General features: G+C 70.5%; 54 protein-coding genes and 5 tRNA genes (1 of these 59 running past the window's edge). 31 read left to right on the plus strand and 28 right to left on the minus strand.

From position 1 onward, the window contains the following. Positions 1-92: 92 nt before the first annotated feature. A complete protein-coding gene (locus tag QYS60_RS08440) occupies positions 93-2,519 on the minus strand; it encodes an ATP-dependent Clp protease ATP-binding subunit (protein WP_371382895.1) in 2,427 nt (808 codons plus the stop codon). A gap of 149 nt (positions 2,520-2,668) precedes the next feature. On the opposite strand from QYS60_RS08440, the gene QYS60_RS08445 reads away from it, so the two are divergent. From QYS60_RS08445 to QYS60_RS08455, 3 genes are read left to right on the plus strand one after another with little or no spacing between them, the layout of a single operon-like run. Continuing rightward, positions 2,669-3,127 carry a MarR family winged helix-turn-helix transcriptional regulator gene (locus tag QYS60_RS08445; protein WP_371382896.1) on the plus strand — a complete coding sequence of 153 codons (459 nt, stop codon included), beginning with the start codon at positions 2,669-2,671 and terminating at the stop codon, positions 3,125-3,127. Positions 3,128-3,152: 25 nt separating this feature from the next. Further along, entirely contained in the window at positions 3,153-3,575 is a 423-nt protein-coding gene (locus QYS60_RS08450; protein WP_003936449.1) for an organic hydroperoxide resistance protein, read from the plus strand. A gap of 42 nt (positions 3,576-3,617) precedes the next feature. After that, positions 3,618-5,933: a DEAD/DEAH box helicase gene (locus QYS60_RS08455; RefSeq protein ID WP_371382897.1), complete on the plus strand. Its 2,316-nt coding sequence runs from the start codon at positions 3,618-3,620 to the stop codon at positions 5,931-5,933. Here QYS60_RS08455 and QYS60_RS08460 read toward each other — a convergent pair. Next, positions 5,893-7,278 (minus strand): wax ester/triacylglycerol synthase family O-acyltransferase, encoded by a 1,386-nt coding sequence (locus QYS60_RS08460; RefSeq protein ID WP_371382898.1) that lies wholly within the window; start codon positions 7,276-7,278, stop codon positions 5,893-5,895. The genes QYS60_RS08455 and QYS60_RS08460 overlap by 41 nt on opposite strands. A 370-nt stretch (positions 7,279-7,648) precedes the next feature. Here QYS60_RS08460 and gvpJ point away from each other — a divergent pair, with 370 nt between their 5' ends. From gvpJ to QYS60_RS08480, 4 genes are all read left to right on the plus strand, one after another. Further along, the gene (gene gvpJ / locus QYS60_RS08465; protein WP_003936452.1) at positions 7,649-8,056 is read left to right on the plus strand and encodes a gas vesicle protein GvpJ; all 408 of its coding nucleotides are present in this window, start codon (positions 7,649-7,651) and stop codon (positions 8,054-8,056) included. A 102-nt stretch (positions 8,057-8,158) separates the two neighbouring features. Beyond that, positions 8,159-9,538 (plus strand): TrkH family potassium uptake protein, encoded by a 1,380-nt coding sequence (locus tag QYS60_RS08470; RefSeq protein WP_371382899.1) that lies wholly within the window; start codon positions 8,159-8,161, stop codon positions 9,536-9,538. Further along, positions 9,531-10,196: a TrkA family potassium uptake protein gene (locus QYS60_RS08475; RefSeq protein ID WP_235157274.1), complete on the plus strand. Its 666-nt coding sequence runs from the start codon at positions 9,531-9,533 to the stop codon at positions 10,194-10,196. Before QYS60_RS08470 ends, QYS60_RS08475 begins: the two co-directional genes overlap by 8 nt. Positions 10,197-10,292: 96 nt before the next feature. After that, the gene (locus QYS60_RS08480) at positions 10,293-11,363 is read left to right on the plus strand and encodes a TrkA family potassium uptake protein (protein ID WP_371382900.1); all 1,071 of its coding nucleotides are present in this window, start codon (positions 10,293-10,295) and stop codon (positions 11,361-11,363) included. Positions 11,364-11,373: 10 nt separating this feature from the next. On the opposite strand, the gene QYS60_RS08485 is transcribed toward QYS60_RS08480, so the two are convergent. The 3 genes from QYS60_RS08485 to QYS60_RS08495 form a co-directional block, all read right to left on the minus strand. Next, a complete protein-coding gene (locus QYS60_RS08485) occupies positions 11,374-12,243 on the minus strand; it encodes an oxidoreductase (RefSeq protein ID WP_371382901.1) in 870 nt (289 codons plus the stop codon). Positions 12,244-12,321: 78 nt separating this feature from the next. Continuing rightward, a complete protein-coding gene (locus tag QYS60_RS08490) occupies positions 12,322-13,200 on the minus strand; it encodes an oxidoreductase (RefSeq protein WP_371382902.1) in 879 nt (292 codons plus the stop codon). Beyond that, positions 13,193-14,194, minus strand: a complete 1,002-nt coding sequence (locus QYS60_RS08495) for an alpha/beta hydrolase family protein (RefSeq protein ID WP_289378143.1) — start codon at positions 14,192-14,194, stop codon at positions 13,193-13,195. Before QYS60_RS08495 ends, QYS60_RS08490 begins: the two co-directional genes overlap by 8 nt. 129 nt (positions 14,195-14,323) lie before the next feature. Here QYS60_RS08495 and QYS60_RS08500 point away from each other — a divergent pair, with 129 nt between their 5' ends. Continuing rightward, on the plus strand, positions 14,324-15,223 hold the full coding sequence (locus QYS60_RS08500) for a universal stress protein (protein WP_371382903.1): 900 nt from the start codon (positions 14,324-14,326) through the stop codon (positions 15,221-15,223). Beyond that, the gene (locus tag QYS60_RS08505; RefSeq protein WP_238586191.1) at positions 15,190-16,398 is read left to right on the plus strand and encodes a site-2 protease family protein; all 1,209 of its coding nucleotides are present in this window, start codon (positions 15,190-15,192) and stop codon (positions 16,396-16,398) included. The genes QYS60_RS08500 and QYS60_RS08505 overlap by 34 nt, the downstream gene beginning before the upstream one ends. A gap of 3 nt (positions 16,399-16,401) precedes the next feature. Here the strand turns inward: QYS60_RS08505 and QYS60_RS08510 are convergent, their stop codons facing one another. Further along, the gene (locus QYS60_RS08510; RefSeq protein ID WP_289378141.1) at positions 16,402-17,262 is read right to left on the minus strand and encodes a universal stress protein; all 861 of its coding nucleotides are present in this window, start codon (positions 17,260-17,262) and stop codon (positions 16,402-16,404) included. A 100-nt stretch (positions 17,263-17,362) separates the two neighbouring features. Between QYS60_RS08510 and QYS60_RS08515 the strand changes: the two genes are divergently transcribed. Together QYS60_RS08515 and QYS60_RS08520 are read left to right on the plus strand one after the other, a co-directional pair. Then, on the plus strand, positions 17,363-18,283 hold the full coding sequence (locus tag QYS60_RS08515; RefSeq protein WP_289378140.1) for a pseudouridine synthase: 921 nt from the start codon (positions 17,363-17,365) through the stop codon (positions 18,281-18,283). 29 nt (positions 18,284-18,312) lie between these two features. Beyond that, positions 18,313-18,819, plus strand: a complete 507-nt coding sequence (locus QYS60_RS08520) for an SRPBCC domain-containing protein (protein WP_003936463.1) — start codon at positions 18,313-18,315, stop codon at positions 18,817-18,819. Between the two features lie 19 nt (positions 18,820-18,838). Here QYS60_RS08520 and QYS60_RS08525 read toward each other — a convergent pair whose 3' ends face one another. Continuing rightward, positions 18,839-19,846, minus strand: a complete 1,008-nt coding sequence (locus tag QYS60_RS08525) for a nitroreductase family protein (RefSeq protein ID WP_191902363.1) — start codon at positions 19,844-19,846, stop codon at positions 18,839-18,841. Next, on the minus strand, positions 19,836-20,369 hold the full coding sequence (locus QYS60_RS08530) for a flavodoxin domain-containing protein (protein ID WP_225222241.1): 534 nt from the start codon (positions 20,367-20,369) through the stop codon (positions 19,836-19,838). Before QYS60_RS08530 ends, QYS60_RS08525 begins: the two co-directional genes overlap by 11 nt. A gap of 226 nt (positions 20,370-20,595) precedes the next feature. On the opposite strand from QYS60_RS08530, the gene QYS60_RS08535 reads away from it, so the two are divergent. The 3 genes from QYS60_RS08535 (at position 20,596) to QYS60_RS08545 (ending at position 24,159) form a co-directional block, all read left to right on the plus strand. Further along, positions 20,596-22,122, plus strand: coding sequence for a CHAD domain-containing protein (locus tag QYS60_RS08535; protein ID WP_191902362.1), 1,527 nt, complete (start codon positions 20,596-20,598; stop codon positions 22,120-22,122). A gap of 99 nt (positions 22,123-22,221) precedes the next feature. Then, positions 22,222-23,214: a zinc-binding alcohol dehydrogenase family protein gene (locus QYS60_RS08540; RefSeq protein ID WP_054371205.1), complete on the plus strand. Its 993-nt coding sequence runs from the start codon at positions 22,222-22,224 to the stop codon at positions 23,212-23,214. Between the two features lie 51 nt (positions 23,215-23,265). Then, positions 23,266-24,159: a universal stress protein gene (locus QYS60_RS08545; RefSeq protein ID WP_371382904.1), complete on the plus strand. Its 894-nt coding sequence runs from the start codon at positions 23,266-23,268 to the stop codon at positions 24,157-24,159. Between the two features lie 38 nt (positions 24,160-24,197). Here the strand turns inward: QYS60_RS08545 and QYS60_RS08550 are convergent, their stop codons facing one another. Beyond that, on the minus strand, positions 24,198-24,923 hold the full coding sequence (locus QYS60_RS08550; protein ID WP_191902360.1) for a VIT family protein: 726 nt from the start codon (positions 24,921-24,923) through the stop codon (positions 24,198-24,200). Positions 24,924-24,975: 52 nt separating this feature from the next. After that, positions 24,976-26,457 (minus strand): AAA family ATPase, encoded by a 1,482-nt coding sequence (locus QYS60_RS08555; protein WP_371382905.1) that lies wholly within the window; start codon positions 26,455-26,457, stop codon positions 24,976-24,978. Between the two features lie 186 nt (positions 26,458-26,643). On the opposite strand from QYS60_RS08555, the gene QYS60_RS08560 reads away from it, so the two are divergent. The 6 genes from QYS60_RS08560 to QYS60_RS08585 all read left to right on the plus strand — a co-directional run bounded on the left by QYS60_RS08560 (position 26,644) and on the right by QYS60_RS08585 (position 34,378). After that, a complete protein-coding gene (locus QYS60_RS08560) occupies positions 26,644-28,995 on the plus strand; it encodes a glycerol-3-phosphate 1-O-acyltransferase (RefSeq protein WP_371382906.1) in 2,352 nt (783 codons plus the stop codon). Then, entirely contained in the window at positions 28,992-30,419 is a 1,428-nt protein-coding gene (locus QYS60_RS08565; protein ID WP_371382907.1) for an HAD-IB family hydrolase, read from the plus strand. The genes QYS60_RS08560 and QYS60_RS08565 overlap by 4 nt, the downstream gene beginning before the upstream one ends. After that, entirely contained in the window at positions 30,416-31,567 is a 1,152-nt protein-coding gene (locus QYS60_RS08570) for a YbhN family protein (RefSeq protein ID WP_371382931.1), read from the plus strand. The genes QYS60_RS08565 and QYS60_RS08570 overlap by 4 nt, the downstream gene beginning before the upstream one ends. 98 nt (positions 31,568-31,665) lie before the next feature. Next, positions 31,666-33,207: a sodium-dependent transporter gene (locus QYS60_RS08575; protein ID WP_371382908.1), complete on the plus strand. Its 1,542-nt coding sequence runs from the start codon at positions 31,666-31,668 to the stop codon at positions 33,205-33,207. Then, on the plus strand, positions 33,204-33,341 hold the full coding sequence (locus QYS60_RS08580; RefSeq protein ID WP_371382909.1) for a methionine/alanine import family NSS transporter small subunit: 138 nt from the start codon (positions 33,204-33,206) through the stop codon (positions 33,339-33,341). The genes QYS60_RS08575 and QYS60_RS08580 overlap by 4 nt, the downstream gene beginning before the upstream one ends. Before the next feature lie 212 nt (positions 33,342-33,553). Further along, on the plus strand, positions 33,554-34,378 hold the full coding sequence (locus QYS60_RS08585; RefSeq protein ID WP_003936475.1) for a hypothetical protein: 825 nt from the start codon (positions 33,554-33,556) through the stop codon (positions 34,376-34,378). Between the two features lie 49 nt (positions 34,379-34,427). Here the strand turns inward: QYS60_RS08585 and QYS60_RS08590 are convergent, their stop codons facing one another. Then, complete coding sequence (locus QYS60_RS08590; RefSeq protein ID WP_003936476.1) at positions 34,428-35,075, minus strand: TetR family transcriptional regulator; 648 nt, start codon at positions 35,073-35,075, stop codon at positions 34,428-34,430. A gap of 161 nt (positions 35,076-35,236) precedes the next feature. Here QYS60_RS08590 and QYS60_RS08595 point away from each other — a divergent pair, with 161 nt between their 5' ends. Beyond that, positions 35,237-36,088, plus strand: coding sequence for an LLM class F420-dependent oxidoreductase (locus tag QYS60_RS08595; RefSeq protein WP_003936477.1), 852 nt, complete (start codon positions 35,237-35,239; stop codon positions 36,086-36,088). Positions 36,089-36,116: 28 nt separating this feature from the next. Beyond that, a complete protein-coding gene (locus QYS60_RS08600) occupies positions 36,117-37,583 on the plus strand; it encodes an FAD-dependent oxidoreductase (protein WP_371382910.1) in 1,467 nt (488 codons plus the stop codon). 129 nt (positions 37,584-37,712) lie between these two features. Here QYS60_RS08600 and QYS60_RS08605 read toward each other — a convergent pair whose 3' ends face one another. The 8 genes from QYS60_RS08605 to QYS60_RS08640 all read right to left on the minus strand — a co-directional run bounded on the left by QYS60_RS08605 (position 37,713) and on the right by QYS60_RS08640 (position 44,948). Further along, positions 37,713-38,972 carry a hypothetical protein gene (locus QYS60_RS08605; RefSeq protein WP_371382911.1) on the minus strand — a complete coding sequence of 420 codons (1,260 nt, stop codon included), beginning with the start codon at positions 38,970-38,972 and terminating at the stop codon, positions 37,713-37,715. Further along, the gene (locus tag QYS60_RS08610) at positions 38,966-39,517 is read right to left on the minus strand and encodes a nuclear transport factor 2 family protein (protein WP_371382912.1); all 552 of its coding nucleotides are present in this window, start codon (positions 39,515-39,517) and stop codon (positions 38,966-38,968) included. Before QYS60_RS08610 ends, QYS60_RS08605 begins: the two co-directional genes overlap by 7 nt. Then, entirely contained in the window at positions 39,481-39,729 is a 249-nt protein-coding gene (locus QYS60_RS08615) for a ferredoxin (protein ID WP_371382913.1), read from the minus strand. The genes QYS60_RS08610 and QYS60_RS08615 overlap by 37 nt, the downstream gene beginning before the upstream one ends. A gap of 11 nt (positions 39,730-39,740) precedes the next feature. Beyond that, positions 39,741-41,093: a cytochrome P450 gene (locus QYS60_RS08620; protein ID WP_371382914.1), complete on the minus strand. Its 1,353-nt coding sequence runs from the start codon at positions 41,091-41,093 to the stop codon at positions 39,741-39,743. After that, the gene (locus QYS60_RS08625; protein WP_371382915.1) at positions 41,090-41,890 is read right to left on the minus strand and encodes an SDR family oxidoreductase; all 801 of its coding nucleotides are present in this window, start codon (positions 41,888-41,890) and stop codon (positions 41,090-41,092) included. The genes QYS60_RS08620 and QYS60_RS08625 overlap by 4 nt, the downstream gene beginning before the upstream one ends. After that, positions 41,883-43,094, minus strand: a complete 1,212-nt coding sequence (locus QYS60_RS08630; RefSeq protein ID WP_371382916.1) for a cytochrome P450 — start codon at positions 43,092-43,094, stop codon at positions 41,883-41,885. The genes QYS60_RS08625 and QYS60_RS08630 overlap by 8 nt, the downstream gene beginning before the upstream one ends. A 3-nt stretch (positions 43,095-43,097) precedes the next feature. After that, on the minus strand, positions 43,098-43,658 hold the full coding sequence (locus QYS60_RS08635; protein WP_289378157.1) for a TetR/AcrR family transcriptional regulator: 561 nt from the start codon (positions 43,656-43,658) through the stop codon (positions 43,098-43,100). Positions 43,659-43,724: 66 nt separating this feature from the next. After that, a complete protein-coding gene (locus tag QYS60_RS08640) occupies positions 43,725-44,948 on the minus strand; it encodes a cytochrome P450 (RefSeq protein ID WP_371382917.1) in 1,224 nt (407 codons plus the stop codon). Positions 44,949-45,034: 86 nt separating this feature from the next. Between QYS60_RS08640 and QYS60_RS08645 the strand changes: the two genes are divergently transcribed. From QYS60_RS08645 to QYS60_RS08675, 7 genes are all read left to right on the plus strand, one after another. Continuing rightward, positions 45,035-45,628, plus strand: coding sequence for a TetR/AcrR family transcriptional regulator (locus tag QYS60_RS08645; RefSeq protein ID WP_371382918.1), 594 nt, complete (start codon positions 45,035-45,037; stop codon positions 45,626-45,628). Between the two features lie 225 nt (positions 45,629-45,853). After that, positions 45,854-47,326, plus strand: a complete 1,473-nt coding sequence (locus QYS60_RS08650) for an aldehyde dehydrogenase (protein ID WP_371382919.1) — start codon at positions 45,854-45,856, stop codon at positions 47,324-47,326. Between the two features lie 13 nt (positions 47,327-47,339). Further along, positions 47,340-48,101, plus strand: coding sequence for an SDR family oxidoreductase (locus tag QYS60_RS08655; protein WP_003936489.1), 762 nt, complete (start codon positions 47,340-47,342; stop codon positions 48,099-48,101). Next, complete coding sequence (locus tag QYS60_RS08660) at positions 48,098-48,964, plus strand: NAD(P)-dependent oxidoreductase (protein ID WP_371382920.1); 867 nt, start codon at positions 48,098-48,100, stop codon at positions 48,962-48,964. The genes QYS60_RS08655 and QYS60_RS08660 overlap by 4 nt, the downstream gene beginning before the upstream one ends. After that, positions 48,961-49,326: a carboxymuconolactone decarboxylase family protein gene (locus tag QYS60_RS08665; RefSeq protein WP_003936491.1), complete on the plus strand. Its 366-nt coding sequence runs from the start codon at positions 48,961-48,963 to the stop codon at positions 49,324-49,326. Before QYS60_RS08660 ends, QYS60_RS08665 begins: the two co-directional genes overlap by 4 nt. Positions 49,327-49,358: 32 nt before the next feature. Then, positions 49,359-50,129: an SDR family NAD(P)-dependent oxidoreductase gene (locus QYS60_RS08670; RefSeq protein WP_371382921.1), complete on the plus strand. Its 771-nt coding sequence runs from the start codon at positions 49,359-49,361 to the stop codon at positions 50,127-50,129. Between the two features lie 113 nt (positions 50,130-50,242). Continuing rightward, positions 50,243-50,902, plus strand: coding sequence for a class I SAM-dependent methyltransferase (locus QYS60_RS08675; RefSeq protein WP_289378115.1), 660 nt, complete (start codon positions 50,243-50,245; stop codon positions 50,900-50,902). A gap of 4 nt (positions 50,903-50,906) precedes the next feature. Here QYS60_RS08675 and QYS60_RS08680 read toward each other — a convergent pair whose 3' ends face one another. The 8 genes from QYS60_RS08680 to QYS60_RS08715 form a co-directional block, all read right to left on the minus strand. Beyond that, a complete protein-coding gene (locus QYS60_RS08680) occupies positions 50,907-52,007 on the minus strand; it encodes a prenyltransferase (RefSeq protein WP_371382922.1) in 1,101 nt (366 codons plus the stop codon). Continuing rightward, positions 51,994-52,725 carry a class I SAM-dependent methyltransferase gene (locus QYS60_RS08685; RefSeq protein WP_371382923.1) on the minus strand — a complete coding sequence of 244 codons (732 nt, stop codon included), beginning with the start codon at positions 52,723-52,725 and terminating at the stop codon, positions 51,994-51,996. Before QYS60_RS08685 ends, QYS60_RS08680 begins: the two co-directional genes overlap by 14 nt. Further along, complete coding sequence (locus QYS60_RS08690; RefSeq protein ID WP_371382924.1) at positions 52,725-53,963, minus strand: glycosyltransferase family 4 protein; 1,239 nt, start codon at positions 53,961-53,963, stop codon at positions 52,725-52,727. The genes QYS60_RS08685 and QYS60_RS08690 overlap by 1 nt, the downstream gene beginning before the upstream one ends. Positions 53,964-54,245: 282 nt before the next feature. After that, a tRNA-Asp gene (locus QYS60_RS08695) sits at positions 54,246-54,319 on the minus strand. A 72-nt stretch (positions 54,320-54,391) separates the two neighbouring features. Continuing rightward, positions 54,392-54,468 (minus strand) — tRNA-Phe (locus tag QYS60_RS08700). Positions 54,469-54,505: 37 nt separating this feature from the next. Continuing rightward, a tRNA-Asp gene (locus QYS60_RS08705) sits at positions 54,506-54,579 on the minus strand. 57 nt (positions 54,580-54,636) lie between these two features. Beyond that, positions 54,637-54,709, minus strand: a tRNA-Glu gene (locus tag QYS60_RS08710). Between the two features lie 98 nt (positions 54,710-54,807). Next, complete coding sequence (locus QYS60_RS08715) at positions 54,808-55,461, minus strand: TetR/AcrR family transcriptional regulator (RefSeq protein WP_003936497.1); 654 nt, start codon at positions 55,459-55,461, stop codon at positions 54,808-54,810. A gap of 230 nt (positions 55,462-55,691) precedes the next feature. On the opposite strand from QYS60_RS08715, the gene QYS60_RS08720 reads away from it, so the two are divergent. Further along, positions 55,692-55,764, plus strand: a tRNA-Lys gene (locus QYS60_RS08720). Between the two features lie 80 nt (positions 55,765-55,844). Here the strand turns inward: QYS60_RS08720 and QYS60_RS08725 are convergent. Beyond that, positions 55,845-56,423 (minus strand): hypothetical protein, encoded by a 579-nt coding sequence (locus QYS60_RS08725; protein WP_003936498.1) that lies wholly within the window; start codon positions 56,421-56,423, stop codon positions 55,845-55,847. 162 nt (positions 56,424-56,585) lie between these two features. Here QYS60_RS08725 and QYS60_RS08730 point away from each other — a divergent pair, with 162 nt between their 5' ends. Further along, a protein-coding gene (locus tag QYS60_RS08730; protein ID WP_371382925.1) for a hypothetical protein crosses the window boundary here: on the plus strand, positions 56,586-56,684 show its start. The gene runs 345 nt beyond the window's last position; 99 of the gene's 444 nt are visible here — the first part of the coding sequence; its start codon is at positions 56,586-56,588; its stop codon lies off the right edge, out of view.

The raw sequence follows: 56,684 nt of genomic DNA on the forward strand, positions 1-56,684 counted from the left end.
CGAGCTCGCGCTCTCGGTGGGATAGACACCGCCCGGAAGCGTGCGGGCGGTGACCGGATTCCGGTCACCGCCCGCACGTCGCGCGCCGGTGTCTAGCCCACCGAGAGCTCGAGCTCGTCGTCGCCCACATCGACGCGGACTTGACCGCCCTCGACGAGCACGTCGTCGAGCAGCAGATCGGCGATGCGGTCGTCCACCGCGCGCTGGATGGACCGGCGCAGCGGCCGCGCTCCGAACTCGGGCTGGTGCCCGTGCTCGGCGATCCAGTCGACGGCGGCCTCGGTGAACTCGACCTCGATGCCCTTGGCCTGCAGACGCTTACGGCTGTCGTTCAGCAGCAGATCGGTGATCCGGTGCAGCTGCTCGGTGTCGAGCTTGCGGAAGATCACGATCTCGTCGATGCGGTTGAGGAACTCGGGGCGCATCGACTCGCGCAGCCGGCCCATCACCCGGTCCCGCAGCGGCTTCTCGGCCGCCTCGGCATCCCCGGTGCTGAAGCCCAGCGCCCCGCCTCGGCTCGAGATGATGTCCGAGCCGAGGTTGCTGGTCATGATCACCACCGTGTTGGTGAAGTCGACCGTGCGTCCCTGACCGTCGGTGAGCCGGCCGTCGTCGAGCACCTGCAGCAGGGTGTTGAACACATCGGGGTGCGCCTTCTCGATCTCGTCGAGCAGCACCACCGAGTACGGGTTGCGCCGCACCTGCTCGGTGAGCTGGCCTGCCTCGCCGTAGCCGACGTAGCCGGGGGGCGCTCCGACGAGACGGCTGACGGTGTGCCGCTCGCCGAACTCGCTCATGTCCACCCGCAGCATCTTGCGCTCGTCGCCGAACAGCACCTCCGCGAGCGCCTTCGCCAGTTCGGTCTTCCCGACGCCGGTGGGTCCGAGGAACAGGAAGCTGCCGACCGGCCGGTGCGGGTCGCTCATGCCGGCGCGGCTGCGCCGCACGGCCCGGGCTACGGCCCGGACGGCCTCGTCCTGCCCGACGACCCGCCGGTGCAGTTCGTCCTCGAGGCCGCGCAGCCGCTCCTTCTCGGCCTGGGTCATCCGCGTCGCGGGGATGCCGGTGGCCCGGGAGACGACCTCGGCGATCAGTTCGGCGGTCACCTCGGGCACCTCGGTATCGGCGGGCGCCCCGGCGTCGAGACGGGCCTGCACTTCGGTGATCTGGTCGCGCAGTCGCGAGGCCTGCTCGTAGCGTTCCTCCGCGACGGCACGGTCCTTCTCGGCCTCGAGCCGGGACAGCTGCTCGCGCAGCGCCGTCTCGTCGACGCGCGGGCTGCGCAGCCGCAGCCGGGCACCGGCCTGGTCGATCAGGTCGATCGCCTTGTCCGGCAGGTTCCGGTCCGGCAGGTACCGCACCGACAGGTCGACGGCGGCGTCGAGCGCGTCGTCGGTGTACCGCACGCCGTGGTGTCCGGCGTAGCGGTCCCGGAGACCGCGCAGGATCGCGACCGCGTCGTCGTGGCCGGGTTCGCCGACGGTGACGGGCTGGAAGCGCCGCTCGAGCGCCGGATCCTTCTCGATGTGCTTGCGGTACTCGTCGAGCGTGGTGGCACCGACGATGTGCAGTTCCCCGCGGGCGAGCTTGGGCTTGAGGATGTTTCCGGCGTCCATCGCGCCTTCGTTGCCGCCGCCGGCACCGACGACGGTGTGGATCTCGTCGACGAAGACGATCAGCTCGTCCGAGTGCGCGGTGATCTCGTCGAGCACCTTGGTCAGGCGCTCCTCGAAGTCGCCGCGGTACCGGGTTCCGGCGACCATGCCGGTCAGGTCGAGCTGCACGATCCGCTTGCCGCGCAGGCTGTCCGGGACGTCGCCGTCGACGACGCGCTGGGCCAGGCCCTCGACGATCGCGGTCTTGCCGACCCCGGCCTCGCCGACCAGAACCGGGTTGTTCTTGGTGCGGCGGGAGAGGATCTCCACGGTCTGCTCGATTTCGTCGGCACGGCCGATGACGGGGTCGATGCCACCGCCACGGGCCCGCTCGGTCAGGTCGACACCGAACTTGTCCAGCGTGGGGGTGGCGGACTGTTCCTGCGCCGCCTCGGTCGCCGCACCGGGCTGCAGCGCGGCCTGGAGCGACTGCGCGGTGATCCCGGCCGAGACGAGCAGGCCCCCGACCCCGTGCTCCTGGTCGGCGGCGAGAGCCACGAACAGGTGCTGCGGTTCGATGTAGGTCGCGCCGAGGGCGCGGGTGAGCTGGTGCGCCTCGAGCAGCACCGTCTTGATCGCCCCGGTGAGGGCGGGAGCGGTGACTGCGCTGCGGCTCTGTTCCTGCGGGAGGCGCTGTTCCACCGCGGCCAGGACCTCGGCGGGGTCGGCTCCGGCGCGGGTCATGACGGACCGGACCGGGTCCTGCTCCGCCATCACGTGCAGGACGTGGAGGGCGTCGAGGTCCGTGTCACCGCGTTCGGCGGCGAATCGGGCCGCAGCGGCCATGAGTTCCTGGGTGCCACGGCTCAGGTAGCGGGTGATGTCGATACGCCCAGGGCCACCGGGCCCGAAGAATGCCGGCATTCCGAAGCCTTTCTCTCGGACTTGAGTCTTTCTCACTCAACTAACGTGGCGGGCCGTCTGTCAATTCCAACCGGGAAGTGATGTGCGCCACGGTAGGCTCCCGCCAATTTCGATTGTGCCCAACATAGCGGTGTGCTACTTTATTTCTCGTGTCCGATGATCTCGCGCTCGACCGGCAGGTCTGCTTCGCGCTCTACTCCGCCTCCCGGGCCACCACGGCCGCCTACCGCGGCATGCTCGACCGGCTCGGGGTCACCTATCCGCAGTACCTCGTCATGCTGGCGCTGTGGGAACGCGACGGTCGCGGGGTGCGCGAGCTGTGCGACGCCCTCCACCTCGACACCGGCACCCTCTCGCCGCTCCTCAAGCGGCTCGAGGCCGCCGGTCTCGTCGAACGCCGCCGGCAGAGCACGGACGAGCGCCGCGTGCGCATCCACCTCACCGACGCCGGGAGCGCGCTGCGCTCACAGGCGGAGGACATTCCGGCGCAGCTGGCCTGCGCCATCGGTCTCGACCCCGGCGAACTCGCCGGCCTGCGCGACACGCTCCACCGCCTGACCGCCGCCCTGCACGGCATCACCGACGACACACCCGACCGGGACAACTGACCCGCCCCACCGACAGGAGAAACACATGCACGTGCTCTACACCGCCGAAGCCCTCGCCACCGGGGAGGGCCGCAACGGCCGCGCCCGCACCTCCGACGGCAAGGTCGACGTGAACCTGTCGGTCCCCACCGAGATGGGTGGCGACGGCAAGGGCACCAACCCCGAGCAGCTCTTCGCCGCCGGGTACGCGGCCTGCTTCCACTCGGCGCTGCAGCTCGTCGCCCGGCAGGACGAGGCCGACGTCGCCGACTCGGCGGTCGGAGCACGCGTGGGCATCGGCCGCACCGACGGCGGCGGCTTCGGTCTGAAGGTCACCCTCGAGGTGTCCCTCCCCCACGTGCCGCGCGCACAGGCCCTCGAACTGACCGAGAAGGCCCATCAGGTGTGCCCGTACTCGAACGCCACCCGCGGCAACGTCGAGGTCGAGCTCGAGGTCACCGAGGACTGACACGAGCGCGGCCCGCCGGCGGGCACGCGTAGCGTGGAGTGCGTGTGCAGGCAGGACGGGCCGCGGCTCGCGCAGTTCACCGCGGGACTCGGATTCACCCTCGACGACTTCCAGGTCCGCGCCTGCCGCGCCCTCGACGAGGATCGGGACGTGCTCGTGTGCGCCCCCACCGGAGCCGGCAAGACGGTCGTCGGCGAGTTCGCCGTCCACCTCGCGCTCGCCGCGGGCGGCAAATGCTTCTACACCACCCCGATCAAGGCCCTGAGCAACCAGAAGTACGCCGATCTGGTCGCACGGCTCGGGGACGAGCAGGTGGGGCTGCTCACGGGCGACGTCTCCATCGACCCGCACGCACCCGTCGTGGTGATGACCACCGAGGTGCTGCGCAGCATGCTGCACGGCCGCTCGCCCCTGCTCGACGGGCTCACCCACGTCGTGATGGACGAGGTGCACTACCTCGCCGACCGCGAACGCGGGGCGGTGTGGGAGGAGGCCATCCTCTACCTCCCCGCCCCCGTGCGGCTGGTGAGCCTGTCGGCGACGGTCAGCAACGCCGAGGAGTTCGGCGCGTGGCTGGGCCTCGTCCGCGGGGCGACCACCGTCGTCGTCGAGGAGACCCGACCGGTACCGCTGCACCAGCACGTGCTCGCCGGCGGGCGGCTGTTCGACCTGTTCTCCCCCACCACCGGGGCGGTCGACGAGAATCTCGTGCGGTACGTCGCGCATCGCCAGCTCGTCGACGCCGCCCCCGCGGTGTCGTCCCGACGGCGGCGTCGCCGCTCGGCCACGCCCGGACCGGCCGGCGTCGACCGGCCCGAGCTCGTGGCGCGGCTCGAAGCCGAATCGCTGCTGCCGGCGATCTGGTTCCGCTTCAGCCGCAGCGGCTGCGACGAGGCCGTCGCCGAATGCCTGCGTTCGTCGCTGCGGCTCACCGAGGCCGCCGACGTCACCCGCATCCGCCGCATCGTCGACCGGCACACGGCCGGGGTCTCCCCCGCCGACCTCGATGCGCTCGGATTCGCCGACTGGCTCGACGGGCTCGAACGCGGCTTCGCCGCCCACCATGCGGGCATGGTGCCGGTCTTCCGGCATGCCGTGGAGGAACTGTTCGGCCTCGGCCTCGTCCGGATCGTCTTCGCCACGGAGACCCTCGCCGTGGGCGTCAACATGCCGGCCCGGACCGTCGTGCTCGAACGCCTCGTCAAGCACACTGCCGCGGGACCGGTCCGGCTCACCGCCGGGGAGTACACCCAATTGACGGGACGGGCCGGCCGTCGCGGCGTCGATCGGGAGGGGCACGCGGTCGTGTTGTGGAGCCCCGAGGTGCAGCCGGCCACCGTCGCGGGACTCGCCTCCACCCGCACCTATCCGCTCAACAGCTCCCTGCGGGTGGGTTACAACACCGCCGTCAACCTCGTCGACAGGCTCGGTGTCGCCGGAGCCCGGGACCTGCTGGGGCGATCCTTCGCCCAGTTCCAGGCGGAGCATTCGGTGGCCGCGCTCGCCTCCGCCGCGACGACGAACGCCGCGACGCTGCGTCTGCTCGACGACGAACTCGGGGACGCCGAGGGTTTCGCCGAGTACCAGCAGTTGCGGGAACGGTTGGCTGTCGCGCGCACCACCGGGACCGCCGACGCGGTGACCGCGCTTGCGCGGGCCGTGCGTTCGCACCCCGGTCACCGGTACCCCGATCGGGAACGCCTGATCGCCGTCGCCGAGCGCCGGCGGGCACTGGCCGCCGACACCGACGTGCTGCGCGGACAGGTCGCCGCCGCCACCGGCCGGCTGGTGGGCACGTTCGACCGGGTCCTCGGACTGCTCGACGAACGTGGATACCTGCTGTCCGATCCGTATTCCGGCGAGGCAGTGGTCACCGACCACGGCCGGATTCTGGGCCGGATCTATTGCGGCAGCGACCTTCTCGTAGCCGAGTGCCTGCGGACCGGCGTGTGGGCGGGCCTCGACCCGGCGGAGCTGGCCGCCGTCGTGTCGAGCGTGCTCGGCGAATCGCGCCGTCCGGCTCCCGGCGGTGGGGCCCTAACGGCCGGCGTCGACGCCGCCTACCGTGCGACGGTCCGGCTGTGGCGGGAGGTGTCGGACGCCGAGCGCCGGCACGGCCTGCCCGCGAGCCCCGAACCGGACCCGGTGGCAATGCGGGCGATCCAGCGGTGGGCCCGGGGCGACGGGGTGTCCACGGCGCTGCGCGAGGCAGCGGAGGCGGATCTGTCGGCCGGCGATCTCGTCCGTCGTTATCTGCGCACCCTGGACCTGCTCGGGCAGATCGGCAGGGGCGGGCACCCTGTCGAGCCGGCCGGCTTCACCGCGGCCGGGTACCCACAGCGCTCTCCAGTTCGCTGAGCGCACCCTCGAGGAGTCCGACCAGCCCGTCGAGGGCGGGCACGGCATGACGGTCGCCGACCACCCCGAGATCGAGCCGGCCGTCGTACCCCGTGAGGGTGATGCTCAGCGCCTGACCGTTCAGCACCGCAGGCACGGGGTAGATGCCGGTCATCCGGGCACCGTTCCAGTAGCGGATGCGCGAAGGGCCGGGCAGGTACGAGATCAGCACGTTGAACGGCGGCGGGATCTCGTCGACGAACCGCCGCACCGGCTCGAGCGCGAGCGGGCTCAGCGACAGCGCGCTGAGCATCAGGAACTGGGTGCCGCTGAGCGCGGTGACCACCCGGTCGGCGTGGACGAGCGCGTCGGCGATCCGGGCGAGCCGCACCGCAGGATCGGGTTCGACGGTGGCCAGGCCGATCACCATCGCTCCCACGCCGGGTTCACGACCGCCGGGGCCGACCGCGGCCCCACCGAGGTTCATCGGCACCGGAAGCATCGCGGTCAGCGGTGACTCCGGGAGCGCGTACCGCTCGGACAGATAGGCGCGCAAGCCGCCGGCGCACATCGTGAGCACGACGGCGTCGATCGTGGTGCCGGCCGCCGTCGCAACCGCGTGGAGCCGCTCGATGGGCCAGGAACGCGCCGCAAAGGTCCGGCCCCGGCCCACCGCGACGTTGAAGATCGTGGGCGGTGTCTGCCAGGGCAGCGCCACCCGGTGCCGGCGCACGCCGTCCGTGACGAGCCTGCCGATCTCCGGGGTCATCGCGAATACTTCCGTGCCCGCGCGCAATCCGGCGCGCAGCCACGACGTGGGCAGTGCAGACAGCCGAGCCCGGGGGGCGACCACCTCCGGACTCCACGGCGCGGGACAGTCGCGGGCCTCGGGGTCGGTGGACATGCTCCGGTGCAGCAGGCGCAGGCCGGCCGGACCGTCGGCGAGGGACAGGTGGATCTTCGCGTACATCGCGGTGCGCCCGTCGTCGAGTCCTTCGATGACGTACACCTCCCACATCGGGCGGAGCGGGTCGAGCGGGGACCCGTGGAGCCGGGAGACGAGGGCCAGCAGGTCGCTCATCGAACCCGAGCCGGGAACGGCGGTGTGGCGCACGTGGAATCCCAGGTCGACGTCCTCGGGACGCGACCACAACGGGTAGCCGGCCCCGCGCAGGGTCCGGACCGGGCGCCGCCGCAGCGGGTCCGCCACCTCGTCGTGGGTGAGCAGGTCCTCGTACATGCGGCGGGCATGATCGTCCCCGGCGTCCGGCGGGGGTTCGAACAAGACGAGAGCCCCGAGGTGCAGTGGACGCGACGGAGTTTCGAGCAGCACGAACAGCGCCTCGGGAAGGCTCATCACCTGCATGCCCCCATCGTGGTACCGAAACGTCGCGCGTGTGCGGTAACCCGGCCATCTCCGCGCGGAGGCACACGTGACGCACCGGAGGTGGGGACGTCTCCGCGTCGTCCCGGACTACCCCTCGTCCAATCCCGGACGACGCGGATACCCGAGGCCCGGGCTCTCCGCTGCCGGATCCCGGCCTGCGACGACCATACCAACAAACCGGTCGAACGGTATTTGTTTCGGTCAACTCCGGCCGAATTGCCGGCGACGGGCGGGTTTCGACTCGGGAGCGTGCGGCTATAGCCCTTGCACGCGCACCGCCCCAAGAGAGCCCTCCCCCGCGCGGCCGGCGGCACGCGAATTGTCGAACAACAGGCAAGGAGCGCGGATCATGACCATCCAATCCGGAGGCGGAGGCGGCGGCACGATGGCGAGGCCGAACTCGTCCGGCCTCGCCGACGTCATCGACACCATCCTCGACAAGGGCCTCGTCATCGACGCATTCGTCCGCGTCTCGCTCGTGGGCATCGAGATCATCACGATCGACGCCCGGGTGGTGGTGGCGAGCGTGGACACCTACCTGCGTTTCGCCGAGGCGGTCAACAGGCTCGAGATCTCCACCACCGAGCCGAAGGGCCTGACGGACATCGTCGGCGGCCCGGCCGGCAAACTCACGGAGAAGGCCGCCGCGCACAAGACGAGAGGTGCCCTGGACTCCGCGGGCGAACGGGTCCGTGGTCTGCTCGCCGGGGATCAGGACGAACGCGAGCCGGCGCCCCGCCGATCCCGGGACCGGTGACGTCCGTCGCCGGTCGGTGGCACGAGGAGACGGCGGGAGCCCGTATTCCGGTCATCGCCATCCGGTTCCCCGGCGGCCCGAGGCGGGGCTGGTCTCCTCCGGGTGAGAACACCCGCCGGCGCATATGCACCGTCCCTGCTGCTGCGGCGGCTGGCGACGCGGGCGACGCTGACCCCGGTGCGGGTCGTGGCGCTGAGCTTCGCCGCAGCGATCGCCGTCGGCACGGCCGTGCTCCTCACCCCCGCGGCGCGCCAGCCCGAAGCCGCGGCCTCCGTCGTCGACGCCCTGTTCACCGCGACCTCGGCGATGTGCCTGACCGGGCTGATCGTCGTCGACACACCCACCCACTGGTCCGGCTTCGGTCAGGGGGTCATCCTCGCCCTGATCCAGGCCGGCGGGTTCGGGATCATGACCATGGCCTCGCTCGTGGGCCTGCTGCTCGCGAACCGCATCGGCCTCAAGGCCCGGCTGAACACCGCCGCCGAGGTGCGTGCGTCCGGACTCGGCGACGTCCGCTCGGTCGTCGTCGGCGTCGTGCGGATGAGCGTGCTCATCGAAGCGGTCACCGCGGTGGCGCTGGCAGCGCGGTTCGCGCTCGGCTACGAGGAACCACCCCTGCGTGCGGTGTGGCTGGGGGTGTTCCACTCCGTCTCGGCGTTCAACAACGCCGGGTTCGCCCTCTACAGCGACAACATCATCGGCTTCGCCGACGATCCCTGGATCTGTGTGCCGCTCATGGTCGCGGTCGTCCTGGGCGGCATCGGGTTCCCGGTCCTGTTCGAAGTGACCCGGCACCTGCGCGGCCGCAGCCACCGCTGGAGCCTGCACACCCGGCTGACCCTGACCGTCACCGCGGTCCTGCTGGTGGTGGGACCGGTGCTGGTGCTGGTGCTCGAATGGACCCGCACCCTGCAGCACTACGACTTCGGCCAGAAGGTGCTCGTCGCCGCGTTCCAGGGCGTCATGCCCCGCACCGCGGGGTTCAACAGCGTCGACTACGGCCAGATGGACCCCGCCACCCTCCTGGTGACGGACGTGCTGATGTTCATCGGCGGCGGCAGCGGCGGCACCGCCGGCGGCATCAAGGTGACCACCTTCGTGCTGCTGTTGTTCGTCATCGCGGCCGAGGTCCGCGGTGAACGTTCGGTGACCGTGTTCGACCGGCGCATCGACACCCGGGTGCAGCGTCAGGCGCTGTCGGTGGCCCTGATCGGTGTCGCCCTGGTGATGGTGCCGACCATCGCCCTGTTGGCGGGGACCTCGTTCGACCTCGACGTCCTGCTGTTCGAGGTCACCTCCGCGTTCGCCACGGTCGGGCTGTCGACCGGGATCACGGCGCAACTGCCGGTCTGGGGTCAGCTCATCCTGGTGGGGTTGATGTATCTGGGCCGGATCGGCTCGATCACCCTCGTGAGCGCTCTCGCCGCCCGGGAACGCGGCCGGCGGTACGAACTTCCGGAAGAAAGGCCCTTCATTGGCTAGGAAAGCTACCTCCGACGTGGTGGTCGTGCTCGGGCTCGGGCGGTTCGGCAAGTCGCTCGCGCTCGAGCTGATGAGCCAGGGCACCGAGGTCCTCGGCATCGATGCCAGCGATACCGTGGTGCAGAAGGTCGCGCACCGCCTGACCCATGCCGTGGTCGCCGACACCACCGACGAGGAATCGCTGCGGCAACTGTCGGTGCACGAGTACGGGCGCGCCGTCGTGGGCATCGGCTCCGACCTCGAGGCCAGCCTGCTCACCGCCTCCGCCCTGATCAACCTGGGCGTGCCCAACATATGGGCCAAGGCGATCAGCAACGCGCACGCGAAGATCCTCACCCAGATCGGGGTGCACCACGTCGTCCGGCCCGAACACGACATGGGCAAGCGCGTGGCTCACCTGGTCCGCGGCCGGATGATGGACTACATCGAATTCGACGACGGTTTCGCGATGGTCAAGACCACCCCGCCCGCATTCGCGATCGGCCGGCGCCTCGGCGACACCGCCGTCCGCACCGACTTCGGTGTCACCGTCGTGGCGATCAAGCGCCCCGGCGAAGGCTTCACCTACGCCACCGCCGACACCGTGCTGGCACCGGACGACACCATCATCGTCTCCGGCCAGGTCCGCAACACCGAGCGCTTCAGCGAACTGACCTGACGGCATCGGAACGACGTAGGCTGCTGACGATGTCTCCGACAGCGCACCAGGCGATCCCGGACCCCGGCCGGGCCGCGGCACCGAACGGCGCCGGCCGTGCCCGGTAGCACACTCCGGGCGCGATTCAGCCGTTCCGACAACTTGACCGAGCGACCCGATTTCGCACTGGTGGGCATCCTGCGGGTGCCGCAGTTGCAGACCAGTCCGGGCCGCGCGATCGTACGCCGGATCGGATACGCCCTGATCGCCCTGGCGCTGGTGGTGCTCGTCGTCTACCTGGACCGCGACGGCTATTCCGACACCCAGGACAACGAGCTGTCGCTGCTGGACTGCATCTACTACGCGACGGTGTCGCTCTCGACCACCGGCTACGGCGACATCGCTCCCCTCACACCCCAGGCCCGCCTGGTCAACGTCCTGGTCATCACCCCGCTGCGGATCTTCTTCCTGATCGTCCTGGTCGGCACCACCCTCTCCGCCCTGACCGAAAGTTCCCGCCAGACCTTCCGCATCCAACGCTGGAGACACCGGGTGCGCAGCCACACTGTGGTCGTCGGTTACGGCACCAAGGGCCGCACCGCAGTCGATGCCATGCTCGGCGACGGCGCCGCGCCCTCGGACATCGTCGTCGTGGACACCGACCCGGTGGTGCTCGACGCCGCCAACGGCCGGGGCCTGGTCACCGTGCAGGGCTCGGCGACCAAGTCCGATGTGCTGCGCCTGGCCGGGGTGCCGCACTGCGACTCGATCGTCGTCGCCGCCAACCGCGACGACGCCGCGGTGCTCGTCACCCTCACCGCTCGCGAACTTGCCCCCACCGCCAAGATCGTCGTGGCCATCCGCGAGTCGGAGAACACGCACCTGCTCCGTCAGTCCGGCGCCGACACCGTGGTCATCTCCTCCGAAACCGCGGGCCGGCTGCTCGGAGCCGCCACGCTCACCCCGAATGTCGTGGAGATGATCGAGGATCTGCTCACTCCGGAGGAAGGCTTCGCAATCGCCGAACGCGAAGTCGAAGCCGACGAAGTCGGCGGCTCACCGCGGCACCTGCCGGATATCGTCCTGGGCGTCGAACGCAACGGCCGCCTGCTGCGGGTCGGGTCCCCCGAGGTGGAGACGGTCGTAACCGGCGACCGGCTGCTCTACATCCGGCGCGTCTCGGACTGACTCGCTGCCGCTATCCGGACGGCGCGCACAGCTTCGCCGACAACTCCCAGAGTCCGCGGGCTACGGCCTCGTCGTGCGAGCGCGAATTGGACTCGACACGCTCGGGACTCCCCCGCATCTCGAACAGTCCGCCCGGCCCGTAGTACCCGCCGGGCTCGACGCCGGGCGCGGTGGCGGCATACAGCAGCGGTAGCGCGCCGGTCTGGGCGGACTGCCCCACCAGCCTGTTCGCCACGCCCAGGAACAGGTCCTGGATCGACTCGGTGTGCGACTGCAGGTTCGTCGACGAGTACCCCGGGTGGGCGGCCACCGCCACGACCGGGGACTGCCGCTCGGCAAGCCTGCGCTGCAGCTCCTGGGTGAACAGCAGGTTGGCCAGTTTCGACTGCCCGTACGCCAGCCACCGGTCGTAGCGGCGGTACTCCCAGTTCAGGTCCTCGAGATCGATGCGACCGATCCGGTGCATGATGCTCGACATCGTCACCACCCGGTCGGTGACGCGTTCGAGGAGCAGGTCGGTGAGGGCGAAGTGGCCGAGATGGTTGGTTCCGATCTGCATCTCGAATCCGTCGGCAGTACGACGCAGCGGCACCGCCATCACACCGGCGTTGTTGACCAGCACATCGACCTCGTCGACACCCGCGGCGAATTCACGCACCGATGCCAGGTCGGCCAGATCGAGGCGCCGGACCTGCGCGGCGGGCCCGATCTCCCGGGCGACGGCTTCGCCTGCTGCCACGTTCCGGCACGCCAGCACCACCCGCGCTCCCGCCGCCCCGAGGGCGCGGGCGGCCACCGCGCCCAGCCCGCTGTTCGCCCCGGTCACCACGAAGGTGCGGCCGTCCTGCTTCGGGATGTCGCGTGTGGTCCAAGCCGTCATGTCGGCCACCCTACGGTGAGCGGAGCATGCGGGGGAAGAAACCGCGCCCCGGAGCGGTGCCCCGGCCGGCGCCGTTCGCTACAGGTCGAACCGCACGCCCGTGAGCTGCTCCGACAGCGCCCACAGCCGTCGGGCAGTCTCCGGATCCGCGGCTTGCCGGCTGTAGGCGGCCACGGTCGGTGGCCCGTACAACTCGAAGAAGCGGTCCGGGCCGATGTAACCGCCGGTCACGTCCAGATCGGTGGCGGCCACCACCACGGATTCGGCGCCCTCGGCCGGGGTGCGTTCGAGCACCTTCTTCCCGAGTCGGAACAACTGGTCGAACCACGTCCCGGTGTGCGTGCCGACCTCGGTGGCCGCGTAGCCCGGGTGCGCGGCCACGGCCCGCAGCGGCGAGCCGGCGGCCGCCAGCCGCCGGCCGAGTTCGAGGCTGAACATCAGATTCGCCAGCTTGGACTCCGCGTACGCCAGGGAACGGCTGTAGTGCCGCCGGCGCTCCCAGTTCAGGTCGTCGAGGTGGATGCGGCCGAACCGGTGACTCACGCTCGAGACCGTCACCACCCGATCGGTGAGCCGATCGAGCAGCAGTCCGGTCAGCGCGAAGTGCCCGAGGTGGTTGGTGCCCATCTGCATCTCGAAACCGTCCGCCGTGCGGCTCAGCGGCACGGCCATCACGCCCGCGTTGTTGACGAGCACGTCGACGGTTTCGATGCCCGCCGCGAACTCCCGCACCGACGCCAGGTCGGCGAGATCGAGCCGTCGCACCTGCGCGCGGGAACCGATCTCTGCCGCGACCGCCTCACCCCGGGCGACGTTCCGGCACGCGAGCACCACGTCGGCACCGGCGGCGCCGAGCGCCCGGGCGGTGGCCTCACCGAGGCCACTGTTCGCCCCGGTCACCACGAAGGTGCGGCCCTGCAGGGCGCCCGGTGCCGGCGGGGAGAACCGTTCAGGCACCGATGGAGGACTTCATCATGGGCAGCATCGCCCACAGCTGGTCCTGCCAGTAGCCCCACGTGTGGGTACCGGCGGCCGGGAAGTCGAAGTGGGCGGAGTTGATGCCCAACGTCGCCAACCGCACCTGGAACGCGCGGTTCTGTGCCAGGGCGAGCGCCTCGAGTCCCATCGCGTTGCCCGTGTTGAACACGCCGATCGCGGAGTTCGGCCGATCGTGCTGGCCGGGCAGGCCGCTGCCCGCGGAGATCCACATCGGCAGCCCCCGCATGCTGGGCGCGGCGACGAACGGATCGTTGCGCAGCCACGCCGAGTTCCACGGCGGGCCCCACATCGAGTCTGCGTTGTAACCACCGGAGTCGAGCATCGCCAGGCGGATCGCCTCACGCATGCCCGGCGCGGACAGGTTCAGGTAACCGGACATGGAGCCGGCGAACCGGAACTGGTCCCGGTGATAGGCCGCGAGGATCAGCGCCGCGTTGCCGCCCATCGACAGACCCACGACGGCGTTGCTGGACCGGTCGATGCCGTACGTGCCGGCAAGGAAGTCCGGCAGGTTCTCGGTGAGGAAGGACTCCCACTTGTAGGTGTAGCGCTGACCGTTGAGGTTGCTCGGCGCATACCAGTCCGTGTAGAAGCTGGACTGACCGCCCACCGGCATCACGACGTTGACGCCGTGGTCGGACAGCCACGCGGCGTTCGTCTCGTGCTCCCACCCGCTCACGTCGTTGGTGGCGCGCAGACCGTCGAGCAGGTACATGGCCTTGTTGCTGCCGTTGTTCGCCAGCCAGATGCGGACCTTGATCTGGCCGACACCGCCGGGCGCGGGCACCCAGTGCTCCCGCAGGCGGGAGTACGGGTCCGCCGACGCGGTTCCTGCGCCGGCGAAGGCCACGGCGAGCGGTAGCACCAGCGCCGCGATCAGGAATCGGACGAGGGTCCGAACCCCCCGAGGTCCGGCCTTGGTTCTGGAAGTATTAGTCACACCAGGCTCCATCAGCACATCTGTATCAACAACAACTGGGGCCCCGACAGTTACGCAACAACACGGTAGAGGTCCACGTCGGCCCGTACGAGGCTTGCACATAATCGTTATGGAGCAAAGCCGAACCGAAAGGCAGGCGCAATGAGCAGCGACCTCGGCAAGCCGCCCGTCACGGTCGGAATCGACGGCTCGGACGCCGCGAAACACGCCGCCACCTGGGCCGCGGCCGTCGCCGAGCGGCTGGGCACGAGCGTGCAGCTCGTCCATGCGCTGCCCGGCCCCCGGAATTATTTCAGTGACGCCGCGTTGCGGGCACGAGCCGAATACACCCAGCGCCTCGCCGAGTCGGGCCGCGAACTGCTCGACGACACCGCGGCCGGGCTGCGCCGGCAGCACCCGGATCTCGAGGTGGTCACAACCGTCCATCCCGGCCCGCCCGATCTGGCGCTGCTCGAACACGGCGACCGCAGCCGGATGCTGGTGCTCGGCGCCACCGGCACGGGTGCGCTCGGGTCGCTGCTCACCGGTTCCACCGCGCTGCGCGTCGCCAACCGGTCCACGTGTCCGGTCGTCCTCTGGCGGGGCGATCCGGCGCCCCGACCGGGCACGGACCGCCGGCCGGTGCTGGTCGGACTCGACGGCAGCGCGGACGCCGGCCCACTGGTCACCGCCGCGTTCGACATGGCGGCGGCGCTCGGGGTCGGCGTCCTCGCCGCCCACGCGTGGGGTGCCGGCGACGTCGCGGGCCGCACCGCGGCGCTGGAACTGATCGACTGGGCGGTCGTCGAGGCCGAGGAGACGGCGTTGCTGTCCGAGTGTCTCGCCGGGCAGCGCGAGCGGTACCCGGACGTGCCGGTCACCGAGATCGTCGAGCAGATCGGAGCCCGGCACCTGCTGCTGCGGCTGGCGAACCAGGCTCAGCTGAGCGTCGTCGGCAGTCACGGCCGGGGCCTGCTCGGCGGCCTGCTCCTTGGCTCGACCAGTCAGGCGCTGCTGCACCACGCGCCGTGCCCGACCATGATCTGCCGACCGGGGGTCTGACGATGCTGCGCGGATCGGTCCGGCTCGGCCGGGTCGCGGGGATAGAGATCCGAGCCCACTGGTCGCTGCTCGCGACCCTCGGGCTGCTGTCGTGGCTGCTGGCCGCGACGATCCTGCCCGCGCGGATCAGCGGTCCGAGCGCCACACAGTTCTGGATCGCGGGCGTCGCCGCGGCCCTGGGCCTGCTGGTATCGCTGCTCGCCCACGAGCTCGCGCACTCGGTGGTGGCCGGCCGCTACGGAGTCGGAGTGGACGGGATCACCCTGTGGCTGCTCGGCGGGGTGTCCGAACTGCGCGACGAACCGCCGAACCCGAAGGCCGATCTGCGGATCGCGCTGGCCGGACCGCTCACGAGCGTCGTGATCGGCGTCGTGGCGCTGGCGGCGGCCTCGTTCCTCGGTCCGCCCGTCCCGGCGCTGGTGACCGCGACGATCGGCTGGCTCGGCGCGACCAACCTGGTGCTCGCCGTGTTCAACCTGCTGCCCGGTGCGCCGCTGGACGGTGGGCGCGTCGTGCGGGCGGTGTTGTGGCGCCGCACCGGCGACCGGCTCGCCGCCGCGAGCGGCGCCGCACGCTCCGGCCGTGCGGTGGGGCTGGCGCTGATCCTGCTCGGCGCCGCCGAGACACTCGCCCTCGGCAGCGCGGGCGGCCTGTGGATGATGCTGCTCGGGTGGTTCCTGCGGACCGCAGCCAACGCCGAGCTGGCGAACGCCTCGCTGAGGCACCAGCTCGGCGACACCCGGGTCGGTGACGTCATGACGGCGTCGCCGGTGACCGCGCCGGGGCGTGCGAGCGTGGCGCAGCTCCTCGCCGTCGCGGCCCGCGGCACGCACCACCGGGTGTTCCCCGTGGTCGACGACGCGAACCGGCCGACCGGCGTGGTGTCGCTGTCCGACCTGACGCCCGTCCCCGAGGGCGAACGCACGGTGGTCACCGTCGCGGACCGGGCCCGGCCGCTGCCCGCCTCGGCGCGCGTACCGGCCGACGCCTCGCTCGCCGAGGTTGCGAGCCGGGTGCTGCTGCGGCCGGGGCTCGACCTCGTGGCCGTCGTGTCGGGAGACCGCCTCGTCGGCATCGTCACGGCGACCGACCTGGTGCGGGCCTGCGATCGCAGCGCTCTCGGCCTGCCCATCCGTCGCACTCCCCCGCCGGACGAGCAGACCCGGCCGGAGTAGTCGCTAACTGCGCCGGACGACGAGCAGCGGGCACGGCGTCGTGTGCAGCAGTGCCCGGCTGGTCGAGCCGAGCAGCATGCCCTCGAAGCCGCCGCGGCCGCGGCTGCCGACGACCAGCAATCGGGCGTTCTCCGCCCGCTCGAGCAGGTGGCGCACGGGCCGGTCCCGCACCACGACCCGTTCCACCTCGACGTTCGGATAGTCCTGCGCGCGCCCGGCGAGGGACTCGGCGAGCACGAGGCTCTCCTGCCGGCCGACGTCGTCCCACGTCGCTCCCGGCGTGCCGGCCACGACGTCGACGAGGTCACGATCCGACCAGGCGTGCACTGCCACCAGCGGCACCCCGTAGCGGTCGGCGGCCTCGAAAGCGACGTCGAGGGCGTGCAGGCTCGCCCGCGAACCGTCGACGCCGACCACGACGGGACCGTTCGCCCCGCGTCCGGCCTCGTCGGGGCCCGGGATCACCGCGACGGGGCAGCGCGCATGCGCGACCACCGCCGAGGTCACCGATCCGACCAGACCGCCGGTGAATTCGCCGAGCCCACGCCGGCCGAGGACGAGCATCCGCGCCCGGCCGGAGTGCCCGAGCAGCGCCTGCGCGGCCACCAGGCTCGACTGTTCGGTGCGGACGGACAGGTCCAGGTGCTCCCGCTGCACGGACTCGGTGGCGGAGGCCAGGTTCCGTCGCGCCGTGAAACGCAGTTCGTCGACGAACGGCGACGAGGCGCCGATCCCACCGGCGTTCGCGCTCGAGACGAGCAGCAGCGGCACGTCCGTGGCGGCGGCCTCGGCGGCCGCCCACTGCAGCGCGGCGCGCGCGGGCGCCGATCCGTCGATACCGACCACGATCGGCGCATCGTCCATTGCCCGCTCCTCGTCTCGTCCCACCCGGTTGTTCCGACACCAGTGTCGCCATACCCCGGCCGCTGCGCGGACGGTTGACGGAAACAGTTACCGTGCGGGGGTGCGCCGCGCTCCGCTACCCGTCCGCGACGGCCTGAATCCGACCCGCCTGCGCCTGCCCGACGGCGGCTCCTGGGCGACGGTGGCGGAGTTCCTGTCGGCGCGGTTCCCCGCGGACGCCACCCGCGTGCGAGAGAAGGTCGCAGCCGGTGAGGTCGTCGACGGCGCGGGCACGACGATCACCGAAGACACCCCGTACGCAGCGGGCCGATTCGTGTACCTGTACCGCGATCCGCCGGTCGAGGAGCGAGTGCCGTTCGAGATCGACGTGCTGCACCGTGACGAGCACCTCCTGGTGGTGGACAAGCCGCATTTCCTGGCCACGACGCCGCGCGGGTCGTGGGTGGCCGAGACCGCACTGGTGCGGTTGCGCCGCGAACTCGACCTGCCGGAACTGAGTCCGGCGCACCGGCTCGACAGGCTGACGGCGGGCGTGCTGGTGTTCACCGTCCACGCCGGCGCCCGCCGGGCCTACCAGTCGCTCTTCGACGCCCGGCGGGTGGACAAGGAGTACGAGGCCGTGGCCCGGCATGCGCCCGGTATGCGGTTTCCGCGGGAGGTGCGCAGCCGGATCGTCAAGGAACGGGGTGTGCTGCAGGCGCGCGAGGTGCCGGGCGAGATCAATGCTCTCAGCCGGGTCGAACTGCTCGGAACGGACGCCGGGCTGGGCCGTTACCGCCTGCTGCCACGCACCGGCAAGACGCACCAGCTGCGCGTCCACATGAATTCCCTCGGTCTGCCGATCCTCGGCGACAACCTCTATCCGACCGCATACGATGTTGCGCCCCAAGACTATTCGAGTCCACTGCAGCTGCTGGCCCGCGCGGTGGAGTTCGACGATCCGTACACAGGTCGACGGACCCGCTTCGTCAGCGCACGAAACCTGGCAGCATGGAGGCACAGCACACCAGGACCCCGTTGATCGCGCGGGCTCACGTCTTGGAGGACCCCATGGATAACGGCATCGTTTCGCGCACCTACGACGGCCGCGTCGCCCTGCGCTTCCAGCATGCCTTCGCCCATCCCCCGGACCGCGTATGGCGGGTCATCACCGACCCCGAGTACCTGCGCGCCTGGTTCCCGGCCCGAGTGGAGCTGGATCTGACCCCCGGTGCCCAACTCGTCTTCCATGCCACCGAGCAGCAGGCCGAGCGCCTCGGGCTGCCCGCCGACCACACCGCCACGGGCACCGTCATCGCCGTGCACCCCGGACGCATCCTCGAATACATGTGGGACGCCGAGGTGCTGCACTGGGAGCTGGTACCGGACGGTTCCGGCGGCTGCTGGCTGACGCTCACGCACACCGTCGAGGACGAGGACTCGGCCTACGCACACGGTGCCGACTGGCACGCCGGATTCGAGGTCCTCGAAGCCCAGCTGGAAGGTCGCGACGTGGACTGGTCGCCGGGAGATCGCGCCCGGGAACTCGCCGAGATGTACCGCAACCCGTCCGACTGACCCACCCGTCCGGCCGGGACTATCCGTCCCCTCCGCTCCGGTCGACGAAGACCTCGTCGACCGGACGCCGCGACGTGGTGGGCAGCCCGCGGGCGCTGCGCGCCCCCAGCCGGATCACCACCTGGGGGAATCCTGCGACCTCCCCGGTCCGTGCCGTCGCCGTGCGCACGATGCCCCGGCTGGCCTCGATTTCCGTCACGTGGGTGAGCGGGCACGTCGCCAGGTGTGCCGCGGTGGCTTCGAGCAGCACCGCAGACATCGCCTCCCCGGCTCGCAGCCAGTCGATCCGCTCGTCGCTCCGGGTGCTGAGCACCGCCAGCGCCGACGCGTCCACCTTCGGCTGCACCGTGTCCAAACTCCCTGCGCCCGTGGGGAATCGGCGCGCAACGTCGACGTCCCCGGCGGCCTCCTCGTCGAGCAGCGCGGATGCCGGAACGCCGGTGTCGCCGGGATCCGCGCGTCCGGTCCACCAGGCCAGCTCCTGCCGGTAGGCGTCGTCGCCTTCGCGGATCGCCGCACTCAGCTCCGACGCCCGGGCGAGGTCCGAACGAGCCCCGGCGTCGAGGATCGACAGCGATGCGCCCTCCCGGCGGGCGGCGTTCTCCAGGTCCACCAGACTTTCGCGCAGGGTCGTGGGCGCCGCGAACGGCCGCCGGTCGGTGTGCCGGGCCTCGATCGCGAGGGCGAGGGCCGCGTCACGGGCGTCGACCGTGTGCGGCCGGTCGAAGTCGAGCACGGCCAGCAGGTCCGGCCGCGACGGGTCCGGAAGCCGGGTCACCGTGGGGATCCACGACGCGGCGGACAGCGCCACGCGGGCGTGGTGCAGCGCCGCCCCGCAACCGAGGACCAGCTGCCGGCCACTGGGATCGGTGTGGCCGAGCATCCGCTCGGCCACGGCATACAATTCGAGTCGTCCGCCCGTCCACTCCCAGCGCCACGGCTGGCTGTTGTGCAGAGACGGCGCCCGGCACGCCGACTCGACCGCATCGCGGATCGTCGCGGCGTCCGGGCGGATCTCAGTAACCATCGCTGTCTCTCCCCCAGCCGCTCGATTCGACCGCCTGCCGCTCCACGGACTCGACGATCTGCGCAGCCCAGGTTCCGATCGCGTCCCAGTCCCGGAAGTCCCCTGTGCGCCCTCCGGTCATGCGGGCGACCACGCGTTCGCCGGCGCCGAGGACCTCCGGATCCAGCTTCCCGGCGAACATCCGGTGCTCCCGCGCGCCGGTGCGTTCCGACGCGTGGGAGGCATCGTACGGCCTGTTCACGGGCCGGTCCTGGTCGCCGATCGGGCCCGAGGAGAACAGGAAGACCGCGCGCTCGCGGAGGGCGTCGGCGTGCCGGTCGACGAAAGACTTCGCGGGGTGCAGCCAGTGCCCGAGGTAGACGGCACTGCCGAGGACCACCGCGTCGTAGCCGTCCACGACGTCGACCTGCTCGGGGGCGACGACGTCGACGCGCGCCCCCTTGTCGCGCAGGGCGGCCGCGAGAGCCGTGGCGATCTCCGTGGTCGAGCCGTGCCTGCTCGCCGCCGTGACCAAAATCCTCATCTGCGTCCTCCCCGGCCCAGGTTATTCGATGATCGCCCGCCGGGCACGCGGTCGGCCAGAGTCGAAGGACCCGCGCACACGTCCCGCAGCGGCGCACGACGGCGGGGGCGCGGCGGCAATCCTCGACGGCAGGCGCAGGTGGGCGACCGGGTGGCAGAGTGGTCTGACGGACGCCGCCGACGCGCGGAGTACACCCAGGGCACCTGCCGGAACAGGAGTCGGACGCATGACCATGCCGCCCAGGATCGACGCGGTTCAGGAATCGGAACGCAAGTACACGGCCGGGGACGGGCAGCAGCTGCCGGACCTGTCGGGTCTGCCCGGCGTCGGCGGTCGCCCCGAACCCGAACTGCAGCAGCTGTCCGCGCGGTACTACGACACCGGCGACCTGCGGTTGCTGCGCGCCGGGATCACCCTGCGCCGCCGTGAGGGAGGGCACGACGCCGGCTGGCACACGAAACTCCCCGCCGGCACGGACACCAGGACGGAGGTGCGCTTCCCGCTGGGCGACGACACCGACCGGCCTCCGGCCGAATTGCTCGCCCTGTTGCGCGGAGTGCGCCGTGCGCGTCCCGTCGTACTCGCGGCCGTGCTGGACACGCAGCGGTGGCGCCACCGCCTGATCGACGAGGAGGGCCGGGGCCTCGCGGAAATCGTCGTCGACGACGTCACCGCGACGCGGGAGGAGGGCAGCGAACCGCAGCGATGGCGCGAGATCGAGGTCGAGCTCGCGTCGGGCGGAACCGAGTTGCTCGACGCCGTCGAGGAGCGGCTGACCGCAGCCGGAATCGGGCGGGCCCCCAGTCCGTCCAAGTTGCATCGGGCGCTGGCCGATCTGCTGCCGGCCGAGGAGCAGGTTCCCGGTCCGGCCGGGCACCTGCGCGACTACCTGCGCGGCGAGCTGCGCACCCTCGAGCTCGCCGAGATCGGCGTACGACGGGACGCCCCGGACGCCGTCCACAGCATGCGCAAGGCCCTGCGCCGGATCCGCAGCGCCCTGCAGACGTATGCGGGAACGTTCGCGATCGACGACGGCCTGGTCGAAGAACTGCGTTGGACGGGAAGGAAACTCAGTCCTTCACGGGACCTGGAGGTGCAGTGGGAACGCATCGTGGGCCGGATCGAGGAGGTGCCGGTGGTGGCGCAGCGTGAGGCCATCCGCGCCCGAGTCGACGAGTACTTCTCCGCCCGGTCGGACGCGGCCCGGCTCGAGGCCGTCGCCGCCCTGGACTCGGACCGCTACGCGGCCCTGCTGGAGGCGCTCGACGCGCTGATCGACGGCCTCGCGGCGGGGACGGTCGGGTCCGGCCCCGGCCGAGAGCGACGGCAGGTCCGCCCTAAGGACCTCGACCGTGCGCTGGCGCGGCTCGCGAAGAAGGTCTCGCGCCGGGTGCGCCATGCCGGGGAGGCAGCCACGCACGCCGAACGGGACGAACTCGTCCACCGGGCCCGCAAGGGCGCCAAGCGGATGCGCTACGCCATCGAGGTGCTGCGGCCGCTGCACCGCAAGCGCGCCGAACGCGCCCTCGATCACTTCGACGACTTCCAGGACCTGCTCGGCGAGTTCCAGGACTCGGTGGTCGCGCGCGAGCACCTGCTCGACATGGTGTCCGAGCAGGACCACACCGCCGAGTCCAGCTTCGGCCTCGGGATCGTCTACCAGCGCGAGCTCGAAGCCGGGGAAGAGCAGGTCGCGCAGCTCGAACGCGCGTGGAAGCGGGCGCGGCGAGCAGCGAAGCCGCTGTGGAAGTGACCCCCTCCCGTCCGGGTCCTTCTCCCCTGGCCGGCCACCACCGGGAAGAGGCATGCTGAGCCCGGACGACGGAAGGAGACACCCGTGACCCCCGGACAGATGCGAGCGTGGCGTGTCGACCGGCCGCGGCCCGCGGCGGAACATCCGCTGCGGCCGGTCCGGGAACCGATACCCGAACCGGCGTCCGGGGAACTGCTGGTGCGTGTCCTCGCCTGCGGGGTGTGCCGGACCGACCTGCACGTGAGCGAGGGAGATCTGCCGGTGCACCGGCCGCACGTCGTCCCCGGCCACGAGGTCGTCGGCGAGGTCGTCGGCGGCGACGTCGGCACGCATCGGATCGGTGACCGGGTGGGCATTCCGTGGCTGCGCAGTACGTGCGGCCGGTGCCGGTACTGCCTGCGCGGGGACGAGAACCTGTGCCCGCACTCCACCTACACGGGCTGGGACGAGGACGGCGGATATGCCGAATATGCCACCGTCCCTGCAGCTTTCGCACTCCCTCTGCCGTCCGGCTACTCGGACGCGGAACTCGCCCCGCTGCTGTGCGCCGGGATCATCGGTTATCGGGCACTACTGCGTGCCGAGGTCCCGGACGGCGGGGTGCTCGGTCTGTACGGCTTCGGCGGCAGTGCCCACCTCGCCGCGCAGGTCGCCCTCGCCCGGGGCGCCCGCGTGCACGTCATGACCCGTGGCGAGACCGCCCGTCGGCTCGCTCTGGACCTCGGCGCGGCCTCGGCACAGGGCGCGTACGACGCGCCGCCCGAGCCGCTGAATTCGGCGATCCTGTTCGCCCCCGCCGGGGAACTGGTGCCCACCGCGCTCGCCGCGCTGGACGCCGGCGGCACGCTCGCCGTCGCCGGCATCCACCTCAGCGACGTGCCGCCGCTGAACTATCAGCAGCATCTGTTCCGCGAACGGCAGGTGCGCAGCGTCACGGCCAACACCCGCTCCGACGCTCACGAGTTCCTCGGCTTCGCGAACGAACACCACCTGCACGTCACCACCACCGCGTACGGGCTCGACCGGGCCGATCACGCGCTCGAGGACCTGTCCGCGGGCCGTTTCGGCGGCGCGGCGGTCCTGGTTCCGTGAAACACTCGACACGCGCCCCGAGCGCGGAGAACGCACCGAGAAGGAGAACGAATGAGCACAACTGCCAACCGGAATGCCGTCGTAGCGGGCGTGGACGGTTCCGCCGTCGCCACGAGTGCGGCCCGGTGGGCGGCCGCCCTCGCCGCGCGTCTGCGAGCGCCCCTGCACCTGGTGCACTCACTGCCCAGTGAAGGGATCTTCTACAGCGAGGCCGCGGTGCTCATCCAGTCGCAGATGGTCGACCAGCTCCGCGAGGACGGCGAGGCGATCCTGTCGAACGTCACCGACGTGATCCGCTCCGACCATCCGGATCTCGAGGTGAAGGGCTTCATGGGGCCGGGCCCCGCCGCCAACTCCCTGCTCGAGGCCGCCGAGGACGCCCGGCTCGTGGTGATGGGCGCCACCGGCGCCAACGCCGTGGAGAACTTCCTGCTCGGCTCGACCGTGCTGCGCGTGGCCAACCACGCCCCGTGCCCGGTGGTGGTGTGGCGCGGCGACAACGAACGTCCGCTGCCGGACTCCCGCCCCATCGTCGTCGGCGTCGACGGCAGTGAGCTGTCGACGGCGGCGGTCGGGCACGCCTTCGAGTACGCCGCCCTGTTCGGTGTACCGCTGGTCGCGGTGCACTCGTGGATCGGCGACGCGGCACTCGGCGTCGGCACGGTCGCGACGCTGGTGGACTGGGAGGCGGTGGGCGAGTCCGAATCCGCGGTCCTCGCCGAGACTCTCGCCGGCTGGCACGAGAAGTTCCCCGACGTCGAGATCCGCCGCGTCGTGGATCGGGGTCCCGTCGCCAAGGTGATCCTGCGGCAGCTCGAGGACGCGCAGCTCGTTGTGGTGGGCAGCCACGGTCGCAGCCAGTTCACCGGGGCGCTGCTCGGGTCGGTGAGCCAGAATCTGCTGCACAACGCACCCTGCCCGATCATGATCAGCCGCAAGAAGTGACGACCGTCCGGTGCCGCGCTTCGCGAGGCGGCACCGGCTCAGGCCGTCGCGGTCCCGAACGCCAGACCCACCGCGTACGTCACGATCATCGCGAGCGCACCACCGATCACCACGCGGGACATCGCCCGCCCGCGCCGGGCCCCACCGAGCCACGCACTGACCGAACCCGTCAGGGCCAGCGCCACGAGCACCGACACGAAGGTGACCGGAACCCGCAGATCCGCCGGCGGCAGCACGATCACGAGCAGCGGCACGAGTGCACCGACAGTGAACGCGACCGCCGACGAGAACGCCGCGGCCCACGGATTCGCCAGCGCCCCGGGGTCGATGCCGAGTTCGACCTCGGCGTGCGCGGACAGCGCGTCGCGCTCGGTCATCTCCTTCGCCGCGGTGCGTGCCGTCGGCCGCGACATCCCCTTGCCTTCGAGCAGTGCGGTCAGCTCCTCGAGCTCGGCGTCCGGCATCTCCTCGAGCTCGCGACGTTCCTTGTGCAGCAGCGCCCGCTCGGTGTCCCGCTGCGCGCTGACCGACACGTACTCCCCCAGGGCCATCGACACCGCACCCGCCGCGAGCCCGGCCAACCCCGCTGTGAGAATGGTCGATTCGTCGGTGGTGGCGGCAGCCACACCGACGACGAGACCGGCCGTGGAGACGATGCCGTCGTTCGCGCCCATCACACCGGCGCGCAACCAGTTCAGTTTCGCCGAGATGCCGCCGGAATGCGGTTCGACGTCGGCGTGACTGAGCGAGGGATCGGTCGACATGCCCTCAGGCTAGGGCGATTCCACCCGTCGCGGTAGCAATGCGAGCCTGTCCTCACCACGGCGCCGGGCCGAGGTCCCGTTCGAGCCACGCCTGGTCGGGGAGGACGTCCCCGCTCGTGTCCACGACGCGGGCCGTGGGCCATTCGTCGCGCACGTGGAGCTGGTCGTCCAGGACCGCGGGTGTGGCATCCGACGCGTCGCCGCCCCGCTCCCGCCGGGCCACGATGCGGCGGACCAGCACCGCGGGATCCGCCCGGCACTCGATCTCGACGAGGTCGGCGGTCGTCGCGGCCGCGACCGCCCGCGCCGCCTCCCGCCGGGCCTCGGTGAGCCATGTCGCGTCCAGCACGACCGACTCGCCGTGACCGAGTGCGACGGCGGCGCGGCGCAGCAGCTCGTCGTAGGTCTCGTCGGTGTGGGCGGCGCTGTAGAGGCCGGCGCCGACGGCGGCGGTGGCGTCGGCGGTCGGGGCGAGGCCGGCCAGTTCCTTGCGGATCACATCGCTGCGCAGCACGGTCGCGCCCAGGTGCTGTCCCGCGAGGTGCGCCACGGTCGTCTTGCCGGTGGCGGACAGACCGCCGACGACGACGAGCCGGACGCGGCCCCGGTCGAGGTTGCGCCGGGTCTGGTCCAGCAGCGCGAGGGCGCTGCCGCGGGAGTGCTCGTCGCCCTGCTCGTGCCGCAGCGCGGCGACCTTCGCCCGGACCACGGCACGGTACGCGATGTAGTGGTGCATCAGCGACGAGGGGAACGCGTCGGCGGAGAACTCGGCGTAGGCGGGCAGCAGTTGCCGCGCCGCCGCCTCGCCGCCGAGCCGTTCGAGATCCATCGCGAGGAAGGCGATGTCGAGGGCGGCGTCGCCGTAGCGCAACCGGTCGTCGAACTCGAGACAGTCGATGATCCGCGGGCCGTCGTCGAGGCAGAAGATGTCGTCGGCGAGCAGATCCCCGTGCCCGTCGACGGCGCGCCCGGCGGCGATCCGCTCGTCGAGCAGCCGCTCGCGGCCGGCGAGATAGCGGCCGGCCATGTCCCGGATGGCGGTGAGCAGGTCCTCCGCCTCCGCCCCGACGGGCAGCCGGTCGAGGTGATCCAGGCTCTCCCGCCACAGTCCGTCGAGGAACTGCGCCGTGGCACACCGGTCGATCGCCGGATCGCGCGGCGACGCGGCGTGCAGGGCGGCGACCTGCCGCGCGACGGCGGTGACGACCGCGGCGACGGGTTCGCCGCGCTGCACCAGGGCGGCGAGGCGACGGTCGTCGGGCAACCGGCGCATCTCGACGAGGTGCTCACACACCAGTCCGTCGGGCCCGTGCACGTCGGCGACGCCGAGGTAGACGTCGGGGGCGAGACGCCGGTTGAGTTCGACCTCACGGTGGCAGGCCCGCTCCCGCGCCTGCCGGGTCCGGTTGTCGAGGAACCCGAGATCGAGCGGCTTCTTGAGCTTGTGCACGCGGCCCCCGACGAAGAACACCACGGAGGTGTGAGTCTCCCGGATCGCCGCGTACGCCGGTTCGGATCGGTCGGTGCCGGTCACGGAGTTCCTCCCCGATGAAGCCTGTCGAACTTCGGTACGTTGCCCACCTTGCCTCAGGGTGGACCGGATCGCGCGCCGGCAGAAGTGCCGAAGGTCTCTCGGTGCCGAGGTCTCTCCTGTGGTTGCGCCGGAACGCGCGGCGGATACGCGGTACGTTTCACTCGGGCGATCCGGAGATGGGGTGACATGGGCACGAACGGGCGGGGCTCGGAATCCGGGAGACGATCGACGGTGGTCGTCGCCGAGACGACGACGCCGATCGAGCGCAGGCTGATCTCGAACTGGTTGCGGTCGGCCGAGGTGCCGGCGGAGTACCGAGCCGACGGACCGGTCGAGGAGATGGAACTCGACCCGGGTCGCCTCGCGCAGGATCTCGTCGGCCGGGACGACGATCCCCTGGTGCTGCCCGTGGGAGTGGTGTGGTTGCCGGAGGCCCGCGACGGCGAGCGACGGGTCCGGCTCTCCGACATCGTGGCGCTCACCAACCCGCGCAATCCGAACCGGTTCCTGCAGAAGTGGCTGGTCGGGCGTTCCCCCGATCGGTTCCGGATCGTCCTCGCCGAGCCGGCGCGGCTGAGCGAGTTGCGGGCCCGGCACCTCGCCGAGGACGGCGATCCGGCACCCGAGTCGTTCGCTCGGTTCGTGACCCACCGCGCGGTGGTCGGTCTCGATCGCGCCGAGCGGGCCGTCATCGGCGACCGGTACAAGGTGCCGAAGCTGGTGGCCGAGCAGATCATGGACTCGGCGTCGTTCCGGCGCCGGCTCGACGCGATCAGCACCGAGCACAACATCGCGCCCGAGGAGGTCCGTATCCGCGCGACCTCCGCCCTCGGAGAACTCGTCGCGGTCCAGTCCCGGCTGGTGACGGACCTGTTCACCGAAATGATGCGCCCCCTGCACTCCGCCGCGTGGACGGTGCGCGCCGACGAGACCGGGCTGCGCAGCCTGCGCGAACTCAACCGGCGCTACCCGCTGGTGTTCCTGCCGTCGCACCGGTCCTACGCGGACGCCTTCGTGCTCGGCGACGTGCTGGCCCGGAACGACTTCCCGCGCAACCACCTGATGGGTGGCGCCAACCTGACGTTCTGGCCGATCGGTCCGATCGCCCGGCGGACCGGCACCGTCTTCATCCGTCGCAGCTTCGGTGACGACGCCGTCTACAAGGCGGCGCTGGAGGAGTACTTCGCGTATCTGCTGACGAAGCGGTTCAACCTGGAGTGGTACTTCGAGGGGGGCCGCACCCGCACCGGCAAACTCCGCTCGCCCCGCTACGGCCTGCTCAACTACGTCGCCAACGCGATCCGGGGCGGCCGAGTCGAGGACGCGATGCTCGTGCCGGTGTCCATCACCTACGAGGGGCTCGCCGAGGTCGCGGCCGTCGCCGCCGAACAGACCGGCGCCCAGAAGAAACCCGAGGGCCTGACCTGGCTGGCGAAGTACGCGCGCAACCAGCGCCGCCGCGCGGGCAACGTGTACGTGCGGTTCGGCGAACCGCTGTCGATTCGCTCACAGCTCACCGCGAGCGGGGACCCCGACCTGTCCGGGGAACCCGCCGCGGACGAGGCCGAGCACACCGAGCGCAGCCGCAAGGCGCTGCAGAAGGTTGCGTTCGAGGTGGCCGTGGGCATCAACTGCCACACCCCGGTCACCGTGAACTGCCTGGTCACTCTCGCTCTGCTCGGCGTCCGGGACCGGGCGCTGACCCTGGACGAGGTGCGCGCGGTGATCGCGCCGGTACGCCGGTACATCGACGCCCGCGGGATACCGCAGGGCGAACTCGGCGGCCTCGACATCGAGGGCGGCCTGGAGAGCGTCCTGTCCGCGCTGAGCGATGCCGGCGTGGTCACCACGTACGCCGGTGGGGACGAGCCGGTCTACTCGATCCAGCCCGGGCAACACCTGGTCGCCGCGTTCTACCGCAACAGCGGCGTGCACTGGTTCGTCAACCGCGCCCTGATGGAGCTGGCCGTCCTCCACGCGCATGCCAATCCGGGCCTCGACCCGGTGCGGGCGGCGTGGGAGGAGGCCAAGGCGGTGCGCGACCTGCTCAAGTTCGAGTTCTTCTTCCCCGACCGGGACAAGTTCGAGGCCGACATGCGCGACGAGCTCGCCCTGCTGATGCCCTCCTGGCGCGATGCCCTGCCGGACGTGGAGCTGGCGCTGGCCGCCCTGCTCGAAACCGGGTTCTTCATGGCGCACCGCGCGCTGCGGTCCTTCTTCGACGCGCAGCTCGTCGTCGCCGAACGGCTCGCCCGGCGCGACCCGGCCCTGCAGGTCGACCGCACGACGTTCCTGGACGAGTGCGTCGCGGTCGGCCGGCAGATGCTGCTGCAGGGCCGGCTGTTCGGGCCCGAATCGGTCTCGTCCGAACTGTTCACGACGGCGCTGCAGCTTGCCGCAAACCGCGGGCTGCTGGAACGTGGGGGCGACGAGATCCGGCAGGGACGGGAGGAGTTCGCGGCGCAGCTGCTGGCGGTCGGTGAGCGGGTTCGGCTCGCCGAGTCTCTCGACGTATCCAACAGAAAGGCGGAGCGGTGATCCTCGAGGAAGCGCTCGAGCGGGTGCGAACCGGGCCGAAGGGCCCGGAGATCGCGGCATTCTTCGATTTCGACGGCACGATCGTCCACGGCTTCTCCGGTCTGCACTTCTTCCGCGACCGGTTGCTCGCCGGGAAGGTCGGCGCCGCCGAACTCGCCGCCACCATGCTCAACGGTTTGCGCGGCCACGACACCGAGGCGGACTTCGAGCGGTTCGTCGCGGTGGCATTCAAGGCGTGGGGCGGGCACACCGAGGAGGAACTGTACGAGATCGGGCGCCGGTTGTTCGCGTCCACGATCGCCGGCCACATCTACCCCGAGGCGTGGCAGCTGATCCGGGCGCACCAGGCGGCGGGGCACACCATGGTGATCGCGTCCTCGGCGTCGCGCTACCAGATCCAGGCGACGGCGGATGCGCTCGGCGTCGAGCACGTCCTGTTCAGTCCGCTCGAGGTGCGCGACGGGGTACTCACGGGGCGGGTGGACGGGAAGTCGTTGTGGCGCAGCGGCAAGGCGCAGGCCGTCCTGGCCTTCGCGGAGGCGAACAGCATCGATCGCGAGCAGAGCTACACGTATTCCAACGGGGGCGAGGACGCCGACTTCCTCGCCACGATGGGCAATCCGACGCCGACCAACCCGGACCGGAATCTCGAGCGGACCGCCACCGAACTGGGGTGGCCGATCCTGCGATTCAAGCCGCGCGGAACTCCGGGTACCAAGGAGGTGGTCCGCACCCTCGCCGCGTACGGCGGACTGTTCGGCTCGGTGTGGACCGGTGTCGGCCTCGGCCTGCTCAACCGCAACAAGAAGGTGGCGCTGGACTCGATCGCCACCCTGGCGGGTGAGGTCCCGCTGGCCCTCGCCGGGATCGACGTGGACATCCGGAACGAGGCCAACGCCTGGGCCCAGCGTCCCGCGGTCTTCATCTTCAACCACCAGAGCCAGCTCGATCCGGTGATCATGGCGCGGGTGCTGCGGCACAGCTTCACCGGCGTGACGAAGAAGGAGATGGCCAGCGACCCGCTGTTCGGTCTGGTGCTCCGCTTCGTCGGGGCCGCGTTCGTGGACCGGGCCAACACCGAGCAGGCGAAGGCGGCACTCGGTCCGGTGGTCGACACACTGCGCGAGGGCACTTCGGTGATCATCGCGCCGGAGGGCACCCGGTCACTGACCCCGGAGATCGGCCGGTTCAAGAAGGGCGCGTTCCACATCGCCATGCAGGCGGGCGTACCGATCGTGCCGGTGGTGATCCGCAACGCCGGGGAGGTGCTGTGGAAGCACTCCACGGTGCTGCGGCCCGGAACCGTCGACGTGGTGGTTCTCGATCCCATCGACGTCAGCGACTGGACGCTCGACGAGCTCGGTGCCCGGGTCGCGGAGGTGGAGGACCTGTACCGGAAGACGCTGGCGAATTGGCCCGCATGACCGATGCGGGCGAGAACGGGGACGCGTCCGTGGGAGAGCACGACCGCCCCCCGGGCCACGGCAACGGCAACGGCAACGGCAACGGCAACGGCAACGGCAACGGCAACGGCGGAATGTCGCCGACCCGGCGGCGGCACCTCAAGTGGCTGCTCGGATTCGTGCTCGTCGTCGTCCTCACCGTCGAGGTCGTCCTCGTCTGGCCGGAGCTGAAGACCAGCGTCGGCAACCTCTCGGACCTGCGCTGGTGGTGGGTCGGTGCGGCCGTCCTGGCGGCACTGACCGAGATGTCCAGCTTCGCGCGGGTGCAGCGCACCCTGCTGTCCGCGGCCGGGGTCACGGTGACGCAGCGCCAGTCCCTGTCGGTGGCGTACGCCGCGAACTCGATGAGCGTGACCCTGCCGGGCGGCCCGGTGGTGGCCACCACCTTCACGTACCGGCAGATGCGCAAGTGGGGCGCCAGCCCCGTCGTCTCCACCTGGCAGCTCGTGATGGCCGGTCTGTTGCAGGCGGCGGGTCTGGCACTGCTCGGCCTCGTGGGCGCGCTGCTCGTGGGCGCCACCACCAACCCGTTCTCGCTCATCTTCTCCCTCGGGGGGTTCGCGGCGTTCGTCGTGCTCGTGCAGTACGCGGCCAGCCGGCCCGACGCGTTCGAGTCGATCGGCGTCATCGCGCTGCGCGGGGTGAACCGCCTACGCAAGAAACCCGCCCAGGCCGGCACCCGGGCGTGGAAGCGAATCGTGGCCCAGTTGCGGGCAGTGCAACTCGACCGCGCTCACGCCGCCCGGGCGTTCGGCTGGTCGCTGTTCAACTGGCTGTGCGACGGCGCGTGCCTCGCTTTCGCCGCATACGCGATCGGCGGCAAGCCCAGTTTGGCCGGCATCGCCGTCGCATACGCCGCGGGTACCGCCGCCAGCCGCGCGATCCCGCTCCTGCCGGCCGGGCTCGGCGTGATGGACGCCGTACTCGTGCCCGCGCTGACTGCCAGCGGAATGACCGGCGCGCAGGCCCTGTCCGCGGTCGTCGTGTACCGGCTCGTGAGCTTCCTGATGATCGCCGCCATCGGCTGGGTGATCTTCGCCCTGCGCTACCGCGGCGCCCCGCCGGACGAGGAACCGGGCCCGGAACTCGACAAACTGTGGCAGGACTGAGCCCGCTCCGACACGCCGCGGCCGTCCGCCCGGATCACCCACGGAGCAGGCCCGCGGGCGCTAGCGTCGACAGTCTGAAACCGAGGAAAGGTACGTCAGTGACTGAGGACGCAGCGGTGCGCAAGAGAGAGGTCTGGTCCGGCCGGTCGGTGTTCATCCTCGCCGCCATCGGCTCGGCGGTCGGACTGGGCAACATCTGGCGCTTTCCGTACATCGCGTACGAGAACGGCGGCGGCGCATTCATCGTGCCGTATCTGGTGGCCCTGCTGACCGCAGGTATTCCATTGCTGTTCGTCGACTACGCGATCGGGCACAAGTTCCGCGGGTCGCCGCCGCTGGCGTTCCACCGCCTCAAGCGCGCGACCGAGAGCCTGGGCTGGTGGCAGGTGGGCATCTGCTTCGTCATCGGCGTGTACTACGCGGTGATCATCGCGTGGGCGCTGCGCTACACGTTCTTCTCGGCGACCCGGGCGTGGGGTGACGACGCCGAGGCCTTCTTCCTGCAGGACTTCCTGCAGATGGACGCCGACGCCACGTTCGGCCTCGACTTCGTCCCGGGCGTGGCGTGGCCGCTGCTCGGGATCTGGCTCGTGGTGCTCGTCATCCTGGCGCTGGGGGTGCAGCGCGGCATCGGTGCGGCAAACCGGTTCTTCGTACCGCTGCTGCTGGTGCTGTTCGCCGGCATGGTGGTGCGGGCCCTGACCCTTGACGGCGCCGCCACCGGTCTCGACGCGTTCTTCCGGCCGGACTGGTCGGCACTCACGGACACCGGGGTGTGGATCGCCGCGTACGCGCAGATCTTCTTCTCGCTGTCCGTCGCCTTCGGCATCATGGTCACCTACTCGTCGTACCTCAAGCACCGGACCAACCTCACGGGCTCCGGTCTCGTCGTCGGCTTCTCCAACTCGAGCTTCGAGATCCTCGCCGGCATCGGGGTGTTCTCGGCGCTGGGCTTCATGGCGCAGGCGCAGGGTGTGGCGGTGGACGAGGTGGTGAGCGGCGGGATCGGGCTGGCCTTCATCGCGTTCCCCACGATCGTCTCGCAGATGCCCGGCGGTTCGTTGTTCGGCCTGCTGTTCTTCGGCTCGCTCGTCTTCGCGGGCTTCACGTCGCTGATCAGCATCATCCAGGTGTGCGTGTCGGCGGTCGAGGACAAGACCGGCCTCACCCGCGTGCCGGCGGTCCTGCTCGTCGGTGGCGTCGCGAGCATCACGTCGCTGCTGCTGTTCCCGACCACCACCGGTCTGAACACCCTCGACGTGGTCGACCGCTTCGCCAACCAGTTCGGCATCGTCGGCGTCGCGCTCGCCACGCTCGTCGTGCTCGCATGGGGCCTGCGCCGGCTGCCCGAGCTGCAGGATCACCTGAACTCGGTGTCGTCGTTCAAGGTCGGCCTGCTCTGGCGGATCTTCGCCGGCGTCCTCACCCCGGTCGTGCTCGGGTACATGCTGATCAGCGAGATCGTGGACCGGATCGACGAGGGCTACAACGACCTGCCCGACGCGCTCGTCACCACCTTCGGGTGGGGTGTGCAGATCCTCGTGATCGTGATCGCGGTGGGGCTGTCGTTCGCCCCGTGGGGCTTGACGGACGCCGAGCTGGCGCACACCGAATCGACAGAAGCGGGAGAAAGACTGTGAGTGGACCTGCGATCGCGATGATGGTCGTCGCACTGGGGTTGGTGTGGGGCGGTCTCGCCGCCAGCCTGATGCATCTGCGCCGGAATCCGGACGAGACCTCGGGGCTGGCGGCGGCCGAACGCCCTCACGACTGAAATGTCCGGTCTCGAACCGGACACGACTCGTTTCGTTTGCATAACACCACGCCGCGCCGGACTGGCCGGTCTGTTCTTCCTGTGGTCTGCTTGATCCCACCAACACCATGAGTCACACACGTAACACGTGACTCGCGGGTCTCCGCCCCGGAGCCGTCGCACGACTCCGGGGCGGTCGGTGTTCCGGTTCCGACCACGTACAGGAGCGAAGCATGACCACCAGGACCACCCGGCGCGGGCTGCGCCGGCTCACCGCCGCAGCCTCCCTCACCGTGGCCGCTGCTCTGGCGCTGCCCGCCGTCGCGGCCGCCGAACCCCCCGCGGACCCCGTCGTCGCTGCTGCGCCGGCACCCGATCCGCTCGCCGGCGCCCTCGAGACGCTCCGGGCCCAGCCGGGCGCCGACACCCTCGCCGTCGCCGCGGCCGAGGCCATCGGCTCCGCACGCGGGGGCGCCACCGACGTCGCCGAGGGCTCGCCGCTCTCCGCCTACGAGGACGCGGTGGAGTTCCTGCGCGGCCTGGGCATCGAACCGTTCCTCTACCCCACCGGCGCGCCCTTCTGCACCGAGGGCGGCAGCCTGCCGCTCGGCATCGCCCCCGCCGTCGCCGGGGCCGCTCCCGGCCCGTGGCCGAACCTGAACATCCCGATGGTCGGGCCTGTCAACGCCGTCGACCCCGGGGAGACCCTGTTCGCCTTCGTGCCCATGGGCGTGGAGAAGGACGGCGAGAACACCACCGGGATGCAGGTCGCGTGGTTCAACGTCAACACCTTCCAGGGCGGGTTCGTGCCCATGGGCACCATCGCGGAGGCCGCGGCGCTCGCCGTCCCCGGCGGCGTGCCCGAGTTCGCCAAGCCCCTCGTCGCCACCGCGGTGCAGAACTTCTTCGCCGGCGCGATCCCGCTCGGTGGGGTCCGCGCGGCACCGGTCGCCACCGGCTCCGGAACCGTCCTGGCCGCGGTGTTCGGCACGGTGCAGAACGGCGAGACGTCGTGCTTCTTCCTGCCGACCGTGGGCATCGTGGAGGTCCCGGCCTGATCCGTCGCGTCCGGGGCGTGCGTGCACGCCCCGGACGCGGGCGATCGCGTCAGCCGATCGCCTGCAGCTTCTCCAGCCGGTCGAACACGAGCCGGACCACGCTGTCCATGTGTGCCATCACCTGGTCCGCGGTGGCTCGCCCGGCCGCCCAGCTCACCAGGTTCGACATCCACACGTCGGCGATCACGTGCACCGCGTTGAGCAGCTGCTCGCTGACCACCTCGACCCCCGCCGCGCGGGCGTACATCCCGGTGATGATCGCTCCGAGCCGGTCGAGTTCGGCCGAGGACGACGCGTCCGCGAACATTGCCGCCCGCACGAGCGCGTCGTAGAGGTTGTGGTCGCTCTCGAGCCGGCCGATGTAACCGTGCAGGACGGACATGATCCGCTCGTGAGCCGAGTCGCCGGGGATCTCGGTCTCGCCGAACCTGTTGCTCAGGTCCTCGAACAGCAGCACCATCGCCACCACCAGCAGGTGGTTCTTGGACGGGAAGTAGCGGTACACGGTGCCCAGCGCCACGCCCGACCGCTCTGCGACAGCGCGCATCTGGACCGCGTCGTAACCGCCCTCCGAGGCCAGCTCCTTCGCCGTCTCGATGATCCTCAGGTAGCGGGCACGCTGGGCCGGCTTCAGGTCCGCGCCCAGAAACGACGCGGACCGCACCTTCGACCGCGATCCTGCGCTCGCCTCCGCCATCGCCTTCACCTTTCGTACGCTTGTCCGCCAGCGTAGTGCGCTCCCCTTCACGTGGCGCCCGGACCCGTCCGGAAAGAATGGACAGCTGTCTGGAACGAGTTCCACCAAGCACTAGAACGCGTTACAGTTGCCTGGACTCGACCAGTAGGGAGGCAGCGTCCGTGCGTCACGGCATCACCCTGTTCACGAGCGATCGCGGCATCCGGCCGGAGCGGGCCGCCCGAGCGGCCGAGGAACGCGGCTTCGACGCGTTCTACGTCCCCGAGCACACCCACATCCCCGTGCGCCGTGAATCCGCGCATCCCGGCACCGGCAACGAGACGCTGCCCGACGACCGGTATCGCCGGACCCTGGACCCGTGGGTCGCGCTCGGGCTGGCCGCAGCCGTCACCTCGACGATCCGGCTCGGCACCTCGGTCGCCCTGCCCCTCGAGCACGACCCCATCACGCTGGCCAAGACCGTCGCGACGCTCGATCACCTGTCCGGCGGACGCGTCGTCCTCGGGGCCGGATTCGGCTGGAACGCCGAGGAACTCGCCGACCACGGTGTACCGCCCGGGAAGCGGCGCACCGCGCTGCGCGAGTACCTCGAGGCGATGCAGGCCCTGTGGAACGAGGACGAAGCAGCCTACGACGGCCGGTTCGTCTCGTTCGGTCCGAGCTGGGCCTGGCCCAAGCCGATCCAGCAGCCCCGCCCACCGGTGCTGATCGGCGCGGGCGGCACCGACCGCACCTTCGCGTGGATCGCGCGCTCCGCCGACGGCTGGATCACGACCCCGATCGAGCGCGACATCGACGACAGCGTCGAACGGTTGCGAACCACCTGGGCCGAAGCCGGCCGCGACGGCGCCCCGGAGATCGTCGTGCTGGCCGGCCGGCCCGACCCCGCCAGGCTCCAGCAGTGGCGCGACCTCGGCGTGACCGAAGTGATGTTCGGCCTGCCCGACCGCTCCGAGGACGAGATCCTCGCCTACCTCGACAAGCTCGCCGCCACGCTGGAATCGACCCGCTGACGGTCCACGACAGAGAAGGAACACTTCCATGACCACTGCCGCCTTCCGCCCACTGCGCGCCGCCGAGATCACCGCCTGGGACCACGAGGCCGACGTCGTCGTCGCCGGCTACGGCATCGCCGGGGTCTCGGCCGCCATCGAGGCCGCCCGCGCCGGCGCCGACGTGCTGATCCTCGAACGCACCGGCGGCTGGGGCGGTGCCGCGGCCCTGTCCGGCGGCATCGTCTACCTGGGCGGCGGGACACCGCTCCAGCGCGAGCTCGGATTCGAGGACACCCCCGAGAACATGAAGACGTTCATGCTCGCCGCCCTCGGTCCCGGCGCCGACGAGGCCAAGATCTCGGATTACTGCGACGGCAGCGTCGAGCACTACCGCTGGCTCACCGACAACGGAGTGGTGTTCAAGTCGGCGTTCTGGGGCGAGCCCGGCTGGGAGATCCCCGGCGACGAGGGCCTGATGTACTCGGGCGGTGAGAACTCCGCTCCCTTCAACGAGATCGCCACGCCCGCTCCGCGCGGCCACGTGCCGCAGATGAGCAACAAGCGCACCGGTGAGCAGGGCGGCGGGTACATGCTGATGAAACCCCTGGCGGAGACGGCCGAATCACTCGGGGTGACACCAGTGTTCGACATCCGGGTGCAGCGATTGATCGTCGACGACGCGGATCGGGTCGTCGGGATCGCCGCGAAGAAGTTCGGCGACGAGGTCTTCGTGCGGGCACGTCGCGGCGTCGTGCTCACCACCGGCAGCTTCGCGTACAACGACGCCATGGTCACCTCGTTCGCCCCGCAGCTGATCGGCCGGCCGGCCGCCGCGATCGAGGAGCACGACGGCTGCTCCATTCGGATGGCTCAGGCCCTCGGCGCCGACCTCGCGCACATGGGTGCCACCGAGGTGGCGTTCTTCGCCGATCCGCAACTGATGGCGCGCGGCATCCTCGTCAACGGCCGCGGCCAGCGGTACGTCCCCGAGGACACCTACCCTGGACGCGTCGGACAGCTCACCCTGCTGCGCAACGACAATCAGGCGTACCTCGTCATAGACGAGGCATCCTACGAGGAAGGCTGTGCCACAACGAGTTCCACCCCGTACTTCCGGTTCCCGCCCAAGTGGGCGGCGGAGACGGTCGCCGAACTCGAATCCGACATGGGCCTGCCGGAGGGCACTCTGCAGGCCACCGTCGAGGTGTACAACCGGCACGCCGCGGCCGGCACCGACCCCGTCCTCGGGAAGAAGCCCGAGTGGGTCAGACCGATCGGGACCCCCGTCGCAGCACTGGACCTGCGCAACTGCACCGCGGGCTTCACCCTCGGCGGCCTGCACACCACCGTGAACTCGGAGGTCCTGCACGTCTCCGGCGAACCGATCCCGGGCCTGTACGCCGCGGGCCGCTGCACCTCCGGCGTCTGCGCGGGGGGCTACGCGAGCGGCACGTCGCTCGGGGACAGCAGCTTCTTCGGCCGCCGCGCCGGCATCGCAGCCGCCGCGAACTGACCGTCCCCACACCCGGTTGTGTGGCCGAATGTCACATCGGTTCGATTCGATCGAACCGATGTGACATTCGGCCGGGGCGGGCCGGGGCGGGGCGGGACAGGACGGGGCGGAAAGGGACGGGCAAGACGTTCAGACGACGGTGAGCGGCAGAGGGATTCCCCGGTCGGCGAACGCGAAGGTCGCGCCGGTGCTGAAACGGGTGATCGCGACCTCGCCGCACTCGTTCGCGGGTTCGGCGTCGCGGACCACCTCGACGACGAGTGCGTGGGCGTCCTCGGACACCACGCGCGCGGTGAAGTGCGGGTCGACGCCACGCACCAGCGCCTGCAGGGGCCCGAGGTGGTGTCCGTCGATCAGGGTCGGCCACGATCCGTCCGTGTGGGCACCCCCGGACCGCGCGAGGCGCAGGTGCAGCCTGCCGGGCTCCCACCGGATGTCGCGCTCGACGTACTGCCTCGGCGCGAACACCGGATGGATCGAGAGCACCGTCGCCAGTCCTTCGAAGTCGCGCGGCAGCCCGAGGGCGTCGCGTAGCCGCTCGGCGGCCAGTCCGGCGATGCCGGTCAACTGTTTGCGGGCGAGGGACAGCGCGGTGTCCTCGTCGGTGCGTTTGCGCACGCCGAGAAGGAATCCCAGCGTGAGCAGATGCTGTTGCAGGCACACCTCCTCCGCGATCCGCACGAGCGCCGAGTGCGAGAAGTCCGCGAACCGCAGGTCGGAGAGCAGGGGTCCGGAGTAGTCGCCGAGTCCCTCGTCCGCAGGGTCGATCGTGCTCAGTTCCACCGCAGCGGCTGCGGTACTGCCGATCGCCTCGGTGTGCGGTGCGGTCTCCGGCGGCACGTGCGACGGGTCGATCGTCACCGTCCACGCGCAGTGCGGGTGGCGGTCGGCCGGCCGGCGCGGGGGCCGGTGGATGGGCCGCACCTGCGCGTGCGGATTGGTGGCGAGAGCGGTCGCGTCGAAGGTGGGGTCCTCGATGTCGTGGCACATGGCCGTCACGTACGCCTCGCCCAGGGGTTCGACGTCCATGAGCGCGCCGCAGTGGTCGAGCCGGAACTCGCCGTGGTCGTGGTCGTCGACGCGGAACCGGAAGTCCATGAACTGCGGCGGCGCACCGATGTCGAGTTGCAGCCCCTTGAAGATCGTCTCGACGCCGTCGCCCTCGTACTGCAGGGCGCGCTGCATGCGCCGGGTGTACCACGGGCTCGACGCCTGCCACTCCTCGACGGCCACCTCGGCCATCCCCTGCCGTCCGAACGCCGAGATCACATGCGCCATCCCGGACCGGTCGACGAGCTGGCCGCACAGCAGCAGTTCGGGGACGAGGACGGCGAGGTCCGACCGGGTGAGCGCGGCGAACGAGTCGCGGACGTTCACCGGGCTCACCACAGCGGCACCGGCGCCTGCCCGGCCGGATACCAGCCGGGCAGGCGCTTCGTCGACGCCGACCGTTCGATCCGCTCGTTCATGCCGTCCGACAGGGTGCCGGCGGTGATCATCTCCAGGAACAGGTGGGAGACGTTGCCGAAGTCGAAGAAATCCCGCTGCCAGGACCACCGGAAGTCCCCGCCGTAGCGGAACCAGCTGCCGCCGAAGCCGTACACCTCGTAGTGCGACCCGTCGTCGCGGGTAGCGTCGGCGACCTGCTTCCAGAAGCCGATGACGTCGCCGGTCCGCTCGTCCACGACGAACCGCTGGTAGGGGTACTGCCATCCCTCGAGGCCTGCCATCTCCTGGCCGAGGGCGAGTTCGCGGATCTCCTCCCTCCCGACGGCCATGAAGTCGTTCTCGGGACCGTAGTTCCACCCGTAGGTCGCGTCCTCGGTGTACATCTCGGCCAGGGGCTTCCAGTCGCCGGCCGCCTCGGCCCTCTTGTTGGCTCCGATCCAGCGTTCGATCATCTCGTCGAGTTCTGCTCGGTCGAACGGTGCCATGACGTGTCTCCTCGGGATCGGTCCTCGACGATGCGGAGGGCTCGGGTGGGGCAGTACCGTACGGCGGATTCGACGTCGCCGCGCCGGTTTTCGGGTATGTCGTCCATCAGGATCCGGACCGTGCCGTGCCTGGGAACGCCGAAGACGTCCGGTGCTTCCAGCGAGCACATCGCATGCCCCTGGCACAGGTCGAGGTCTGCTTCCACTTTCACGGCGCGTGTCCTCACATCCGGCGGCGGTAGCGCACCGCACACGGCTGCGCGAGCTGCACCACCATCTTGGAATGGTCGTTGCGGTAGGTTCCGGACGGCTGGGACATTTCGAATTCGTAGTCCCGCAGCAGGACCGAGAAGATCGCCTTGAGCTGCATGAGGGCGAACGCCGCTCCCACGCATCGGTGCCGGCCCGCCCCGAACGGGATCCAGGTCCAGCGGTTGACGATGTCTTCCTGCCGTGGATCGATGTAGCGGCCCGGATCGAACGAATCGGGCTCCGGAAAATCTTCCGGGATGCGGTTGGAGATCGCCGGGGTGGCGCCGACGAGATCGCCCGCCCCGATCCGATACCCCTCGACCTCGAAGTCGCCGCGCGCGACGCGCAGCAGCAGGATCAGCGGCGGGTGCAGCCGCAACGTCTCCTTCAGGACCGCCTCGAGCAGCGGGATCTGCCGCAGGGCATGGAAACTCACGCCCTCACCGTCGGCATAGAGGACGTCGAGTTCGTCGGTGACCCCGCGCAGGTACTGCGGGTTGCGCAGCAACTCGATCAGTGCCCAGGCCGCCGTTCCCGACGTGGTGTGGTGACCGGCGAACATCATCGAGATGAAGATGCCGGTGATCTCGTCCGCGCTGAACCGCTTGACACCGTCCTCGTCCTCGATCGAGACGAGGACGTCGAGCATGTCGCGATCCTCCTTGCCCCTGGGCGGGTTCGCGATGCGGTCGACCATGATCTCCTCGACGAGGGCGACCAGCCCGCGCCGCGCCTCGTCGCGGCGACGGAAGCTCTCGATGGGCGCGTAGGGGTCGACGAAGGCGAGCGCGTCGGTGCCCTTCTCCAGGTCGTGGTACAGGCGCGCGAACCGGCTGTCGAGCCGGTCGCGGAACTTCTTGCCGATCAGGCAGGCCGAGGACGTGTAGATCGTCAGCTCCGCGAAGAACTCCAGCAGGTCGATCTCCCCCTCGTCGCCCCATCCCGCGACGATGTCCCGGACCTCGCGCTCGATCGTGGCCGCGTGGCCCTTCATCTGTTCGCCGCGCAGTGCGGAGTTGTGCAGCATCTCCTTGCGGCGCTCGGGACTGGCGTCGAAGACCACACCCTGGCCGAAGACGGGCTTCATGAACGGGTATGCGGCCTGCTGGTCGAGGTCCTCGTCGGCGGAGCGGAAGAAGAACTCGTTGGCTCGCGCCCCGGAGAGCAGCACGACGTTGCGGTCGGCGAGCCGGAAGACGCCGACGTCGCCGCACTCCTCGCGGACGCGCTTCAGCAGACCGATGGGGTCGGTGCGCAGCTCCTCGAGGTGGCCGTGTTCGTGCTCGCCCCCCGAGACGCGCGTGGGTGTGATGATCGTGGTCATGCGGGGTCCTTTCCCCGGGAGTCCTCCTGCAGAGGCGCTTCCGGCTGTACCTCGGTGAGCACCAGGTGGGTGCCGCGCGGGGCCGAGACGACGGCGACGACGGCGTTCGCGATCTCGGAGGCGCGAAGGAAGTACGAGTGCCGCGCGAAGCCCCACCTGGTCCAGTCGGCGATCAGCGGTTCGATGACCTCGGCGGGGGCGTCGAGCCCCATCCCGGTCTGCGTCGGGCCCGGACGCACCACCGAGGCGCGCACCCCGGTGCCCTCGAGTTCCATCCGCATCTGGCGCACGAGCGCCTCGAGACCGGTCTTGGCGGCGACGTAGGCACCCATGCGGGGCCGCGCGACGTCGGCGCAGTCCGACCCGATGACGACGAAGTCGCCGCGGCGCCGTTCGATCATTCCCGGGAGCACGCGATGGACGAGACGTTGCGTGCCCACGAGATGGACGTTCACCTGGGACTCGAACCGGTCCGGACTCATCTCGTGCACGAGCCGGAAGTCCATGTCGCCGGCGCCGGACAGGACGATCTCGGCGGGGCCCAGGGCGTCCTCGGCGGCGGTGACGAACTCGTCGACCGAGTCGGTGGACGACACGTCGAGGACGTGTGCGAAGGCCTCGCCGCCTTCGCCGCGGATCTTCTCCGCGAGGGCCTCGCACTGTTCGACGCGCCGGGCGCCGAGGGCGACGGGGTGACCGAGCGCGGCCAGCGCGAACGCGGTGGCCGCGCCGATGCCGGAGGAGGCGCCGCTGACGATCGAGGGCCGGCGCGGCGGGTTGGGCTCGAATCTAGGCATGTCGTCGGGCCACCTCTACGGGAAGGGCCGCGAAGCCTCGGACGTTGGTGGAGTGGACGCGCTCGCATCGGTCGAAGTCGACGTCGTAGTCGGCGACGCGCGCGGCGAACTGTGCGAGCGCGATGTTCGCCTCGAGACGCGCGAGGTGGGCACCGAGGCAGAAGTGCACGCCGCGACCGAAACTGGCGATCTTGGAGGCGCTGTCGCGGCCGATGCGGAACGTGTCGGGATCGGCGAACACCTCGGCGTCGCGATTGGCGGAACCGATGAGGAGCAGCACCTTGTCGCCCGCACGGATGGTGCCGTCGTGGAGGCCGATGTCGGTGGTGGCGGTGCGCGCGACGATCTGACTGGAGGTGTCGTAGCGCAGGGTCTCCTCCACCCAGCCGGGGACGGCGTCCGGGTTGCCGAGGACGCCGGCCAGCTCGGTCTTGTTCTTCGCACCCCAGTACAGCGCGTTGCCGAGGAGTTTGGTGGTGGTCTCGTTGCCCGCGACGACCATCAGGAACATGAAGCCGATGATCTCGTCGTCGGCGAGGCGGTCGCCGTCGATCTCGGCGTCGAGGAGGGCCGAGGTGAGATCCTCGGCTCGGTGAATGCGGCGGTGCGCCAGCAGGTCCGCGTAGTAGCCGACGAGTTCGAGCGATGCCTCCATCGCCGCGACGGGGACGTCGAGCACGCCCTGCTCCCGGTGCACCACCAGATCCGCCAGCCGGCGCAGTTCGGCCCGGTCGGCCTCGGGCACACCCATCAGTTCGGAGACGACATCCATCGGGAGTTTGCCGGCGAGGTCCGCGATCCAATCGAATTCGGCCTTCTCCAGCGATGTTTCGAGGTATCCGAGAGTCAGTTCGAGGATGCGGCCGCGCAGCTCGGCGACCTGGCGGGGGGTGAATCCCTCGGAGACGAGCCGGCGCATACGCATGTGGCGCGGGTCGTCCATCGCGAGGAACGACATCACCTTGTGGGCGTGAGGTCCGTAGGCCGACGGATCGAGGGAGACGCCGTTGGCGCTGGAGAGTCGGGTGTGGTCGCGGAAGGCCGCGACGACGTCGGAGTGGCGGGACAGGGCCCAGAAGCCGAGGTCGTCGTTGCGGTAGAGCGGCGCTTCCTCGCGCAGACGCCGGTAGAGCGGGTACGGGTCCTCGTGGAAGCCGTAGTCGTAGGGATCGAACAGGAGCGGTTCGAGCGAAGCCTGAGTCATGCGCTACTCCAATAGCAGTGCGGCGGAGGTCTCCAGCCGATCGGCAATCTTCTCGTAGGTTTCGTATCCCATTCCCGCGCGGACGAGGGCGCCGGCGTAGAGCATTTCCAGCGCCTCGATCTCGTCGGGATCGGCGTCGGGGCCGAGGGCCGTCGCGAGCCGCGCCCGGATGTCGAGGCCGATGCGGGTGCGCAGGTGTTCGACGTCCGGATCGCGGCCGAGCAGTGCGCTGGTGACCGCACCGGCGAGTTCGGGCTCGTCGGCCATCATCAGCGCGACGTTGCGCAATACCGCGACCACCCGGGCGACACGGTCGGTCGTGGCCGCCTCGGGTTCGGGCGAGGCGGCGAGCCGACGCCAGAACACTTCTGCGACAAGGTGTTCCTTGGACGAGAAGTAGGTGTATGCGGTCGCGGGTGCGACACCGGCCCGGGCGGCGACGTTGCGGACGGTCAGTCCTGCGAACCCCTCTTCCCGCAGGACCTCGACGGCAGCGCGCGTCAGGCGATCCACGGTGTCGGCCTGCTTCTCGGTGAGACGGCGGCGAGTGGATTCGAGATTCACATTTCTGGACACGTGTCTGGACATTACTACGGTCGCCTGTCCGAGGCAACGGTCTCGGGATACCGGTCAACCCCTCGGATACACCCGCACGGGCATGGATTTGATGCCGTTGACGAAGTTCGAGCGCAACCGCCGGACCGGCCCCGCGGGCTCGACGCGCTCGATCCGGCGCGCCAGGGTCTCGAACAGGATGCGCAACTCCAGTCGTGCCAGGTGGGCACCGAGGCAGAAGTGCACGCCGGTGCCCCCGAACGCCACGTGCGGATTGTGGCTGCGCCCGATGTCGAAGACGTGCGGGTCGTCGAAGACGTCCTCGTCCCGGTTCGCGCTCGGGTAGTACACGACCACCTTGTCCCCCGCTCCCACGGGCTGGTCACCGATCCTCGCCGGGCACGTCGGGGTGCGCCGGAATCCCAGCACGGGAGTGACCCAGCGGAGAATCTCCTCGACCGCGCCGGCGGCGAGTTCCGGTTCGGCCTGCAGGCGGCGCCACTGCTCCGGATGGTCGACGAACGCCTGCATGCCGCCGGCGGTGGCGTTGCGCGTCGTCTCGTTCCCGGCCACCACCAGCAGCACGAAGAACATGTCGAACTCCATCGCGGACAGCGTGTCGCCGTTCTCGTCCGGCTGGACGAGCCTGGTGACGATGTCGTCGCGCGGCTCCATCCTGCGCGCCGCGGCGATCTCGTCGGCGTACAGGAAGATCTCTGCCGCGGCGAGTTCGCCGTCGGCCCGGGTGTTGCCGTACTCCGGGTCGTCGAACCCGATCATCCGGTCGGACCAGTCGCAGAGCCTGCCGACGTCCTCCCGGGGTGCACCGAGCAGGGCGGCGATCACCTCGAGCGGAAGCGGAGCGGCGGCCACCGGTACGAAGTCGACGACCGCACCGTCGCGGCCCCGCTCGATCAGATCGTCGACGACGCGGTTGCAGATCTCGCGGATGTGCCCCTCGAGCGTCCGGACCATCCGGGGCGTGAATCCGCGGCTGACAAGCCGGCGCAATCGGGTGTGCTCGGGCGGATCGAGGTTGACGAGCATCGCCGCCTGTTTGAGGCGGGTCTCCTCGTCGAACTCGTCGATCTGCGTCGTGCCGAGCGCCGACGAGAACGTGGCACTGTCGCGCGAGACCGCGATGACGTCCGCATGCCGCGTCACTGCCCAGTAGCCGGGTCCGTCCTCCTCGTCCTGCCGGTAGACCGGACAGCTGCGCCGCAGCTCGTCGAAGAAGGAGTGCGGGACGCCTTCGGTGTAGAGGTCGGGGTTCTTCAGGTCGATACGTGATGCCGTCACGGGACCACCTCGCACGTGTTTACGAATGACCGTCGTTCAGAAACTACACACATTCGTCAGAAATGGAAGACCCGTAGGATGTGCGCATGGGGACCGAAGGGAAGAGGCCGGTTCGCCGCCGAAATCTCAGCCGCGAAAAGGTGATCGACGCGGCTCTGGCGGTGGTGGACGAGTCCGGCTGGGAGCAGCTGACTATGAGCACGCTCGCCGGCCGTCTCGGCATCGTCACCGCCTCGCTCTACAACCACGTCCGCGGACTCGACGACGTCCGCGGTGAGATCCAGGTGCGGACGATGACCGATCTCGGTGCCCGGCTCCGCGAGGTGGCAATGGGCCGCAGCGGACCCGAGGGCCTGCGCGCCCTCATCGATGCGCACCGGGCGTGGGCCGCCGAGCATCCGCACCGTTACCAGGCGCTGACGGCGGAGCCGAGCAACCGCAGCGCCCTGCTCGCGGCGGCTCTCGACGCGAATTCGGCCCTCCGCTCGATGCTCGCCTCGTGCGGGGTGCCGGAAGAGGACACCCTCGAGGCCGCGGTGAGCCTGTTCACCGCGATGCACGGGTTCGCCGTGATCGTGCGCAGCGGCTTCCTCGGCGACGAACTCGACCTCGACCGCATCTACGAAAACGTGGTCGCGGGCGCGCTGGCCGCCGCTCGCGCCGCCTCCGCGCGATCCTGAGTCCGCCGTCGTCGGGGAATCCGCAGACCTTCCCGGGGCCCGTTCACGCGTGCCGTCGCCGCCGCGCCGGTCGGCAGCATTGCGCCACCCCACGGGCCGAACTATAGTCCAGACAGCTGTCCAGAAAATGAGGGGCATCACATCGTGCCGCCGCCGGCACCCGGCGCTCCTCCGGACCCGTTCCGATACCGCCCAGCCACGCCGCCCCGACGAACGGAAGCACCGATGTCCCTGATTCCGACCGGCAGCTCGGCCCTGCTCGTCGACGGCAAACTCGTTCCCGGTTCGGGAGGCACGTTCGACGTCGTGAACCCGGCGACGGAGGAGGTGCTCGGCACCGCCGCCGACGGCACCGCCGCCGACACGGACGCCGCGCTCGAGGCAGCCCGTCGCGCCTTCGACACCACCGGCTGGTCCCGCGACCACCCCTTCCGCGCCCGCTGCCTGCGTCAGCTCCGCGATGCTCTGCGCGGTCACCTCGAGGAACTGCGGGCGATCACCATCGCCGAGGCCGGCGCCCCCCGGTTCCTCACCACCGGGGCCCATCTCGAGGGACCTGTCGGCGACCTCGGGTACTTCGCCGATCTGGCCGAGAACTACGCGTGGCGCCAGGATCTCGGCAACGCTGCGCCGATGGGCATCCCCACCCACCGCTACGTGCTCCGTGAGGCGGCCGGTGTCGTCGGGGCGATCACCCCGTGGAACTTCCCGCACCAGATCAACTTCGCCAAGCTCGGGCCTGCGCTCGCCGCCGGCAACACCGTGGTGCTCAAACCCGCGCCCGACACCCCGTGGTGCGCCGCGGTCGTGGGCCGGATCCTCGCCGAAGAGACCGACATTCCACCGGGGGTCGTGAACATCGTGACCTCGAGCGACCATGCCCTCGGCGCCCTGCTCGCCACCGACCCGCGGGTGGATCTCGTGTCGTTCACCGGATCCACCGCTACCGGCCGGTCGGTGATGCGCGCCGCCTCGAACACCGTGAAGAGGGTGTTCCTCGAACTCGGCGGCAAGTCGGCATTCATCGTGCTCGACGACGCCGATCTCGGCGCCGCATGCTCGATGGCCGCCTTCACCGTGTGCACCCATGCCGGACAGGGCTGCGCCATCACGACCCGTCTGCTCGTCCCCCGTGACCGCTACGAGGAGGCGATCCGCGTCACCGCCGACGCGCTGCGCGGCATCCGGCCCGGCGACCCGGACGACCCCGGCACGGTGTGCGGTCCGCTGATCTCCGAGCGCCAGCGTGCACGGGTCGAGGGCTATCTGAGGCTCGCCGTCGAGGAGGGCGGGACGATCGTCGCCGGCGGCGGCCGTCCCGCCGAGCACGAACGTGGCTTCTTCGTCGAACCGACACTGATCGCCGGGGTGGGCAACGACGCACGGGTCGCCCGGGAGGAGATCTTCGGGCCGGTCCTCGTGATCCTCCCCTACGACGGCGACGACGAAGCGATCCGCATCGCGAACGACTCCCCCTACGGCCTGTCCGGAGCCGTCTGGGGCACCGACGAGGACCGGATCCGCAGAGTCGTCGAGCGGGTCCGCACCGGCACCCTGAGCGTCGACGGCGGGATCTGGTACGCCGCCGACGCCCCGTTCGGCGGCTACAAGCAGTCCGGAACCGGCCGTGAGATGGGTGTGGCCGGCTTCGAGGAGTACCTGGAGACCAAGCTCGTCGCCGAACCGGCGGCGCGGTAGGGAGGCTACCGACATGACGCGCAACGCAGGACGTTTCGTCGACCGCACCGCGATCGTCACCGGATCGGCCCAGGGCATCGGTGAGGCGTACGCCAAGGCTCTTGCCGCCGAAGGCGCTTCGGTCGTCGTGGCGGACATCGACACCGAGCGCGGCGAGCACGTGGCCGAGCAGATCGTCGCCGACGGCGGGACCGCCGCCTTCTCGCGCGTCGACGTGTCCGATCCCGGTTCGGCCGTCGATCTCGCCGAGTTCACGGTCGAGACGTTCGGCGGCATCGACCACGTCGTCAACAATGCCGCCATCTACGGTGGCATGAAACTCGATCTGCTGCTGACGGTTCCGTGGGACTACTACAAGAAGTTCATGAGCGTGAACATGGACGGCGTGCTGAACGTCACCCGCGCGGTGTGGCCGCACATGACGGAGAGGGGCGGCTCGATCGTCAACCAGTCGTCGACCGCCGCCTGGGTGTATTCGGGCTTCTACGGCCTGGCCAAGGTCGGCGTCAACGGCCTCACCCAGCAACTGGCCGCCGAACTCGGCGGGTCGAGCATCCGTGTCAACGCGATCGCCCCGGGACCGATCGACACCGAGGCCACCCGCACTGTCACTCCGAAAAGCATGGTGACGGACATGGTTTCCAGGCTGCCGCTGAAACGTATGGGCACGCCCGAGGACCTGGTGGGCATGTGCCTGTTCCTGCTCTCCGACGAGGCGGACTGGATCACCGGACAGATCTTCAATGTCGACGGCGGCCAGGTGATCCGCTCGTGACCCGGCTCGGCTGCATCGGCCTCGGCAACATGGGGGCGCCGATGGCGAAGCGACTGCTGGACCGGCCGGGTGGGCTCACCGTTCTCGACACTCGACCCGAGGCCGTCGCGCCGTTCACCGCGGCCGGCGCGCGAGCCGCCGACGACCCCGCCGATCTCGCGCGCGAATGCGACATCGTCTGCATCACCGTCGTCGACGACGCCCAGGTCCGCACAGTCGTGGCGGGGCTGCTCGGCGCCGCGCGGCCCGGCACGGTCGTCGCGGTCCACTCGACCGTCGCCGACACCACCGCCGTGGACCTCGCCGCCGAATGCGCCGAGCACGGAATCGAACTCGTCGATGCTCCCGTCAGCGGCGGGGCACCGGGCGCCGAGCAGGGCCGGCTCGCGGTGATGGCCGGCGCCTCCGACGCGGCGTTCCACACGGTGCGCGAGCCGTTCTCGTGGTTCTCCGACCTCGTCGTGCACGCCGGTCCGGTCGGCGCGGGCACCCGGATGAAGCTGGCCCGGAACCTGCTGCACTTCGTGTCGTTCACCGCGGCCGCGGAGGCGCAGCGCCTCGCCGAGGCGGCCGGACTGGACATCACCGCGCTCGGGAAGGTGGTCCGCCACACCGACGCGATCAGCGGGGGCGCCGGGGCGATCATGCTCCGGGACACCACGGCACCGATCCCGCCGGACGACTTCTGGTTCCCGATCCTCGACCACGTGCGCGCCCTCGGTGAGAAGGACCTGTCGCTGGCCCTGGGGCTCGGCGCCCGGCTCGGCGTCGACCTGCCCCTCGCGGCGCGCGCGCTGGGCGACCTCGGTCCGGGTCTCGGGGTGGGTCGAGGCGAGGACGCAGGACGGAAGGAGCCCGCATGACCGACGACCGCCGCCGCCGTGGCCTGGACATGATGTCGCAGGTGTACGGCTGGGAGATGCAGGACGGACCCGGCGACCATTTCGCCGTCACCGCAGACCACCTCTTCGCCGACATCTGGTCCCGGCCCGGACTCAGCATCCGCGACCGGCGGCTGCTGCTGCTCGGCGCGCTCACCGCGCAGGGGCTGATCGACGTGGCCGAGATCCAGGTCGGGGCGGCACTCCACAACGAGGAACTCGACGAACGGCAACTGCAGGAGATCGCCCTGTTCCTGTGCCATTACGTCGGGTGGCCGCTCGGCACCAAGCTCGACTCGATGATCGGCGGCGTGCTCGCCCGGCGCCGCAAGGCGGCGAAATGAGCTGCCGTCGGTGCGGCGCGAGGGAGTGAGCAGTGCAGGACTTCGCGGACCGGCCGGGCGCGGCCCTCGTGGCAGGCGGCACCGGCGGGATCGGCCGGGCGGTGTGCCGGATGCTGGCCGAGCGCGGCAGCGACGTCGCCTTCACGTTCCACCGCAACGACGCGGCCGCTGCAGATCTGGAGACGGAACTGCGTGCACTCGGCGCGACGGTGCTGGCACTGCAGGTGGAGCTGAGCGACAGCGCAGCGGCCGCCGGGGTCGTGGACGCGGCCGTCGCAACCTTCGGTGCGCTGCACACTCTCGTCCACGCGGCGGGACCGCACGTGCCGATGGTGCACCTGAGCCGGGTGACCCCCGCACAGTTCCGGGACCAGCTCGTGGGCGACGCGGGCGCGTTCTTCAACCTCGTCCACGCGGCACTGCCCCGGCTGCGGGAGTCGCGGGGCAACATCGTCGCCGTGACGACGGCGGCGACCCGCAGGTTCCCGGTCCGGGACGGCCTGTCGGCCGGACCGAAGGGTGCGGTCGAGGCCCTCGTGCGGGCGCTGGCGGTCGAGGAGGGCCGATTCGGGGTGCGGGTCAACGCGGTGGGACCCGGCATGCTCACCGACGGCACGGCCGCCCGGCTGATCGGGTCCGGGGACCTCGACGAGCACGCACTGTCGGTCGCGCGGAACAACATTCCGCTGCGATGCTTCGGCGACGCCCACGACGTCGCCGAGGCCGTCGCCTTCCTCGCCTCGGACCGGGCGGACTTCGTGTCCGGGCAGATGCTCGCCGTCGACGGCGGTTACGGCGCCTGACCTGCCTCGGCGGCTCGTCGGGTGTCGCGCCGGAACCGGTGGTGGGTACTGTGTTTCCAATACGTACCGCTTCCGAGCACACCGTGGACCGCAGCGAACGGAGACAGATCATCATGCCCCGCACCACCCTGCCCCGGGAGACGATCGAGCTGGCCGAGGCGACACCGGGTTTCATGCCGATCGACGAGGGCACGGCCCTGCACGACGCCGCAGTGCGGTACCTCGGTGACGGGGTCGGCGTCGAGATCGGCACCTACTGCGGACGCTCGACCGTCTATCTCGGTGCCGCCGCGAAGGCCACCGGGGGAACCATCGTCACGATCGACCATCATCACGGGTCCGAGGAGCACCAGCCCGGGTGGGAGTACCACGATCCGGCCCTCGTCGACCCGCACACCGGGCGTCTCGACACGGTGGGACGGTTCCGCCACACCCTGGCCGACGCGGACCTCGAATCCCACGTCGTGGCGGTGCTGGGACGATCCGGCCAGGTCGCGGAGTTCTGGCGGACGCCCGTGTCGTTCGTGTTCGTCGACGGTGGTCACAGCAGCGAGGCGGCGCAGGCGGACTACGCGGGCTGGGCGCCGTGGGTGCGTGTCGGTGGCGCCCTGATCATCCACGACGTGTTCCCCGACCCGAAGGACGGCGGTCGCCCCCCGTACGAGGTCTACCTGCGCGCACTCGGGAGCGGCGAGTTCACCGAGGTGTCGGTGACCGGTTCGCTGCGCGTGCTCGAACGCACGTCCGGCACCGCCGGAGTGCTGCCGGGCTGACGGCTCAGACCGTCACCCGGCAGTCCTCGTGACAGCTCTCCGCCGCGACCCAACCGGCGGGTGCGGTGGCGTCGCGGAACACGCCGTTGCCCGCGGTGCTGCGGGAGAGCGCGTCGGCGGCGAGGACGACCGCGGCGCTGGTCCAGGAGCTCTTCTCCACGGGCCAGCGCTTGCCGTCCGTGAAGACCATTCCGGTCCAGTACGATCCGTCCGGGTCGCGGAGGTGCTGCATGGCGGCCAGCAGATTCCGGGCCGTCGTGGTCTCCCCGATCGCGTCCAGAGCGAGCACGAGTTCGCACGTCTCGGCACCCGTCACCCACGGCCGGTGGTCGACACAGCGGATGCCGATGTCGCCGACCACGAAATCGTCCCAGCGCTCCCTGATCCGTTGCCGGGCCGGCGCACCGCGCACCGCCCCGCCGAGGATCGGGTAGTACCAGTCCATCGAGTACTCCGGCTTGGGCGTGAACGCCTCCGGATGCCGTCGCAGCACGTGGCCGAGCCGGTACCACGCGACCTCCCAGTCCGGATGCGGGTCCCCGACCACCTCCGACAGACGCAGCCCGCACTGCAGACTGTGGTGGATGCTCGAACACCCCGTCAGCAGGGCTTCGTCGGCCGTGCCGTGTTCACCGCGCGCCCAGTAGATCTCGCCGCCGGGCGTCTGCAGCTCGAGCACATGGTCGAGGGCTGCCCGCACCGTCGGCCACAAGCGCACCACATGGTCGGTGTCGCCCGTGACGAGGTAGTGGTGCCACACCCCCACAGCGATGTACGCGGTGAAGTTCGTGTCGGCGTCATGGTTCTCGACGACGTCCCCGCGGAACCGCATGGGCCACGAGCCGTCCGGGCGCTGGGTCCGACGGGACCAGTCGAAGGCTGCCTCCGCCTCCTCGAGCAGCCCCGCGGCGGTGAGCGCCATCGCGGACTCGATGTGGTCCCAGGGGTCGGTGTGACCGCCGGGGAACCACGGGACAGCTCCGGAGGGCTCCTGCATGTCGGCGATCGCACGGGCGGTCTGCAGGCACTGTTCCTCCGACAGCACCCCGGGCACGGCCGGAACCACCGGCCGTGCCCCGCCGGGGCGGAAGTCAGCGGCCGACAACGGGAACCGTCGGCTTCTCGAGGTAGAACACGACGCTCTTGCCGAGCACCGGGTTCAGCAACGACTCTGCGGTGCGGGTCAGCCACGGCCCCTGCATCAGGTCCCACACGAGGAGCCGGTGATATGCCTTCGTCAGGGGGTTGTCGTCGTTGTCGACGCCGACGGCACACTTGAGCCACCAGTACGGCGAGTGCAGGGCGTGGGCGTGGTCCCGGCCGCGCACCGTCAGGCCGGCGGCGGTCAGTTTCGCTGCCAGCTCGTCGGCCTTGTAGATCCGGACATGGCCGCCCTCGACCTCGTGATACGCGTCGGACAGCGCCCAGCAGATCTTCTCCGGCAACCACCGCGGGACGGTGACGGCCGCGACGCCGCCGGGCTTGAGTATCCGCACGAATTCGGCGATGGCGCGGTCGTCCTCGGGCACGTGCTCGAGCACCTCGGAGATCAGCACCACGTCGAAGGTCTCGTCGTCGTAGGGCAGGGCGAGGGCGTCGCCCACCTCGGCCCGGGCCAGTGCTCCCTCGGGTACCTGTCCCTCGAGTTCCATCGCCGCGAACATGTCGCCGACGGCCTTCATGTCCTCCGCGCTGCGGTCGAACGCCACCACGTCGAGGCCCCGGCGGTAGAGCTCGAACGAGTGCCGTCCGGCGCCCGCGCCGATATCGATGGCACGGTCGCCGGGTTCGATCCCCAGCCGGTCGAAATCGACTGTCAGCATCAGACTTCGGTCCTTCCTGCCTGGGCTGCAACGGTATCCCGGTAGGCCTGGGCGGTCCGGGCTGCCACGGCCGCCCAGCTGAATCGCTCGAGCACCCGGGCCCGCGCCACCGACCCCAGCCGGGCCCGTTCGGCGGGATCGTCGAGAACCCGTGCCAGCGCCGCAGCCAGCTGTTCGCTGTCGCCCGGTGGCACGAGGATGCCCGCATCGCCGACCACCTCCGGAATCGCGCCTGCCCGGCTCGCCACCAGCGGCGTGGCACAGGCCATGGCCTCGACTGCGGGCAGCGAGAACCCTTCGTAGAGCGACGGAACCGCAGCCACCTGCGCCGAACCGAGCAGTTCGGCCAGTTCGCCGTCGTCGATCCCGGAGACGGTGCGCACCGAGTCCCCGATGGCGAGTTGCTCGATCAGCTTCTCGGTGACGCCGCCCGCGGCGAGCTTGGTGACGAGCACCAGCTCGACCTGCCGCTCGGTACGGAGCTTCGCCACCGCCTCGAGCAGATTGGCGACGCCCTTGAGCGGTGCGTCCGCGCTGGCCACGCACACGATGCGGCCGGCCACGCGTTCGGTCGCCGGCGGGGCGAAGACCTCCGTGTCCACCCCCAGCGGGATCGTGCGCAAGCGCCCGTCGGGGATGTCGAACGCGGTACGGATGTCGTCCTCGGAGGATTTCGAGACGGTGAGCAGGGTCGGGATGCGTCGCGCCACCCGGGCCTGCATGCGCAGGAATCCGTACCACCGGCGCAACGTGATCTTGCGGCGCAACGTCGGGGCGCTCGCGAGGTCCAGCTCCCGATCGCGGGTGATCGGATGGTGGATGGTCGCGACGAGCGGCAGGCCCGCGTCCGCGATCCGGAGCAAGCCGTAGCCGAGACACTGGTTGTCGTGCACGACGTCGAATTCCCCGGCCCGGTCGCGCAGCAGCCGGGCCACGCGCAGGCTGAAGGTCAACGGCTCCGGAAACCCCGCCGTCCACATCGTGCCCAGTTCGAGAAGGTCGATCGTGTCGCGGATCTCCCGCGGGTGCGGAATGCGGAACGGGTCGTCGTCGCGATAGAGGTCGAGGCTCGGGACCTTCACCAGGGTGACCCCGTCGTCGAGCTCGGGGTACGGCTGACCGGAGAACACCTCGACGTCGTGACCGAGTGCCGCGAGTTCGCGGCTGAGATGTCGAACGTACACGCCCTGACCACCGCAGTGCGGCTTGCTGCGGTACGACAGCAGAGCTACTCGCACAGATCACCTCGTTCGTCGTGTCACCGGAGTGCGTCCGTCCGGAAGATCGAACTCACTCTAGAACATGTTCTCGCCCGACACCCGACCCGGCTCTGCCCTGCGGATCAGCGCCGGAACCGCACCGGGTCCGGTGCAAACTGAACGTACAGCGTGGGGACATGTTCCGCCGTCGAAGACCCGCCGGAAGGCGAGACGGCGGGAACCGATCCGCGCCGATGGGCGCGGCTGCAGCAGACAACACGAAGGCCCGGTCCGTTTCGGGACCGGGCCTTCGCCGTGAAGCGACCCTGACGGGACTCGAACCCGCGACCTCCGCCGTGACAGGGCGGCGCGCTAACCAACTGCGCCACAGGGCCGTGTGCATCCCCGGAAGGGGATTTCCACAGAAAACCCACCGCCGGGCGGTGGGCCTACCGTATGAAGTTGTGTGGTGGCCAGGGCCGGGATCGAACCGGCGACCTTCCGCTTTTCAGGCGGACGCTCGTACCAACTGAGCTACCTGGCCGGACGGCACCCGAACCGAATGCCAATTGCCAACTCTGCGACCCTGACGGGACTCGAACCCGCGACCTCCGCCGTGACAGGGCGGCGCGCTAACCAACTGCGCCACAGGGCCATGCTCTTCACTTGTGGTCGAACAGTACTGCATGCGGTGATACTGCTTCCGCAAGCGTACCCCCTACGGGATTCGAACCCGCGCTACCGCCTTGAAAGGGCGGCGTCCTAGGCCGCTAGACGAAGGGGGCCCGCCGGATTACTCCGACCCGCACCCTCAACGGGTTCGCGTTCCGTTGGGAGCTTGGATAGCTTAGGACACCGGTTTCCGGATTCACAAATCAGCAGGTCATGCCGATTGTTCGCCTTCCACGCGCGACTCCGGCCCACCACGCCGCCGCTCGAGCCACTCCGGCGCGGCCGTCGCCTCGAGGCACACGTCCAGGCATTCCGCGAACCGGGCCCGCACATCGACGTCCTCGGCGGTGAGATCGTGGAAGTAGCGCTGGCCGGCCAGGCACGCCCCGAGCACACCCAGGAACCGTTCGAGGTCGACTCCGGCGCGGAACAGCCCCGCGTCCCGCGCCTCGACGGCCAGCCGGCGGCCGGCGGCTCCCCACACCGAGCTGCCGCGCAGCTTGGCCTCGGCGTCGAACTCGGGTTCGGTCACGAGTTTGAACTCCGCCCGGATGATGACGTCGCTCTGCAGTGCGTCGGCGAGATCTCCGACGAGGCCGTGCAACCGCTCGAAGGGATCGAGCCCCGGCGCGTTCAACCACCGCTCGGTGATCACCCGATAACGTTCGAGGCCCTCCGCGAGCACCGCCCGGGCGAGCTCCTCCTTCGAATCGAAGTGGAAGTACATCGCGCCCTTGGTGGCCCCGGAGTGCTCGAGGATCGCATTGACCGAGGCGGCGCCGTATCCGCGCCGGGCGAATTCGATCGCCGCGGATTCGACAATGGCCGCGCGGGTGCGCCGCGCCCGCTCTTGCTGACGTGACATTGGGGGTTCGTGCCTCCGAACGTGACCGGCGGTCCCCCCCGATCGCCACTGTAGCCGCCGCCCAACCGGCACGCGCGCAGCCAGGCATTTCCCGTCTTCGCACGGAACACACCAAGTGGTATGCTTTTACCCGGCTCGGGTGCGCCGCAGGGGGTGCGCACCCGAGCCTTCGAGCGGCACGCCCGTCCGATACTGTTGACCGGCGCAATGCAGTTAGACTGTGCGCCCACGCCCCTATAGCTCAGTTGGTAGAGCTACGGACTTTTAATCCGCAGGTCCCAGGTTCGAGCCCTGGTGGGGGCACTGCGACACTCCCGGGCCACCGGCAGGAACGGACACTCCCGGCCACCGGCCGGCGTCTCGCCGCACCTCGTCGTCGCCGGCTAGTCCGGCGCGCCGGCCACCCTGCCCGGACGGTCGCTTCGCAACTCCGACTCGTCCCGGGCCCGCTCGCGCTCGAGATCGCGGCCGCGTTTGCGGTACATGAAGCTCAGTGCGGCGAACACGAGGAACAGGACCACTCCGACGACGGCGCCGACGAGCGTCGCGCCCCGGAATCCGGGGGCATCGACGTCGAGGATCCGCTCCCCCGCATGGGCCGCGTTCCCGTTGCCCAGCACGATGCTCAACGTCATCAAGTTGGGGATCGCCACCACCACGGCGGCGACGACGAACACCACCTGCAGGACGCGATGACGTCGCCACGTCCGGATCCGCCACACCGCGGCGAACAGGGCCAACGGCACGAAGGTGCACACCATGCCGAACAGCAGGCCCCAGGCCGTCCCGCGGGCGAAGCCCGCGTCGGCCAGCCCGGCGACCCGCTGCGCCCACCATCGAGGGACGAACGCCGCCAGCGCGAAGTACGCGACCACCAGTGCGAGCACGGCGGCGACGCTCCACAAGGCCTTCTTCGCCCACGGCGGAAGTCCCGACCGCTGTGCCGTCTCGTTGCCCGCCATCACGTAGTTCCCCTTCCGGGTCCGGGTGTGCCGTCACCTCAGATTACGGACCCGCGCACCCGACACGGCGTCCGAATCGCCGGTTCCGCGCTGCTACCGCACCCGAACTGTGGTTAGGGTGTCATCGCTCACGAAACCGATCCGACGATCGATGGGAGTGGCGTGCGCAGCTTCGTGGACCTCGGCCTGTTCCTGTCTGCCGTCGCCCTGGGGATCGGCTCGTTCCTACCGGTGCTGGCCGGGGCCCGGCCCACCGAGATC

Origin of the sequence: Rhodococcus sp. GXMU-t2271, from assembly GCF_041414735.1 — a bacterium.
In the GTDB taxonomy this organism is placed as follows: Bacteria; Actinomycetota; Actinomycetes; order Mycobacteriales; family Mycobacteriaceae; genus Rhodococcus; species Rhodococcus indonesiensis.

Excerpts from the sequence above, each read along its gene's own strand:
- QYS60_RS08535 (WP_191902362.1), top strand. The coding sequence starts at position 20,596 with ATGACCATGCCGCCCAGGATCGACGCGGTTCAGGAATCGGAACGCAAG.
- gvpJ (WP_003936452.1), top strand. The coding sequence starts at position 7,649 with ATGACCATCCAATCCGGAGGCGGAGGCGGCGGCACGATGGCGAGGCCG.
- QYS60_RS08655 (WP_003936489.1), top strand. The coding sequence starts at position 47,340 with ATGACGCGCAACGCAGGACGTTTCGTCGACCGCACCGCGATCGTCACC.
- QYS60_RS08520 (WP_003936463.1), top strand. The coding sequence starts at position 18,313 with ATGGATAACGGCATCGTTTCGCGCACCTACGACGGCCGCGTCGCCCTG.
- QYS60_RS08620 (WP_371382914.1), bottom strand. The coding sequence starts at position 41,093 with ATGACCACGATCATCACACCCACGCGCGTCTCGGGGGGCGAGCACGAA.
- QYS60_RS08530 (WP_225222241.1), bottom strand. The coding sequence starts at position 20,369 with ATGAGGATTTTGGTCACGGCGGCGAGCAGGCACGGCTCGACCACGGAG.
- QYS60_RS08715 (WP_003936497.1), bottom strand. The coding sequence starts at position 55,461 with ATGTCACGTCAGCAAGAGCGGGCGCGGCGCACCCGCGCGGCCATTGTC.
- QYS60_RS08685 (WP_371382923.1), bottom strand. The coding sequence starts at position 52,725 with ATGCTGACAGTCGATTTCGACCGGCTGGGGATCGAACCCGGCGACCGT.
- QYS60_RS08725 (WP_003936498.1), bottom strand. The coding sequence starts at position 56,423 with ATGGCGGGCAACGAGACGGCACAGCGGTCGGGACTTCCGCCGTGGGCG.
- QYS60_RS08550 (WP_191902360.1), bottom strand. The coding sequence starts at position 24,923 with ATGTCGACCGATCCCTCGCTCAGTCACGCCGACGTCGAACCGCATTCC.
- QYS60_RS08645 (WP_371382918.1), top strand. The coding sequence starts at position 45,035 with ATGGGGACCGAAGGGAAGAGGCCGGTTCGCCGCCGAAATCTCAGCCGC.
- QYS60_RS08450 (WP_003936449.1), top strand. The coding sequence starts at position 3,153 with ATGCACGTGCTCTACACCGCCGAAGCCCTCGCCACCGGGGAGGGCCGC.
- QYS60_RS08485 (WP_371382901.1), bottom strand. The coding sequence starts at position 12,243 with ATGACGGCTTGGACCACACGCGACATCCCGAAGCAGGACGGCCGCACC.
- QYS60_RS08525 (WP_191902363.1), bottom strand. The coding sequence starts at position 19,846 with ATGGTTACTGAGATCCGCCCGGACGCCGCGACGATCCGCGATGCGGTC.
- QYS60_RS08665 (WP_003936491.1), top strand. The coding sequence starts at position 48,961 with ATGACCGACGACCGCCGCCGCCGTGGCCTGGACATGATGTCGCAGGTG.
- QYS60_RS08510 (WP_289378141.1), bottom strand. The coding sequence starts at position 17,262 with ATGGACGATGCGCCGATCGTGGTCGGTATCGACGGATCGGCGCCCGCG.
- QYS60_RS08675 (WP_289378115.1), top strand. The coding sequence starts at position 50,243 with ATGCCCCGCACCACCCTGCCCCGGGAGACGATCGAGCTGGCCGAGGCG.
- QYS60_RS08545 (WP_371382904.1), top strand. The coding sequence starts at position 23,266 with ATGAGCACAACTGCCAACCGGAATGCCGTCGTAGCGGGCGTGGACGGT.
- QYS60_RS08495 (WP_289378143.1), bottom strand. The coding sequence starts at position 14,194 with ATGGAGCCTGGTGTGACTAATACTTCCAGAACCAAGGCCGGACCTCGG.
- QYS60_RS08590 (WP_003936476.1), bottom strand. The coding sequence starts at position 35,075 with ATGGCGGAGGCGAGCGCAGGATCGCGGTCGAAGGTGCGGTCCGCGTCG.
- QYS60_RS08500 (WP_371382903.1), top strand. The coding sequence starts at position 14,324 with ATGAGCAGCGACCTCGGCAAGCCGCCCGTCACGGTCGGAATCGACGGC.
- QYS60_RS08570 (WP_371382931.1), top strand. The coding sequence starts at position 30,416 with ATGACCGATGCGGGCGAGAACGGGGACGCGTCCGTGGGAGAGCACGAC.
- QYS60_RS08460 (WP_371382898.1), bottom strand. The coding sequence starts at position 7,278 with ATGCAGGTGATGAGCCTTCCCGAGGCGCTGTTCGTGCTGCTCGAAACT.
- QYS60_RS08560 (WP_371382906.1), top strand. The coding sequence starts at position 26,644 with ATGGGCACGAACGGGCGGGGCTCGGAATCCGGGAGACGATCGACGGTG.
- QYS60_RS08610 (WP_371382912.1), bottom strand. The coding sequence starts at position 39,517 with ATGGCACCGTTCGACCGAGCAGAACTCGACGAGATGATCGAACGCTGG.
- QYS60_RS08625 (WP_371382915.1), bottom strand. The coding sequence starts at position 41,890 with ATGCCTAGATTCGAGCCCAACCCGCCGCGCCGGCCCTCGATCGTCAGC.
- QYS60_RS08650 (WP_371382919.1), top strand. The coding sequence starts at position 45,854 with ATGTCCCTGATTCCGACCGGCAGCTCGGCCCTGCTCGTCGACGGCAAA.
- QYS60_RS08585 (WP_003936475.1), top strand. The coding sequence starts at position 33,554 with ATGACCACCAGGACCACCCGGCGCGGGCTGCGCCGGCTCACCGCCGCA.
- QYS60_RS08540 (WP_054371205.1), top strand. The coding sequence starts at position 22,222 with ATGCGAGCGTGGCGTGTCGACCGGCCGCGGCCCGCGGCGGAACATCCG.
- QYS60_RS08600 (WP_371382910.1), top strand. The coding sequence starts at position 36,117 with ATGACCACTGCCGCCTTCCGCCCACTGCGCGCCGCCGAGATCACCGCC.
- QYS60_RS08440 (WP_371382895.1), bottom strand. The coding sequence starts at position 2,519 with ATGCCGGCATTCTTCGGGCCCGGTGGCCCTGGGCGTATCGACATCACC.
- QYS60_RS08630 (WP_371382916.1), bottom strand. The coding sequence starts at position 43,094 with ATGACTCAGGCTTCGCTCGAACCGCTCCTGTTCGATCCCTACGACTAC.